Annotated in this window: 57 protein-coding genes and 1 pseudogene (1 of these 58 running past the window's edge); 30 read left to right on the forward strand and 28 right to left on the reverse strand. The window is 71.7% G+C overall.

Going from position 1 to position 54,736, the window contains the following annotated elements:
• Positions 1 to 271 precede the first annotated feature (271 nt).
• Positions 272 to 1,177, reverse strand: a complete 906-nt coding sequence (locus tag AB0G10_RS01275; protein ID WP_360914681.1) for a DUF4349 domain-containing protein — start codon at positions 1,175 to 1,177, stop codon at positions 272 to 274.
• Between the two features lie 107 nt (positions 1,178 to 1,284).
• Here AB0G10_RS01275 and AB0G10_RS01280 point away from each other — a divergent pair, with 107 nt between their 5' ends.
• From AB0G10_RS01280 to AB0G10_RS01295, 4 genes are all read left to right on the forward strand, one after another.
• The gene (locus tag AB0G10_RS01280; RefSeq protein ID WP_360914684.1) at positions 1,285 to 1,920 is read left to right on the forward strand and encodes an MBL fold metallo-hydrolase; all 636 of its coding nucleotides are present in this window, start codon (positions 1,285 to 1,287) and stop codon (positions 1,918 to 1,920) included.
• Position 1,921: 1 nt separating this feature from the next.
• Positions 1,922 to 2,842, forward strand: a complete 921-nt coding sequence (locus AB0G10_RS01285; protein ID WP_360914687.1) for a hypothetical protein — start codon at positions 1,922 to 1,924, stop codon at positions 2,840 to 2,842.
• A gap of 255 nt (positions 2,843 to 3,097) precedes the next feature.
• Entirely contained in the window at positions 3,098 to 3,835 is a 738-nt protein-coding gene (locus AB0G10_RS01290) for a hypothetical protein (RefSeq protein WP_360914690.1), read from the forward strand.
• Positions 3,836 to 3,940: 105 nt separating this feature from the next.
• Positions 3,941 to 4,909, forward strand: a complete 969-nt coding sequence (locus tag AB0G10_RS01295) for a GNAT family N-acetyltransferase (protein WP_360914694.1) — start codon at positions 3,941 to 3,943, stop codon at positions 4,907 to 4,909.
• On the opposite strand, the gene AB0G10_RS01300 is transcribed toward AB0G10_RS01295, so the two are convergent.
• A complete protein-coding gene (locus AB0G10_RS01300) occupies positions 4,895 to 5,356 on the reverse strand; it encodes a gamma-glutamylcyclotransferase (protein ID WP_360914697.1) in 462 nt (153 codons plus the stop codon). The genes AB0G10_RS01295 and AB0G10_RS01300 overlap by 15 nt on opposite strands.
• Before the next feature lie 87 nt (positions 5,357 to 5,443).
• On the opposite strand from AB0G10_RS01300, the gene AB0G10_RS01305 reads away from it, so the two are divergent.
• Positions 5,444 to 6,844, forward strand: a complete 1,401-nt coding sequence (locus tag AB0G10_RS01305; RefSeq protein WP_360914700.1) for an NAD(P)H-quinone dehydrogenase — start codon at positions 5,444 to 5,446, stop codon at positions 6,842 to 6,844.
• Here AB0G10_RS01305 and AB0G10_RS01310 read toward each other — a convergent pair.
• The 6 genes from AB0G10_RS01310 to AB0G10_RS01335 all read right to left on the reverse strand — a co-directional run bounded on the left by AB0G10_RS01310 (position 6,771) and on the right by AB0G10_RS01335 (position 12,164).
• Positions 6,771 to 7,481, reverse strand: coding sequence for a DedA family protein (locus tag AB0G10_RS01310; RefSeq protein ID WP_360914703.1), 711 nt, complete (start codon positions 7,479 to 7,481; stop codon positions 6,771 to 6,773). The two genes, AB0G10_RS01305 and AB0G10_RS01310, sit on opposite strands and share 74 nt — an antisense overlap.
• Before the next feature lie 358 nt (positions 7,482 to 7,839).
• A complete protein-coding gene (locus AB0G10_RS01315) occupies positions 7,840 to 9,603 on the reverse strand; it encodes an acetyl/propionyl/methylcrotonyl-CoA carboxylase subunit alpha (RefSeq protein ID WP_360914706.1) in 1,764 nt (587 codons plus the stop codon).
• A gap of 72 nt (positions 9,604 to 9,675) precedes the next feature.
• Positions 9,676 to 10,290 (reverse strand): Maf family protein, encoded by a 615-nt coding sequence (locus AB0G10_RS01320; protein WP_360914709.1) that lies wholly within the window; start codon positions 10,288 to 10,290, stop codon positions 9,676 to 9,678.
• A gap of 54 nt (positions 10,291 to 10,344) precedes the next feature.
• Positions 10,345 to 11,565, reverse strand: a complete 1,221-nt coding sequence (locus tag AB0G10_RS01325) for a hypothetical protein (RefSeq protein WP_360914712.1) — start codon at positions 11,563 to 11,565, stop codon at positions 10,345 to 10,347.
• A complete protein-coding gene (locus AB0G10_RS01330) occupies positions 11,562 to 11,888 on the reverse strand; it encodes a hypothetical protein (RefSeq protein ID WP_360914715.1) in 327 nt (108 codons plus the stop codon). The genes AB0G10_RS01325 and AB0G10_RS01330 overlap by 4 nt, the downstream gene beginning before the upstream one ends.
• 78 nt (positions 11,889 to 11,966) lie before the next feature.
• Complete coding sequence (locus AB0G10_RS01335; RefSeq protein ID WP_360914718.1) at positions 11,967 to 12,164, reverse strand: acyl-CoA carboxylase subunit epsilon; 198 nt, start codon at positions 12,162 to 12,164, stop codon at positions 11,967 to 11,969.
• A 101-nt stretch (positions 12,165 to 12,265) separates the two neighbouring features.
• Between AB0G10_RS01335 and AB0G10_RS01340 the strand changes: the two are divergent.
• The 3 genes and pseudogenes from AB0G10_RS01340 to AB0G10_RS01350 all read left to right on the forward strand — a co-directional run.
• Positions 12,266 to 13,132 (forward strand): annotated as a pseudogene (locus AB0G10_RS01340) (serine/threonine-protein kinase); the annotation flags it as partial.
• Between the two features lie 2,582 nt (positions 13,133 to 15,714).
• Complete coding sequence (locus AB0G10_RS01345; RefSeq protein WP_360914721.1) at positions 15,715 to 15,930, forward strand: hypothetical protein; 216 nt, start codon at positions 15,715 to 15,717, stop codon at positions 15,928 to 15,930.
• A 54-nt stretch (positions 15,931 to 15,984) separates the two neighbouring features.
• Complete coding sequence (locus AB0G10_RS01350; protein ID WP_360914724.1) at positions 15,985 to 16,725, forward strand: M50 family metallopeptidase; 741 nt, start codon at positions 15,985 to 15,987, stop codon at positions 16,723 to 16,725.
• 1 nt (position 16,726) lies between these two features.
• On the opposite strand, the gene AB0G10_RS01355 is transcribed toward AB0G10_RS01350, so the two are convergent.
• A complete protein-coding gene (locus AB0G10_RS01355) occupies positions 16,727 to 18,298 on the reverse strand; it encodes an acyl-CoA carboxylase subunit beta (protein ID WP_360914727.1) in 1,572 nt (523 codons plus the stop codon).
• Positions 18,299 to 18,433: 135 nt separating this feature from the next.
• Here AB0G10_RS01355 and AB0G10_RS01360 point away from each other — a divergent pair, with 135 nt between their 5' ends.
• The 3 genes from AB0G10_RS01360 to AB0G10_RS01370 all read left to right on the forward strand — a co-directional run bounded on the left by AB0G10_RS01360 (position 18,434) and on the right by AB0G10_RS01370 (position 21,200).
• Positions 18,434 to 19,651, forward strand: a complete 1,218-nt coding sequence (locus AB0G10_RS01360; RefSeq protein WP_360914729.1) for a hypothetical protein — start codon at positions 18,434 to 18,436, stop codon at positions 19,649 to 19,651.
• Positions 19,652 to 19,783: 132 nt separating this feature from the next.
• Entirely contained in the window at positions 19,784 to 20,632 is an 849-nt protein-coding gene (locus AB0G10_RS01365; RefSeq protein WP_360914732.1) for a biotin--[acetyl-CoA-carboxylase] ligase, read from the forward strand.
• Positions 20,633 to 20,636: 4 nt separating this feature from the next.
• Entirely contained in the window at positions 20,637 to 21,200 is a 564-nt protein-coding gene (locus AB0G10_RS01370) for a PH domain-containing protein (protein WP_360914735.1), read from the forward strand.
• 72 nt (positions 21,201 to 21,272) lie between these two features.
• On the opposite strand, the gene AB0G10_RS01375 is transcribed toward AB0G10_RS01370, so the two are convergent.
• The 3 genes from AB0G10_RS01375 to AB0G10_RS01385 form a co-directional block, all read right to left on the reverse strand.
• A complete protein-coding gene (locus AB0G10_RS01375; protein ID WP_127543416.1) occupies positions 21,273 to 21,830 on the reverse strand; it encodes a GtrA family protein in 558 nt (185 codons plus the stop codon).
• 40 nt (positions 21,831 to 21,870) lie between these two features.
• Complete coding sequence (locus AB0G10_RS01380; RefSeq protein ID WP_360914738.1) at positions 21,871 to 22,410, reverse strand: GtrA family protein; 540 nt, start codon at positions 22,408 to 22,410, stop codon at positions 21,871 to 21,873.
• Between the two features lie 74 nt (positions 22,411 to 22,484).
• The gene (locus AB0G10_RS01385; RefSeq protein ID WP_360914741.1) at positions 22,485 to 23,249 is read right to left on the reverse strand and encodes a sigma-70 family RNA polymerase sigma factor; all 765 of its coding nucleotides are present in this window, start codon (positions 23,247 to 23,249) and stop codon (positions 22,485 to 22,487) included.
• A gap of 237 nt (positions 23,250 to 23,486) precedes the next feature.
• On the opposite strand from AB0G10_RS01385, the gene AB0G10_RS01390 reads away from it, so the two are divergent.
• The 3 genes from AB0G10_RS01390 (at position 23,487) to AB0G10_RS01400 (ending at position 27,355) form a co-directional block, all read left to right on the forward strand.
• Entirely contained in the window at positions 23,487 to 25,358 is a 1,872-nt protein-coding gene (locus AB0G10_RS01390) for a phosphoenolpyruvate carboxykinase (GTP) (protein WP_360914744.1), read from the forward strand.
• Between the two features lie 72 nt (positions 25,359 to 25,430).
• A complete protein-coding gene (locus AB0G10_RS01395; RefSeq protein WP_360914747.1) occupies positions 25,431 to 26,552 on the forward strand; it encodes a geranylgeranyl reductase family protein in 1,122 nt (373 codons plus the stop codon).
• Between the two features lie 32 nt (positions 26,553 to 26,584).
• Positions 26,585 to 27,355 carry an isoprenyl transferase gene (locus AB0G10_RS01400; protein WP_360914749.1) on the forward strand — a complete coding sequence of 257 codons (771 nt, stop codon included), beginning with the start codon at positions 26,585 to 26,587 and terminating at the stop codon, positions 27,353 to 27,355.
• 4 nt (positions 27,356 to 27,359) lie between these two features.
• Here the strand turns inward: AB0G10_RS01400 and otsB are convergent, their stop codons facing one another.
• Positions 27,360 to 28,166, reverse strand: a complete 807-nt coding sequence (gene otsB / locus AB0G10_RS01405) for a trehalose-phosphatase (RefSeq protein ID WP_360914752.1) — start codon at positions 28,164 to 28,166, stop codon at positions 27,360 to 27,362.
• 274 nt (positions 28,167 to 28,440) lie between these two features.
• On the opposite strand from otsB, the gene AB0G10_RS01410 reads away from it, so the two are divergent.
• The 4 genes from AB0G10_RS01410 (at position 28,441) to AB0G10_RS01425 (ending at position 32,234) form a co-directional block, all read left to right on the forward strand.
• Entirely contained in the window at positions 28,441 to 29,850 is a 1,410-nt protein-coding gene (locus tag AB0G10_RS01410; RefSeq protein WP_360914755.1) for a PhoH family protein, read from the forward strand.
• Positions 29,851 to 30,027: 177 nt separating this feature from the next.
• The gene (locus AB0G10_RS01415) at positions 30,028 to 30,729 is read left to right on the forward strand and encodes a lytic transglycosylase domain-containing protein (protein ID WP_360914758.1); all 702 of its coding nucleotides are present in this window, start codon (positions 30,028 to 30,030) and stop codon (positions 30,727 to 30,729) included.
• A gap of 79 nt (positions 30,730 to 30,808) precedes the next feature.
• Entirely contained in the window at positions 30,809 to 31,561 is a 753-nt protein-coding gene (locus tag AB0G10_RS01420) for a serine protease (RefSeq protein WP_360914761.1), read from the forward strand.
• Positions 31,562 to 31,604: 43 nt separating this feature from the next.
• Positions 31,605 to 32,234, forward strand: a complete 630-nt coding sequence (locus AB0G10_RS01425) for a rhomboid family intramembrane serine protease (protein ID WP_360914764.1) — start codon at positions 31,605 to 31,607, stop codon at positions 32,232 to 32,234.
• 3 nt (positions 32,235 to 32,237) lie between these two features.
• On the opposite strand, the gene glpX is transcribed toward AB0G10_RS01425, so the two are convergent.
• A complete protein-coding gene (glpX, locus tag AB0G10_RS01430; protein ID WP_360914767.1) occupies positions 32,238 to 33,254 on the reverse strand; it encodes a class II fructose-bisphosphatase in 1,017 nt (338 codons plus the stop codon).
• Between the two features lie 99 nt (positions 33,255 to 33,353).
• Between glpX and AB0G10_RS01435 the strand changes: the two genes are divergently transcribed.
• The gene (locus tag AB0G10_RS01435; RefSeq protein WP_360914770.1) at positions 33,354 to 33,905 is read left to right on the forward strand and encodes a DUF4245 domain-containing protein; all 552 of its coding nucleotides are present in this window, start codon (positions 33,354 to 33,356) and stop codon (positions 33,903 to 33,905) included.
• Here AB0G10_RS01435 and AB0G10_RS01440 read toward each other — a convergent pair.
• Genes AB0G10_RS01440 through AB0G10_RS01450 form a run of 3 tightly spaced genes read right to left on the reverse strand, consistent with a single transcriptional unit; the run spans position 33,902 to position 35,919 of the window.
• Positions 33,902 to 34,105 carry an exodeoxyribonuclease VII small subunit gene (locus tag AB0G10_RS01440; RefSeq protein WP_360914773.1) on the reverse strand — a complete coding sequence of 68 codons (204 nt, stop codon included), beginning with the start codon at positions 34,103 to 34,105 and terminating at the stop codon, positions 33,902 to 33,904. The two genes, AB0G10_RS01435 and AB0G10_RS01440, sit on opposite strands and share 4 nt — an antisense overlap.
• Positions 34,105 to 35,340, reverse strand: a complete 1,236-nt coding sequence (xseA, locus tag AB0G10_RS01445; protein WP_360914776.1) for an exodeoxyribonuclease VII large subunit — start codon at positions 35,338 to 35,340, stop codon at positions 34,105 to 34,107. Before xseA ends, AB0G10_RS01440 begins: the two co-directional genes overlap by 1 nt.
• A gap of 9 nt (positions 35,341 to 35,349) precedes the next feature.
• Positions 35,350 to 35,919: a hypothetical protein gene (locus tag AB0G10_RS01450; protein WP_360914778.1), complete on the reverse strand. Its 570-nt coding sequence runs from the start codon at positions 35,917 to 35,919 to the stop codon at positions 35,350 to 35,352.
• 137 nt (positions 35,920 to 36,056) lie between these two features.
• On the opposite strand from AB0G10_RS01450, the gene AB0G10_RS01455 reads away from it, so the two are divergent.
• The gene (locus AB0G10_RS01455; RefSeq protein WP_360914781.1) at positions 36,057 to 37,055 is read left to right on the forward strand and encodes a 4-hydroxy-3-methylbut-2-enyl diphosphate reductase; all 999 of its coding nucleotides are present in this window, start codon (positions 36,057 to 36,059) and stop codon (positions 37,053 to 37,055) included.
• Positions 37,056 to 37,126: 71 nt separating this feature from the next.
• Here AB0G10_RS01455 and AB0G10_RS01460 read toward each other — a convergent pair whose 3' ends face one another.
• Positions 37,127 to 38,272, reverse strand: coding sequence for a DNA recombination protein RmuC (locus tag AB0G10_RS01460; RefSeq protein ID WP_360914784.1), 1,146 nt, complete (start codon positions 38,270 to 38,272; stop codon positions 37,127 to 37,129).
• A 54-nt stretch (positions 38,273 to 38,326) separates the two neighbouring features.
• On the opposite strand from AB0G10_RS01460, the gene AB0G10_RS01465 reads away from it, so the two are divergent.
• A complete protein-coding gene (locus AB0G10_RS01465) occupies positions 38,327 to 39,070 on the forward strand; it encodes a hypothetical protein (RefSeq protein WP_360914787.1) in 744 nt (247 codons plus the stop codon).
• A gap of 3 nt (positions 39,071 to 39,073) precedes the next feature.
• Here the strand turns inward: AB0G10_RS01465 and AB0G10_RS01470 are convergent, their stop codons facing one another.
• From AB0G10_RS01470 to AB0G10_RS01485, 4 genes are all read right to left on the reverse strand, one after another.
• Positions 39,074 to 39,640: a hypothetical protein gene (locus AB0G10_RS01470; RefSeq protein WP_360914789.1), complete on the reverse strand. Its 567-nt coding sequence runs from the start codon at positions 39,638 to 39,640 to the stop codon at positions 39,074 to 39,076.
• A 75-nt stretch (positions 39,641 to 39,715) separates the two neighbouring features.
• Positions 39,716 to 42,247 carry a valine--tRNA ligase gene (valS, locus tag AB0G10_RS01475; RefSeq protein ID WP_360914792.1) on the reverse strand — a complete coding sequence of 844 codons (2,532 nt, stop codon included), beginning with the start codon at positions 42,245 to 42,247 and terminating at the stop codon, positions 39,716 to 39,718.
• A gap of 58 nt (positions 42,248 to 42,305) precedes the next feature.
• Positions 42,306 to 42,800 carry a methylated-DNA--[protein]-cysteine S-methyltransferase gene (locus AB0G10_RS01480; RefSeq protein WP_360914795.1) on the reverse strand — a complete coding sequence of 165 codons (495 nt, stop codon included), beginning with the start codon at positions 42,798 to 42,800 and terminating at the stop codon, positions 42,306 to 42,308.
• A gap of 120 nt (positions 42,801 to 42,920) precedes the next feature.
• On the reverse strand, positions 42,921 to 44,453 hold the full coding sequence (locus tag AB0G10_RS01485) for an AlkA N-terminal domain-containing protein (RefSeq protein WP_360914798.1): 1,533 nt from the start codon (positions 44,451 to 44,453) through the stop codon (positions 42,921 to 42,923).
• Between the two features lie 317 nt (positions 44,454 to 44,770).
• Between AB0G10_RS01485 and AB0G10_RS01490 the strand changes: the two genes are divergently transcribed.
• Together AB0G10_RS01490 and ychF are read left to right on the forward strand one after the other, a co-directional pair.
• Positions 44,771 to 45,571 (forward strand): alpha/beta fold hydrolase, encoded by an 801-nt coding sequence (locus AB0G10_RS01490; RefSeq protein ID WP_360914801.1) that lies wholly within the window; start codon positions 44,771 to 44,773, stop codon positions 45,569 to 45,571.
• 11 nt (positions 45,572 to 45,582) lie between these two features.
• The gene (ychF, locus tag AB0G10_RS01495) at positions 45,583 to 46,668 is read left to right on the forward strand and encodes a redox-regulated ATPase YchF (protein ID WP_360914804.1); all 1,086 of its coding nucleotides are present in this window, start codon (positions 45,583 to 45,585) and stop codon (positions 46,666 to 46,668) included.
• Between the two features lie 13 nt (positions 46,669 to 46,681).
• On the opposite strand, the gene AB0G10_RS01500 is transcribed toward ychF, so the two are convergent.
• Positions 46,682 to 47,263 (reverse strand): Uma2 family endonuclease, encoded by a 582-nt coding sequence (locus AB0G10_RS01500; RefSeq protein WP_360914807.1) that lies wholly within the window; start codon positions 47,261 to 47,263, stop codon positions 46,682 to 46,684.
• Between the two features lie 99 nt (positions 47,264 to 47,362).
• Between AB0G10_RS01500 and AB0G10_RS01505 the strand changes: the two genes are divergently transcribed.
• Positions 47,363 to 47,971: a phosphoesterase PA-phosphatase gene (locus AB0G10_RS01505; RefSeq protein WP_360914810.1), complete on the forward strand. Its 609-nt coding sequence runs from the start codon at positions 47,363 to 47,365 to the stop codon at positions 47,969 to 47,971.
• Here AB0G10_RS01505 and AB0G10_RS01510 read toward each other — a convergent pair.
• Positions 47,960 to 48,550, reverse strand: a complete 591-nt coding sequence (locus tag AB0G10_RS01510; RefSeq protein WP_360914813.1) for a TetR family transcriptional regulator C-terminal domain-containing protein — start codon at positions 48,548 to 48,550, stop codon at positions 47,960 to 47,962. The genes AB0G10_RS01505 and AB0G10_RS01510 overlap by 12 nt on opposite strands.
• 44 nt (positions 48,551 to 48,594) lie before the next feature.
• Between AB0G10_RS01510 and AB0G10_RS01515 the strand changes: the two genes are divergently transcribed.
• Positions 48,595 to 49,047, forward strand: a complete 453-nt coding sequence (locus tag AB0G10_RS01515) for a GNAT family N-acetyltransferase (protein WP_360914816.1) — start codon at positions 48,595 to 48,597, stop codon at positions 49,045 to 49,047.
• On the opposite strand, the gene AB0G10_RS01520 is transcribed toward AB0G10_RS01515, so the two are convergent.
• Positions 49,029 to 49,496: a MarR family transcriptional regulator gene (locus tag AB0G10_RS01520; RefSeq protein WP_360914819.1), complete on the reverse strand. Its 468-nt coding sequence runs from the start codon at positions 49,494 to 49,496 to the stop codon at positions 49,029 to 49,031. The genes AB0G10_RS01515 and AB0G10_RS01520 overlap by 19 nt on opposite strands.
• A gap of 200 nt (positions 49,497 to 49,696) precedes the next feature.
• Between AB0G10_RS01520 and AB0G10_RS01525 the strand changes: the two genes are divergently transcribed.
• The 3 genes from AB0G10_RS01525 to AB0G10_RS01535 all read left to right on the forward strand — a co-directional run bounded on the left by AB0G10_RS01525 (position 49,697) and on the right by AB0G10_RS01535 (position 52,230).
• On the forward strand, positions 49,697 to 50,614 hold the full coding sequence (locus AB0G10_RS01525; protein ID WP_360914822.1) for a G5 domain-containing protein: 918 nt from the start codon (positions 49,697 to 49,699) through the stop codon (positions 50,612 to 50,614).
• A 45-nt stretch (positions 50,615 to 50,659) separates the two neighbouring features.
• Positions 50,660 to 51,493 (forward strand): nucleotidyltransferase domain-containing protein, encoded by an 834-nt coding sequence (locus AB0G10_RS01530; protein ID WP_360914825.1) that lies wholly within the window; start codon positions 50,660 to 50,662, stop codon positions 51,491 to 51,493.
• A gap of 62 nt (positions 51,494 to 51,555) precedes the next feature.
• Positions 51,556 to 52,230, forward strand: coding sequence for a peptidase E (locus AB0G10_RS01535; RefSeq protein ID WP_360917916.1), 675 nt, complete (start codon positions 51,556 to 51,558; stop codon positions 52,228 to 52,230).
• A 95-nt stretch (positions 52,231 to 52,325) separates the two neighbouring features.
• Here the strand turns inward: AB0G10_RS01535 and AB0G10_RS01540 are convergent, their stop codons facing one another.
• Positions 52,326 to 52,490, reverse strand: a complete 165-nt coding sequence (locus AB0G10_RS01540; RefSeq protein ID WP_360914828.1) for a hypothetical protein — start codon at positions 52,488 to 52,490, stop codon at positions 52,326 to 52,328.
• Positions 52,491 to 52,691: 201 nt separating this feature from the next.
• Between AB0G10_RS01540 and AB0G10_RS01545 the strand changes: the two genes are divergently transcribed.
• Complete coding sequence (locus AB0G10_RS01545) at positions 52,692 to 53,588, forward strand: hypothetical protein (RefSeq protein WP_360914831.1); 897 nt, start codon at positions 52,692 to 52,694, stop codon at positions 53,586 to 53,588.
• A gap of 6 nt (positions 53,589 to 53,594) precedes the next feature.
• Here AB0G10_RS01545 and AB0G10_RS01550 read toward each other — a convergent pair whose 3' ends face one another.
• Both AB0G10_RS01550 and AB0G10_RS01555 read right to left on the reverse strand, forming a co-directional pair.
• On the reverse strand, positions 53,595 to 53,957 hold the full coding sequence (locus tag AB0G10_RS01550; protein ID WP_360914834.1) for a PH domain-containing protein: 363 nt from the start codon (positions 53,955 to 53,957) through the stop codon (positions 53,595 to 53,597).
• 23 nt (positions 53,958 to 53,980) lie between these two features.
• On the reverse strand, positions 53,981 to 54,292 hold the full coding sequence (locus tag AB0G10_RS01555) for a pterin dehydratase (protein ID WP_360917917.1): 312 nt from the start codon (positions 54,290 to 54,292) through the stop codon (positions 53,981 to 53,983).
• A 185-nt stretch (positions 54,293 to 54,477) separates the two neighbouring features.
• On the opposite strand from AB0G10_RS01555, the gene AB0G10_RS01560 reads away from it, so the two are divergent.
• Positions 54,478 to 54,736, forward strand: the 5' portion of a protein-coding gene (locus tag AB0G10_RS01560; RefSeq protein WP_360914837.1) for a (deoxy)nucleoside triphosphate pyrophosphohydrolase. The gene runs 164 nt beyond the window's last position; only the first 259 of its 423 coding nucleotides appear in the window; it begins with the start codon at positions 54,478 to 54,480; its stop codon lies beyond the right edge, outside the window.

Raw genomic sequence — 54,736 nt, forward strand, 5'->3', positions numbered from 1 at the left:
GTGGAACTGTGCAGGCCCGTCCCTGCGGAGCTTCACAAGATCGCGGAGGGCTGGGAGCGCGGACCTCTCCCGCGCCCTCTTCCCGCCGATCTTGTGGAACTGTGCAGGCCCGTCGCTGCGGAGCTTCACAAGATTGCGGAGGGCTGGGAGCGCGGACCTCTCCCGCGCCCTCTTCCCGCCGATCTTGTGAAACTGCGCAGGCCCGTCGCTGCGGAGATTCACAAGATCGGGAGAAGGGGGCAGGGGTAGGGCGGGGCAGGGGTGGGCTGGGTCAGGGGGTCGTTGCGGGGCGGCGGCGGTAGCGGCGGATCGCGTAGACGGCCGCGCCGGCCGGGATGCCGATCGCGATGAGCCAGGGCAGCAGCGCGCCGAGCACGGTCGCCAGCACGGCGAGGGAGGCCTTCAGCGCGTCCCAGCCGCCCGCGAGGCCGGCCAGGAAGCCCGGAGGCTCGTCGTCGGGTGCGGCGCCGGTGGCGTCCGGGTCGAGCAGCACCACGGTGATCGTGGAGAGCGAGGTCAGGTCGGCGAGCCGCCGCTTCTTCGCCTCGAGCGAGGCCAGGTCGGCCTCCCGGGTGGCGACCTCGCGTTCCAGCATCACCAGGTCGTCGAGCGTCTTGGCCTGGGCGAGCAGCTTCTTCCCGCTCTCCACCCGGGCGGTCTGCACCGAGATCCGGGCGTCCAGGTCGACGACCTCCTCGGTGACGTCCTCGGTGTTGATGCCCCGGGTCTCCTCGTGGCCCAGCTTCGCGAGCTGGTCGACGACCGAGCTGAACTTCGCGGCCGGGATCCGCAGCGTCAGGTTCGCGGTGTCCGCGCCGCTGCCGCTCTGCCGCTCGTCCGAGCCGATGAAGCCGCCGGCCGCCGAGGCGATGCCGGTGGCCTGGGCGGCCGCCGTCGTGACGTTGTCGACCCGGACCGTGATCGAGCCGGTGTAGATGATCGAACGCTGGTCGACGCGCAGGTCCGGGGCCTGCGCAGCGGTGTTCGTACCCTTGCCGGCGGTCCCGCCCTCCTCGGCGGCCGGCGCCTCGGCCTGGCCGCCCGCCGAATCCGCGCGCCCCATCGCCGGCTCGGCCTGGGACGTCCCGGAATCCGATGAATCGGCGCCGCAGCCGGCCAGCAACGCCCCCGCCAGCAGTGCCGCGGCGATCAACTTCGTGGTTCCCCGCTTATGCATCGTCGCTCCGATCTCGTCATGCTTGACCGTTGGGACGTACGCCACACGTCTCGCGGTTCCGGCAGACTGCTTGTCAACCGGTCACGATTGAGCAGCGGAGGGATCCCGTGCGCGTCACGAAGTTCACGCATTCATGCCTGCGGCTGGAGGGCGCGGGAGTTCTCGTCGTGGATCCCGGCGAATTCTCCGAAGCGTCCGCATTGGACGGCGCCGACGCCGTGCTCGTCACCCACGAGCACGCCGACCACCTGGACGTGACGGCGGTGACCGCGGCCGTCGCCCGGCGCCCCGATCTGCGGATCTTCGCGCACGAGGCGGTGCTGCCGCTGCTCGCCGACGTGGCCGGCGCGACGACGGCGGTGGCGGCCGGGGAGGAGTTCGAGGCGGCCGGGTTCCGGGTCCGGGCGTACGGCGGGCAACACGCGATCATTCACCCGTACGTGCCGGTCTTCGCGAACCTCGGCTTCCTCGTCGACGACGGCGCCGCGAACCTCTACCACCCGGGTGACTCGTTCGTGGTCCCGGACGGTGTCGAGGTGGAGACGCTCTTCGCGCCGATGAACGCACCCTGGGCCACCATCGCGGAGTCGCTGGAGTTCATCCGGTCGGTGCGGCCCGGGCGGGCGTTCGCGCTGCACGACGGCCTGATCAACGAGCGCGGCGCGGCCGTGTACGGCAAACACCTGGAGAGCTTCTCCGATACGAGGTTCGCCCGGGTGGCGCCGGGAACCGTGCTCGGCTGACGTGGCGACCGACACCGACGGGAGCGTCCGCCGGCTCTACGAGGAACCGCCGGACGGCTTCGTCGCGGCCCGCTCCGCCGCGATCGCCGAGGCCCGCAAGGCCGGCGACCGGGATGCGGCCCGCCGCCTCGCCGCGCTGAAGAAGCCCACCGTGGCGGCCTGGGTGGTCAATCTGCTCGCGATCAAGCGCCCGGATCTCATCGACGAGCTGGTCGAACTGTCCTCGGCGCTGCGGGCCGCCCAGCGTGATCTCAAGGGTGACCAGCTGCGCGAGCTCTCCACCCAGCGCAGGCAGTTCGTCTCGGCGCTCGTCGCGGCCGCCCGCAAACTGGCCGTCGCCGCCGGGACGCCCGCCGCCCGCCTGCCGCTCGGCGAGGTGGAAGCGACCCTCACGGCAGCCCTCGCCGAGCCGGAGATCGCCTCGCAGGTCCGGACCGGCAGGTTGATCCGGGCGGCCACCTATGCCGGGTTCGGGGAGGTGCCGCGCCCACGCCTGCGCCTGGTGACCGACCTGCCCGATGAGGCGGCGGCCGACGAGGACACCGACGACGGCGAGCCGGAGGCGCGGGTCACCGCCCGGGAGAAGGCCGTCGCCGAGCAGCGGCGTCGGGAGGAGGAGCAGCGGCGGCGGGAGGTCGAGCGCCGGCGGCGGGAGCTGGAGCGGGAGATGGGTGTCGCCACCGCTGCGGAGCGCCGGGCCGATGCGCAGCTGGAGCGGGCCGAGGCGGCCGAGCGGGATGCCGGGCATCTGGTCGAGGATCTGGACGCCGAACTCGCCGAGCTGGAACGCCGTCGTACCGAGGCGGTCGCCGACGTGGCCCGGCGCAAGCTGGCCCGGCGTACGGCCGAGCGGGAGGCCGCCGCGGCCCGCCGCCGGGTGGGTGACGTCCAGGCCGCCCTCGACGACCTGACCGCCGACTGAGCCGGCCGAGGTGGGTTGAGGCGGCCGGGGCCGGCGCGCGGTTGGGCGGACATGAGGCCGCCGACGTGGGTTGAGGCGGCCGAGGACGGCGCTTGGGTGGGCGGACATGAGGCCGGCGGGTCGGCGCACGGGTGGGTGGTGCGTCTCTTCGACGGGTCGGGGAGGGGCTGGTCGGGAGGGGTGTGGCGGAAGCGGCGAGGACGGAGCGACGGGGAGCGTTTTCTTTAACCGGTCAGGGAGTGCAGAATCGGGCAGGTGACCCCCGAACAGGCTGCCGCCAACGCCAAGGCGGGACTCGCCGCCATCGTCGGAGCCTTCGCGGAATCACCGCAGACGTTGCGCCGGGCGCGGCTGCTCGGGTTGTCGGGGTGGGCCTACCACGTGTCGGCCCGGGCCGGGGCGCTCGGCGACGTGCGGCCGGAGACGGTGGCGGCGGCGCTCGCGTTCATCGCGCCGGAGGCGGTCACCGACGGGTGGGAGGCCACCGCCAAGACGTCGGCGCCGGTCGAGGTGGCCACCTGGCACCTGCATGAGCTGTGCGCGTGGGGCGCCGACCAGCTGGGCGCGTTCCCCCGGCTGAACCGGCTGCTGGAGCTCGGCGGGCGGGTCGTGGACGCCGTCGACGCGGCCGGGCTGACGCTGTTCGCCGCGTGGCGGGCCATGCCGGTGCCGGACGCCTCGCCGGGCGCGCGCGCCGCGGTGCTGATGCATCTGCTGCACGAGCACCGGCAGGGCGTGTACGTCATCGCGGTCCGGGCCAGCGGCCTCACCCCGCTCGAGGCGATCATCGCGGGGCCGGACGGCGAGACCGGGGCGGTCGCGTTCGGGTGGCAGGCGCCGTACCCGCACGCCGGCCCGCTGGTCCGCCGGCTCATGTGGGCCGAGGCGGTGGCGAACTCGCTGGCCGGGCAGGCCTACGCGACGCTGGACCGCGGTGAGCGCGTCGAGTTCGCCGGCCTGCTGGAGTCGCTGAGCCACCGCCTGACCCGCTGAGCCGAGCCGGGCCGGGGAGCCGAGCGGCGCCGGGACGCGGGCCCGGTGGAGGGTCCTGGCGAAAACCGATTGGCAGGCGGGCGTGGGCGTGGTCGGATGGCCGGCATGTCCGATCTCCCCGCCGGCTGGCGGCTGCGCCGGCCCACCCTCGACGACGCGCCCGCCATCCTCGCCATGGTGCACGCCAGCGACATCGCCGCGGTGGGGGAGCCCGACTTCACCCTGGACGAGGTACGCGAGGAGCTGACCGGCCCGCACACCGACATGAGCCGGGACAGCTGGCTGGCGCTGGATCCGGCGGGCGCGATCGCCGGGTGGGCGTACCCGCGCAACCCGACCGGCAAGAACCGGGACTTCGCCGAGGTCTACGTGCACCCGGAGAACGGCCTGCCGGCGCAGCGGCCGCTGCTGCGGCTCCTGATGGCGCGGATGGCCGAGCGGGGCGCCGAGCTGGGGCACCACGTCTACGCGGTGCGGGCCGGGGCGATCCCGACCGAGGCGGCGTACATCGAGGCGCTCACCGACGCCGGGTTCGTCTTCCTGAAGCAGCACGCCCGGATGCAGATGCCGCTCGCCGGCGTGCCGCACGAGGCGCCCGCGCCGCCCGAGGGGGTCGTGATCCGCCCGGTCCGGGCCGGCGACCCGGACGAGATGCGACGCTTCCACGCCGTCATCGAGGAGGCGTTCCGGGACTCGGATCACCGGGCTTTGACGTACGAGGCCTGGCGCGAGCAGATCGACGCCGAGTCCGGGGTGCGGTTCGCCGAGTGGCTGGTCGCCGAGGTGGACGGGGTGATGGCCGGCGTGCTGCAGTCCGGCGGCTCGGGTGGCGACGAGGCGAACGACGAAGGATGGGTGCGGTCGCTCGCGGTGCTCCGCGCGTACCGGAAGAGGGGTTTGGGCGAAGCTCTCCTGCGCCGCGCCTTCGCGGAATACGCGGCCGCAGGCCGCGCGAAAGCGGGACTCGGCGTCGACCTGGCGAACCCGACCGACGCCGCGAGCCTCTACTTCAAGGTCGGCATGACCGCCCTGTACCGCGCCAACGTCTACGAGACGACGCTAGACCTCCGGTGAGGCCGTCCCGGTGGGACGGGACCGCAGCTCCTGGACGTAGTCGTCCGGGGCGCCGGCCTTCTCCGCCGCGTTGGCGATCTCGGAGAGGTACCACGCGGTGGGCAGGCCGCCCTCGTAACCGGTGAAGACGTAGATCCAGGCGGGTACGTCTCCGTCAAGAGTCGATACACGTACGGTGAGCTTCTGGTAGGTCCCCGCGTTCACCCCCTCGACCTCGTCGAGCTGTGCGGCGTCCCATTGGTGGACGTCGTAGAGGGAGACGAACACCCGGTCGCCCGGTGATTCGACGACCGTGGTGACTGCCCCCTCCCAGCCCATTTCTCCCTCACCGGCGAAGGTGAGGCGCCAGCCTTCGATCCACCCCACGCCGACCATCGGCGAGTGCGGACAGTAGGCCCGCATGCGGGCGGGATCCAGGTTCGAGCCATACGCGGCGTAGTGACGCACGGCGACGACGATAGCTGGCGGAAGGGGTAGTGAGAATATGGAACGAGCGTGTCGGCACAGATGCCGGTTTTTGGAGGGGTTGTTGTCGTGAGTCGGATCGTGATCATCGGTGGGGGACCGGGCGGATACGAGGCGGCCCTCGTCGCGGCCCAGCTCGGTGCGGAAGTGACCCTCGTCGAGGCGGACGGGCCGGGTGGCGCGTGCGTGCTGACCGACTGCGTCCCCTCCAAGACCTTCATCGCCAGCTCGGAGGTGATGACCGGTTACCGCCACAACGAGCGGTTCGGCATCTCCTCGGCCGGCCTGGACGGCGTGAGCGTCGACGCGGCCGCCGTGAACCAGCGGGTCAAGAAGCTGGCGCTGGCCCAGTCCGGCGACATCCAGACCAAGCTGATCAAGGCGGGGGTCGACGTCGTCCGGGGCCGGGCCAAGCTCGGCGAGGACCGGCTCGGCCACACCCACCAGGTGCTGATCACCCCGGAGGGCCGGGAGACGTACGCGGTCGAGGCCGACACCGTGCTGCTCGCCACCGGCGCCACCCCGCGGGTGCTCTCCTCGATGCGCCCGGACGGCGACCGGATCCTCGACTGGCGGCAGGTGTACGACCTGACCGAGCTCCCGTCCCACCTCGTCGTGATCGGTTCCGGTGTGACCGGCGCCGAGTTCGCGAGCGCGTACCTCGCCATGGGCGTGGAGGTGACGCTCGTCTCCAGCCGGGAGCGGGTGATGCCGCACGAGGACGCCGACGCCGCCATGGCGATCGAGCGGGTGTTCCGCGAGCGCGGCATGACGATCCTGAGCCAGGCCCGGGGCAAGTCGGTGGAGAACACCGGCGACGGCGTGCGGGTGACCCTCGGCGACGGCAAGGTGATCGAGGCCTCGCACGCGCTGATCGCGGTCGGCGCCATCCCGAACACCGCCGACCTCGGCCTCGAGGAGTACGGCGTGGCAGTCGGCGACGGCGGCTACGTGACCGTCGACCGGGTGTCCCGGACCAACGTGCCGGGGATCTACGCGGCCGGCGACTGCACCGGCGTGCTGCCGCTGGCGAGCGTCGCCGCGATGCAGGGCCGGATCGCGATCTGGCACGCCATGGGCGAGGCGGTGGCGCCGCTGCGGCTGCGGACCGTCTCGGCCAACGTCTTCACCGACCCGGAGCTCGCCACCGTCGGCGTCACCCAGAACGAGGTCGACTCCGGGCGTACGCCGGCCCGCCAGGTGATGCTGCCGCTCACCGGCAACGCGCGGGCCAAGATGGCCGGGCTCCAGGACGGGTTCGTGAAGCTGTTCTGCCGGCTCGCGACCGGCCAGATCATCGGCGGCGTCGTGGTGGCGCCGAAGGCGAGCGAGCTGATCCTGCCGATCACCATGGCGATCGAGAACAACCTGACCGTGGATCAGCTGGCGCACACCATCACGATCTACCCGTCGCTCTCGGGGTCGATCGCGGAAGCGGCCCGCCAGCTGATGCAGCACGAGATCCAGTAGCGCCGTCCGGCTCCTCTTCGGCGGCCGGCCCGCCGCCGAAGAGGGCGAGGATCCAGCCGGCCGTGCCGAACACCACGGCGGCGGTGGCCGCCACGGCGAACAGCCGCCACGCCGACTGGGTGATCGCGGTGCCGCCGAGATGGCCGACCAGCCCGCCGTAACTGGCCCAGGCCAGCGAGGCGAGTCCGTCGTACGCCACGAAGAGCTTCACCGGGTAGTGGCTGCGGCCGGCGTGGTAGCCGGACGCCATCCGGCCGCCGGGCACGAACCGGCAGAGCAGCATCACGAGCGGGCCGGGCCGGCGCAGTCCCCGGGTGAACCGCTCGGCGGCCTTGCGGGTGCGGCCGGGCTCCCCGGCATCCTCGCCGCGCGGGGCGAAGCGTTCGCGCAATGCGCTCAAACGGGCACCCGTCGAGCGGCCCAGGACGAACGCCACGGCGTCCCCGGCGAACATGCCGACGGCCCCGAGAGCGATCACCAGGGCGAGATCGAGATTGCCGTAGACGGTGAGCGCCCCAGAGGTGATCATGATGGCCTGGATGGGCACGACCGGCACGAGGGCGTCGACCGCGAGGAAACCGAACAGCGCGAGGTACGCCCAGGCGGGCGTGGCCAGCATGGTCAGCAGTTCGGTCATCAGACGGTCACCTCGCGGCTTCGGGGCTCACGGCATTGTGCTCGGCCGTACCTGAGAGTGCGCTGTGCTGTGAATGTTCTTCTTCAGAATGCGCTTCGGTCAGACGTTCTCCGCCGTGACGACCGCCACGGTACGTCCGAAGTTCACACCGGCGCGCCTGGTTTTCGATGGACGGCGAGTCCGCGGCGTACGGTGGGACTGCCCGTGCCGCCGGACCTCGGATCGTTCCGGCAGCGCGGCGCGGGCCGCCGGTAGGTCCCGTATCGGCGGCCCGCCCTGGAGTTCCCTCAGGACTCGATCTTGTTGATCTGCATGGGCACGGGGCGGCACCCCATCAACAAGATCGCGGAAAGAAGGGTTACGCGATCTCGCAGATCAGCGTTCCCGCGGTGATGGCGGCGCCCACCTCCGCCGTCAGGCCGGAGACCGTTCCGGATCGGTGGGCCTGCAGCGGCTGCTCCATCTTCATCGCCTCGATCACGACGATGGTGTCGCCCTCGGCGACCTGGTCACCGTCCTGCACGGCGACCTTGACGATCGTGCCCTGCATCGGGGCGGTGAGCCCGCCGCTGGTCACGGCGGCCGCGGCGCCACCGCTGCGGGAACGGGCGCTGCCGCGCCTGGGGGCGGCGGCTCCCGCCGTACCCGAGAGGGTCGTACTCGAGAAGAAGGTCTTCGGAAGACGCACCTCGATGCGCTTGCCGCCCACCTCGACCACGACGGTCTCCCGCTCGGCGGGCTCGGCCTGCGCCGCGGCGGGAGCGGCGAACGGCGGCACCGTGTTGTCCCACTCGGTCTCGATCCAGCGGGTGTGCACCGTGAACGGCTCGCCGGTGAACGCCTCGTCGCGGATCACGGCGCGGTGGAACGGCAGCACCGTGGCGATGCCCTCGATCACCGTCTCGTCCAGCACCCGGCGGGAACGCTCGAGCGCCTCGGCCCGGGTCGCGCCGGTCACGATGATCTTCGCGAGCATCGAGTCGAAGTTGCCGCCGATCACGCCGCCCTTCTCGACGCCCGAGTCGACCCGGACGCCCGGGCCGGCCGGCCAGATCAGCTCGGTGACGGTGCCCGGCGCCGGCAGGAAGCCCCGGCCCGCGTCCTCGCCGTTGATCCGGAACTCGATGGCGTGACCGCGAGGGATCGGGTCCTCGGTGAACGGCAGCGGCGCGCCCGCGGCGATCCGGAACTGCTCGCGCACCAGGTCGATGCCGGTGGTCTCCTCGCTGACCGGGTGCTCCACCTGGAGACGAGTGTTGACCTCGAGGAACGAGATGGTGCCGTCCTGGCCCACGAGGTATTCCACGGTGCCGGCGCCGTAGTAGCCGGCCTCCCGGCAGATCGCCTTGGCGCTCTCGTGGATCTTCGCGCGCTGCTCGTCGGTGAGGAACGGCGCGGGCGCCTCCTCGACCAGCTTCTGGTGCCGGCGCTGCAGCGAGCAGTCGCGGGTGCCGACCACCACGACGTTGCCGTGGGTGTCGGCCAGGACCTGGGCCTCGACGTGCCGCGGGCGGTCCAGGTATCGCTCGACGAAGCACTCGCCACGACCGAAAGCGGCCACCGCCTCGCGCGTAGCGCTCTCGAACAGGGCGGGAATTTCATCAAGGGTACGGGCGACCTTCAGTCCCCGGCCGCCGCCGCCGAAAGCGGCCTTGATGGCCACGGGGAGGCCGTGCTCCTCGGCGAACGCAACGATCTCGGCGGCGCCGGCGACCGGGTCGGGGGTGCCCGGCACGAGCGGCGCGCCCGCCCGCTGCGCGATGTGGCGTGCGGTGACCTTGTCGCCCAGGTCGCGGATCGCCTGTGGACTCGGGCCGATCCAGATCAGGCCGGCCCCGAGCACCGCCTCGGCGAACTCGGCGTTCTCGGAGAGGAAGCCGTAACCGGGGTGCACAGCGTCGGCCCCGCTGCGCGCCGCCACGTCGAGCAGCTTGTCGATGCGCAGGTAGGTGTCGGCCGCGGTCTCGCCGTCCAGCGCGTAGGCCTCGTCGGCCGCGCGCGCATGCGGCGCGTCGCGGTCACTGTCGGCGTAGACGGCGACGCTGGTGAGGCCGGCGTCCTTGCAGGCCCGGATTACCCGGAGGGCGATCTCGCCACGGTTGGCGATCAATATCTTCCGCACGGGTAGAGCCTAACGGTCGTTCTGCTCCGCCGGGCGACTACGTTTCGCCGGATCATCGATTCACTTAGAAGCTCACTGCCTCCACAGACTCGTGATCGGCACGCCCATCTGGGCCAGCAGATTCCGGAGCAGCGGCAGCGACAGGCCGATCACGTTGCCCGGATCGCCCTCGATCCGGTCGACGAAAGCGCCGCCCCGGCCGTCCAGGGTGAACGCGCCGGCCACCTGGAGCGGCTCGCCGGAGGCGACGTACGCCTCGATCTCGGCGTCGCTCACGTCGGCGAAGTGCACGGTCGTCGTGCCGACCGCCTCCGCCTGCAGACCGCTCACCAGGCCGGTCAGGTGGTGGCCGGTGTGCAGCACGCCGGACCGGCCGCGCATCGCCGACCAGCGCTTGATCGCCTCTTCCGGGCTCGCCGGCTTGCCGAAGACCTCGCTGCCGAACGCCAGCACCGAGTCGCAGCCGAGAACCAGCGCGCCCGGGTCGGCCGGGAGGTCGGCGGCCACGGTGCGCGCCTTCATCCGGGCCAGGGCGAGGCAGAGGGTGGCCGCGTCCTCGGCGTCGACGACGCTTTCGTCCACGCCGCTCACGATGACCTCGGCGTCGATGCCGGCGCCGGTCAGGAGGGCACGGCGGGCCGGGCTGGCCGAGGCGAGGATCAGGCGGTACGCGATGTCGGTCTGCACGGGAAAGGAGCCTACAAGGCAACGGAGTGGGCTCGTGGGCGCAAGCTGCATGTTTCAGCCGTTTTCGGGGGTTCGGCCCATCGCCGGGCCGGGGTCGATCGGCTTCTCCGGGGGCGGCTCGACGACCGGGTCGACGCCCTCGCCGATCTCCCAGGGGGTGCCGGGGTGGTGGCGGCGGTGGCCGGTGGGGTGGGGCGGCGGGGGTTGCCGGCCGATCACGCCGCCGATGGGGGCGGCGAGCGGGCCGGCTCTGGTGGCGGGCTGCCCGGCCGGTGGTTGCCGGCCTGTCGTGGTGGGGGTGCCCTCGGCCGGGGAGTCCGTGGGTCGGGTGCCGTTGCGGGTGGCCGGGGTCGGGCTGCCCAGGATCGGATCGCCCAGGGTCGGATCGCCCAGGGTCGGCTCGGCCGGGATCGGATCGCCCGGGATCGGACTGCCCGGGATCGGATTGCCGGGGACCGGGGTGGTCGGGGGCCGGCGGGAGGGAACGGGGGGCCGGGTCGCCCCGATGATTCCGGCGGGCGGCCGGGCCGAGGTGCCCCTCCCGGGGGATATTTCGGAAATATTCGGGCGGCCGATCACCATGCCCTCGGGGCCGGGGGCCGGTGCTCTCCCTCGTACCGAAGAAGGTCCTGGAATCTCCTGGCGGGCCGGATCGGAGCGGGGGAGCGGAATGCGAGCACGCGACGCCGCCGGACCGGGCTCGTAGGCCGCCGGGACCACCAGCGCGCTCTGGGCCTGGGCCAGCTCGGTGGAGAGAGCCTGCATCACCGCCCTGGCGCGGGCCTCCAGCAGCGCCTGCCGGCCCTCCGGAACGGGCCGCTGCGGCGGCACCCCGCGGGCCTTTCCCGGCGTCAGCTGGTAGAGCCGCTTCTCCTCGGCGAACGCCGCGAGCAGCAGCGCGTTCGCCGTGTGCTCGCGATGGATCTCGGCCATCTGCCGGCGCGCCGACTGGAGGGCGCCGGTCGCGCCGGTGAACGCCCGCTGATTCGCGACCGCCGCCTCGGACGTCTCCTCGAGGTTGGCGATCAGCGCGTCGAGGCGGGCGAAATAGGCGGCGGCCGCCCGGTTGCGGGCCGGGTCCCAGGACGCCGCCAGCCGTTCGCGGTAGTCCCGGACCTGCGCGAGATGACGCATCGCCAGCTCGTGGGACTGCCGCCAGCCGCCGATCAGCCGGGCGTGGGTGTCCGGGTCGTGCGAGGAGACCATCGCCCACATCTGGTCGAGCCGCAGCGACGACCAGTCGGTCCCGCCGCTGCCGCCGGTCCCGGCGATCATGCGCGTCTCAGCAGGTCGCGCGCGGTGGCGTCGCTCTCCGCATAGCGCGAACCGGCCTCCCGGGCCGCCGCGGCGAGACCCGCGGTGCCGTTCGCGAAGTGCAGCACGTTGGCGAGGGTGGCCTGCTGCGCCTGCTCGTGGGCGTGCGCGAAGAGATGGAGCTCGCTGAACCCGCGGTCGGCCGGCGGCATCGGCGTGCGCATCGCGGCGCTGACCGTGACGGCGCGCGGGGCGTAATCCCGCTCGACGGCCGCGGCCAGGAGGGCGGCGGCCTCCTCCATGCCGGGGAGATTCGCCTCGATGTGACCAGCGTCGCGTCTCATCGGACCTCCGGGCGTTGGGGGTGACGCAGATGAGGGTATCCGGTCACGCCCCGTATGACTGCCCCCTGTGGACAGCCGTTATCGGGGCAGGGCCGATGCCCGCCATCCCCGCGACGCGCCCGACGGCCGTGCCGATCGCGACCATTCCGAGACCGCTTGTGGCGGTGTTTCGGAATTGACCGAAGTGGATCGAGATGTCAGGATGGCGGCCAGCGCGGCCAGCTCATGATCGTCTAGGCTTCCTCGTACGACGCTGACCAGCGGTTCCTCATTCATCAACCGAGCGTACGACGGGTGGCCGGAGATCCGGTGACACGTGTCCCACACTCGGCTGATCAATTCGCGGCCGCTCGACAGAACCAGGTATTTTCTGCGTGATGTCTTCTTCTCCCCCACTCGTTGTCGCTGATCGGTACCGGCTCGTCGCGCCGCTCGGTCAGGGCGGGATGGGGCGTGTCTGGCGGGCGACGGACGTCGTCCTGCACCGGGACGTGGCCATCAAGGAGCTCGTTCCGCCGCCGGGGCTGACCCCGGCCGAGCGGCAGGAGATGCGCGAGCGCTCACTGCGTGAGGCACGCGCCATCGCCCGGCTCAACAACATCAACGTGGTGCGCGTCTTCGACGTGCTGCGGACCGACGCCGATCCGTGGATCGTCATGGAATACGTCGCGTCCCGCTCCCTGCAGGACACCCTCGCGCAGGACGGGCCGTTCGACTCGGTCCGCGCCGCCGAGATCGGCCTGGGCGTGCTGAACGCGTTGCGCGCCGCGCACCGGGCCGGCGTCGTGCACCGTGACGTCAAGCCGGGCAACGTGCTGCTCGGCACCGACGGCCGGGTCGTGCTCACCGACTTCGGCCTCGCCACGGTCCCCGGCGACCCGAACGTGACCCGCACCGGCCTGGTGCTCGGCTCACCGGCGTACATCGCCCCCGAGCGCGCCCGGGACGGCACGGCCGGCGCGGCCGCCGACCTCTGGTCGCTCGGCGCCACCCTCTTCGCCGCGGTCGAGGGGCAGTCGCCGTTCGCCCGGCCGTCCGCCATCGCGACGCTCGCGGCGCTGGCGACCGAGAACGTTCCGCCGGCCCGCAATGCGGGACAGCTCAAGCCCGTGCTCAACGGCCTTCTCCGCAAGGACCCGGCGCACCGCATCAACGCGGAGGAGGCCGAGCGTCTGCTGGCGCGCGCGGCCGGCCGCCGATCGAAGATCGCGTTCCCGATGAGCCCGACCATGCGCCGCCCCGGCGTGGGGCGTGAGCGGCCGTCGCTGCCCAGCGGTCCCGGTGGTCCGCCGGTGCTGCCCGGATCGGGGTGGGCCACCGGCTCGGCGCCGGTCGTGCCCACGCCGCGGCCGCCCGTCACGCCGGCGCAGCAGGGGCAGTCCGGGCAGGCGGCTCTCGGTCAGCAGGGCCAGTCCGGTCAGCCGATCCGTGGGCAGCAGGGTCAGCCTGCTCGCGCGCAGCAGGGTCAGCCGCCTCGGGCGCAGCAGGGCCAGCCTCCTCGCGCTCAGCAGCCTGGTCAGCCGCCGGTCTCTCCGGGATCGCAGGGGCCGCAGGCTCCTCAAGGGCCTTATGGGCAGCCTCCGCAGGGGCGTCCGCCGGTCTTCGTGCCGGGCAAGGCGCCGGTCGGTGGCCTCCCGCCCGCGGATCCGCCGCGTGGGCCGCAGCCCCGGAGTCCGCAGCAGCAGCCGCCGCAGGGTGCTCAGCCGCCGGCCCGTGGTCGTCAGGGGGCGTCCAAGCCGCTCGACGCCACGCGCATCGATACTCCGCCGGTCACTGATTCTTCGGGTACGGGGTACCCGCCGCCGCCCGCCGCGCCACGGGGACCCGGTGCGCGCCCGGGAGCCCGGCCGCCGGTCACCCAGCCGCCGACCGCGCCGGTCAGCCCGGCCCGGACCGGCTTCACCGCCGCCGACGTGGCCGCCAACCGCCGCAAGACGGCCGCGCCCGAGCACGAGCGTTCGCTGGCGGCGGCTACCGGCGCCTACCCGATCGTCCCGGCGCCGGAGGAGTCCGCCCAGGCCACCACGGTGATGCCGGCCGGCGGTGTTCCGGGCCGGCAGGTGTCGTCGGCTTCGGCGCCCACCAAGCCGGTGCCCGCTCAGCCGTCGCCGCCGTCGGTGTCGCCCGATGTCGAGCAGCCGGCCGCTGAGCCGAAGCCGGCCGTGGAATCGAACCCTGCGGTCGAGTCGAAGGCGGCCGTGGAGTCGGAGCCGGCCGTGGAGTCGGAGCCGGCCGTGGAGTCGGAGCCGGCCGTGGAGTCGAACCCTGCGGTCGAGTCGAAGGCGGCCGTGGAGTCGGAGCCGGCTGTGGAGTCGGAGCCGATTGCTGAGTCGGAGTCGGCGGTCGAGTCGGAGCCGATTGCTGAGTCGGAGTCGGCGGTCGAGTCGGAGCCGTCCGCGGAAACGAAGCCGGCCGCCGAGCCGGAGCCGTCCGCGGAAACGAAGCCGGCGGTGGAGTCGAAGCCCGCGGTGGAGTCGAAGCCCGCGGTGGACGAGGTCGAGTCCGAATCCGATCAGGAGGAGGCGGCTGAGGCTGCTCCTTCGGCTGCGGCGGCGCAGATCGCCTTCCCCGTTGCCAAGCCGTCGGCTGTGGAGGAATCCGCGGAGGCCCCGGCCGGCAAGGACGAGGACGACGCTGCTGAGGATGACGCCCCGGTGAAGGAAGAGGCTCCGGCCGCCGTTGAGCAGCCGGAAGCCTCCGCGGACGCGGAAAAGGCCGAGCCCTCCACTGAGGAGAAGACCTCGGTTCTCGGTTCGGATGACAAGACCTCGGTCCTCGGTGCTGGACTACCGAGTCCGAAGGGTGCCGACGCCGAGCGGACCACCGTCTTCGACCCCGGTGCCGACAAGACGTCCGTGGTCGTGCCGGGAGCCGACAAGACGTCCGTGGTGACGCCGGCCGACAAGACGTCCGTCGTCGCGCCTCTGTCGCCGCCCGGGCCCCGGCGTGGGCCCAGCGTGCCGGTCGGCGACTCGGAGACCCGGGTCGTCGGGAACTTCGGTGGGGCGCCCGGCTTCGAGCGGCCCAACCGGCCCGCGTGGACGCCCATGCCGATGCGGCCGGCCGAGCGCCGGGGGATCACCGTGTTCGGTACGACGCTGACGCACCGGCAGGCGGCCGTCGGGCTCGGGATCGTGCTGACGTTCCTGCTGCTCATCGTCATCATCGCGGTGCAGGCGTTCGGCAGCGACGCGGAGGGTTCGGCCGCTGCCACGCCGACGGACAGCGCCGCCGCGGCGGCCGGGAAGCCGGCCACCGGGGAGAGCGCCGCGCCGGCGAAGGGCGAAGCGTCCAAGCCGGCCGCGAGCAGCCCGGCCGCTCCCAGTGTGGCGCCGAGCTCGGCGGCGGCCGAGGGAACGCCCAGCGGCTGGCGTACCTATAGCGGGTCTGGATTCAGCGTGCCGCTGCCCAAGAACGCATCCGTGTCCGGGGGCGGCAGCGAGACGAGGGTCAACTACAACAACCGGCTGCTGCTGATCAACAAGATCGACCAGGAGCTCGACGACCCGGTCGAGTACCTGGAGCAGCAGAGCACCGACCACTACCGGAACTACAACAACCTCGGCATCTCCGAGATCGACTACAACGGTGACGCGGCCGACTGGAACTTCACCTACACGACGAACAGCGGCGGCAACCCGCAGCGCGTGGTGAAGCGGGTCTTCGAGATCGAGGACACCACCTGGACCGTGGCCTGGTACACCTCCCCGGAGGACTGGGACGCCGCGAAGGCCGACCTCGACGCGATCTTCCAGGGGTTCAAGGCTCGTTGATTGCACCCCCATCCGGCTGGGTAGTGATTCAGCATCACGGATGGAGGTGCATCATGAACTGCCGACGTCACGGCAGTAAGCCCACGATCGCACTCTGGATGCTGGTCGCGGTGGCCGATGTGGCGATCCTCGTCGCCACCACCGGATTCGTCATGGTCTTCCTGGCGCTCGCGGCGCTGGCCGTGGTGGCCGGCGGAGTCGTCGCCTATCGCTCGCTGCGCCGCCCGCAGCCCGAGCCGGTCGAGGTCGTGGCCCGGCGCCGCGCATAGTGCGGCGTGACCATCGGAAACCCGCGCATAGCGTGATCGGATACAGTCCCCCGCGTGTTGTCGATCGACGGTGTGACTGACCTGTGGGATCAACTCCTCGGCGCTCAGCCCGATCCACCTGGTCTTCTCGTGTTGCTGACCGCGGTGGCCGGGTTCCTCGCGGTGGCCTTCCGCCCGGTGTGGCGGGTCGCCCGCAACGCCGTCACCATCGCCCACGAGGGTGGTCATGCGCTGATCGCCCTGCTGACCGGGCGCAAGCTGCGGGGCATCCGCCTCGAGTTCGACACGTCCGGCCTCACCCTCTCGGCGGGCCGCCCGACCGGGCCCGGCATGATCCTGACCCTGCTCGGCGGCTACATCGCGCCGTCGCTGGTCGGCGTGCTCGGCGCCTGGCTGCTCGGCGGCAACCGGATCACGCTGCTGCTCTGGCTCGCCGTGGTGCTCCTGCTGCTCATGCTCATCAACATCAGGAACCTCTTCGGCGTGGTCTCGCTGGTGATCACCGGCGCGATCGTGTTCGCCGTCTCCTGGTACGCGTCACCTCAGGTCCAGGCCGTCTTCGCGTACGCCGGGGTCTGGTTCCTGCTCTTCGGCGGTGTCCGCCCGGTCTTCGAGCTGCAGAAGCTGCGTGGTCGCGGCCGGATGCGCGACTCGGACGCCGACCAGCTGAGCCGCCTGACCCACCTGCCCGCCCTCTTCTGGGTGGGCGTCTTCCTCGTGGTGAACCTGGCGGCCCTGCTGACCGGCGCCTTCCTGCTGGCCGGCCAGTGGCTCCCGGACGGAACCACGGTCTGAGCTACAACGGGATGTTGCCGTGCTTCTTGGGCGGCAGCGTCTCGCGCTTGGTGCGGAGCATCCGCAGCGCCCGGGTCACCTGCGCGCGGGTCTGTGACGGGCGGATGACCGCGTCCACGTAGCCCCGCTCCGCCGCGATGTACGGGTTCGCGAGCGTGTCCTCGTACTCCTGAATGAGCTCGGTCCGCCGCAGCGCGGGATCCTCGGCCGAAGCCAGCTCGCCGCGGTAGAGGATGTTGACGGCCCCCTGCGCGCCCATCACCGCGATCTGCGCCGTCGGCCAGGCGAAGTTGACGTCGGCGCCGAGGTGCTTCGAGCCCATCACGTCGTAGGCGCCGCCGTACGCCTTGCGGGTGATCACGGTGACCTTCGGGACGGTCGCCTCGGCGTACGCATAGATGAGCTTGGCCCCCCGCCGGATGATGCCGTCCCACTCCTGGCCGGTGCCGGGCAGGAAGCCGGGCACGTCCACGAAGGTCAGCACGGGGATGTTGAAGGCGTCACAGGTACGGACGAAGCGGGCCGCCTTCTCGGACGCGGCGATGTCGAGCGTGCCGGCCAGGCTCATCGGCTGGTTGGCGACGACACCGACCGGCCGGCCCTCGACCCGGCCGAAGCCGACCACGATGTTCTGCGCGTAGAGCGGCTGGACCTCGAGGAACTCGTCGACGACCGTCTCCACGACCTTCTTGATGTCGTAGGGCTGGTTCGGGGAGTCGGGGATGAGGGTGTCGAGAGCGGCGTCGGCGTCCGCAACCGACAAGTCCGAAATTTCGGGAAATGTCGGTGGCTCGTCCAGATTGTTCGACGGCAGGAACGAGATCAGCTCCCGGACGTAGTCGATCGCGTCCTGCTCGTCCGACGCCAGATAGTGCGCGTTGCCGGATCGGGTGTTGTGGGTCCGGGCGCCGCCCAGCTCCTCCATCCCGACCTCTTCGCCGGTCACCGTCTTGATCACGTCGGGGCCGGTGATGAACATGTGCGAGGTCTGATCGACCATCACGGTGAAGTCGGTGATCGCCGGGGAGTAGACCGCGCCGCCCGCGCACGGCCCCATGATCAGCGAGATCTGCGGGATGACGCCGCTGGCCCGGACGTTGCGGAAGAAGATGTCGGCGTAGAGGCCGAGCGCCACGACGCCCTCCTGGATCCGCGCCCCGCCGGAGTCGTTGATCCCGATGATCGGGCAGCCGATCTTCATGGCCAGGTCGAGCACCTTGACGATCTTCTCGCCGAACACCTCGCCGAGCGAGCCGCCGAAGACCGTGAAGTCCTGGGAGAATACGCAGACCTGCCGGCCGTCGATCGTCCCGTGGCCGGTCACCACGCCGTCGCCGTACGGCCGGTTCTTCTCCAGCCCGAAGGCGGTGGAGCGGTGCCGGGCCAGCTCGTCGAGCTCGACGAACGAGTCCTTGTCGAGCAGCATCTCGATGCGCTCGCGTGCGGTCTTCTTGCCCCGGGCGTGCTGCTTCTCGATGGCCCGCGCCGATCCGGCGTGCACCGCCTCGTCGGTGCGCTGGGCGAGGTCGGCGAGCTTCCCGGCGGTCGTATGGATGTCCGGCTGCGATGTCACGGTTGGTCTCCCGCTCCGATGCGACGATGCACTCAGCGATGATCGTAACCAAGCCACCGTTCAGGTGAGATGCCGTCGTTACGGGAGCGTTTCATACTCAATGTCCCATTCGTTACCCCCCTCGTGACGAACTGGATGACAGCGGCAGGGCTGGCACTCATCGCAGGCGGCCTCGCCACATTGATCACGTTCTGGTCGGTGATCTTCGGTGGCGGCGCCCGCCGCGCGTCCCGGAACAGCGAGGCCGATGCGGGCGGGATCCGCACCGGCCGGGTTCGCCGGCGGCGGGCCGCTTCGCAGACCCGTCCGGCGGCCGTCGCGGAGGAGCCGCTCCTGGACCCGGTCGAGGCCCCGCTCCCCGAGTCGTCCCTGATGCTCCCGGAGCCGTCGGTGATGCTCGCGGACCCCGATCCGCGTCTCGGCTACGAGGACTACGAGATCGTCGAGGAGGACGAGCCGGAACCCGACGTGAGCGATCCCGAATACGACGACGAGCCCGGCTACGACGATCCTTTCAAACCACATGGGTACGTCGGCAGCACCGCTGTCGACCGGTCGGACCTCAACTACGGTGACCGGGTCGAGGACTGGGTCCGGCCGCGCTACCAGGAACTGGACGACCGTCCGCCGGCCGGGGAGTACTGGACCCCGGTCCCGGACGACCTCTACGCCGACCCGGAGCCGTCGGCCCGCGGCTACGGATGGCCGGTACCCGTGGAGCGGCTGCCGCAGGTGCCTGCCTACGAACCCGCGACCGGTTTCGATCTGACCCCTGCGGAGGCCGCCGAGCCCACCGCCTTCGTCCCGCACACCTGGCCCCCCGCGCCGGAGGAGGGCCACCCCCAATCCTGGCCGGTCGCTCAGGACGAGGAGCCGTGGCCGGTCGCTCAGGATGAGGAGTCCTGGCCGGTCGTGCGGTCGCAGTCCTGGCCGCTCGTGCGGGAGGACCGGCAGGCTCCGGCCTGGCCGCTCGCCCAGGAGGACCGCCAGACCTCGTCCTGGAGCCTCGCCTCGGAGGACCGCCTGGCCCGGGAGGACCGCATGGTCCTGGAGGATCGCCTGGCTCTGGAGGATCGCCTGGCCCGGGAGGACCGCCCGGCCCGGGAGGACCGCCCGGCCCCGACCTGGCCGCCCGCGCCCGAGGACCGCCGCCCGCGGCTGCCCCGTTCCTGGCGGGACCGCGACGACAAGCGCTCCTGGCATGACGAACGCCGCTCCTGGCGCGAGGAAGAACGCCGCCATGAGAGGTCCGAGGGCCGCGGCCGCCGTGAACGCCCGCGTCCCCGCCCGCGCCCGGCCGCCGCGCAGGCCCCCGGCTACGTGAGCCGCCACTCCGCCGGCACCCCCGAGTAGCCCCACGCGCCGCAGGCACCCGAAAGCCGCCATCCAAGGCCGGCCACCTCGACGAGCCGCCGCTCGAGGGCGGCCACCCCGAGGAGCACCCGTGTGACCGCCACTCCGCCGGCTGCGGCATAGGCTGCCGGGGTGACTCCCTATGCCGATCTCGACCGTCCGCCGCTCTCCGCCCGGGCGCTGACCCGCGCCCTGGTCGTGCCGGGTGGGCTCTGGACCCGGTTCGACGTGCGGGAGGAGACCGGCTCGACGAACGCCGACGCCGGTGACGCCGGGCGGCGGGAGGAGCCGGAGGGGCTCGTCGTGATCGCCGAGAGTCAGTCGGCGGGGCGTGGGCGCCGGGACCGGCAGTGGACCTCGCCGCCCCGGGCCGGGCTCACGCTCAGCGTCCTGTTGCGACCGGGTAGCCCGGATCCGGAGCGTGGCTGGCCGGTCGCGCCGCCCGGGTCGTACGGATGGCTCCCGCTCCTCGCCGGGGTGGCCCTGCGTGAGGCGGTGACCCGGGTGGCCGGCGTCGAGGCCGCGCTGAAGTGGCCGAACGACCTCCTCGTCGGGGACCGCAAGTGCGCCGGGATCCTCGCCGAGGTGGCCGGCGACGCCATCGTGATCGGCATCGGGCTGAACGTGAGCACCCGTGAGGACGAGCTTCCGCCCACGAGCGGCGCGGCGGCCACCTCGCTGCGGGTGGCCGGCGCGGAGAGCACCGACCGGGATCCGCTGCTGCGGGCGCTGCTGCGCGGGTTCGCCCGCTGGTACGAGGGCTGGCGGGAGGCGGGCGGCGACGCCGAGATGTGCGGGCTGACCGCCGAGTACCGCCGGGCCTGCGCCACGATCGGCCGCCGGGTGCGGGTGCTGCTGCCGTCCGGCGGCGAGCTGACCGGCGAGGCGACCACGGTGGACGGCGACGGCCAGTTGGTGATCCGTACGGAGGACGGCGCGGAACATCGGGTCTCGGCCGGGGACGTGCTGCACGTACGCTGACCGCGTGGCGTTCCCGGAGGATGTGCTCGCGGACGAGGAGGAGGTCGTCCTCCACCTGGCTCCGCATTGGAGGGCCGCGGTCCTGCCGGTCGCGGTGCTGCTGCTCGCGCTGACCGGGGAGATCATGGCCTGGGTGCTGCTGCCCGGCACCGAGGGCGGCCGGATCGGGCTGTGGATCGTCACGGCGATCCTGCTCTGGTACTCGGCGCGCTACGCCGTGCGCCCGCTCGTGATCTGGCGGTTCACGCACTACGTCTTCACCAACGAGCGGATCCTGCTGCAGCACGGCGTGCTCGTCCGGGAGCGGCGCGACCTGCCGCTGAACCGGGTGAACGATCACGCGCTCGCCCAGTCGGTGCTGGATCGGATGCTCGGCAGCGGCACGCTGACCATCGACTCGATCGGCGACCAGAGCGCCGTGCTGACCGGTCTGCCGCACGCGCAGCGGGTGCAGACGACTCTCTACGAGCTGATCGAGCACAGCCCGGCCGAGGAGGAGGACGAGGACGGGGACGGGCCGGAAGACGAAGCAGCGCCGGAACCGCGTCGCGGCCTGTTCCGGCGCTGAGGAGCGATCTTGTGAAGCCGCGCAGCACCGGGGCTGCGGAAATTCACAAGATCGCGAGGAGGGAACGCGAGATCAGCGGGCGTCCAGCTCCGCCTGCAGGTCGAGGCGCGCCACGCTGCCCGGCTCGTCGGCGGCGCTCAGCTCGGCGAGGCCGGCCGTCGCGTCCAGCTCGGTGATCGCGGCCTCGTGGCCGTCCACCGGCGGCTTCAGGAAGACGAACGTGCGGTACGCCCAGAAGCGGAACAGCGTGCCGAAGCCGATGCCGAGCACGGTGACCGCCATGAACGCGATCTCGTCGTGCTCCTCGGTGAGGCCGAACCCGTACTTGCCGATCGCGATGGCGCCGGACTGGATCACCATGCCGATCAGGTTGAAGCCGAAGAAGAGGGTGTACTCCCGGCGCAGCGCGGTCCGCGTGTGGTTGCGGTAGGTCCAGTACCGGTTCGCGAAGTAGGCCAGGGTGCACGTGATGATCGTGGCGATGACACTGGCCTTGACGGCGCCGATGTCGAGCAGCAGGTACGTGATCGCCATGTAGAGCAGCGTGTTGCCGGCGCCGATGATGCCGAAGGCGATGGCTTCCGGGGCGAGCCGCCGGAGGCGTTCCGGCAACGTGCTGGCTGAGGACATTGGGCAACCTTACGAGTACAGGGGTGAAGACACCGGTCGGTCAGTGGGCGGACGGCGACGGCGACGTCGCGTCCCGGTCCGGTGGCGGGGCGGCGGTAACCGTACCGTCCGGTGCCGGGGCGCCGGTGACCCGGAAGACGAAACGACGGTATGACCAGAAACGGAAGAGGGTACCCAACGCGGTACCGACGAACTGGCCCGAGATGGTGTCGGCGATCTGACTCTCGAAGACCGGCCAGATCCGGCCGAGCCCGTAGTGGCTGATCGCGAGGCAGATCAGGGCGATGCCCAGGCCGATCGCGTTCATCACGAAGAACAGCGTGTACTGCCGGGCCATGTGGGTGTGCTGGCCGTCACGCCAGGTCCAGTACCGGTTGCCGAAGAACGCGACGGTCGTCGCGACGATCGTCGAGATGGTCTTGGCGAGCAGCGGCTCGACACCGGCGCCGCGCACCACGCTGAAGATCGCCAGGTCGATGGAGAAGGCGATGACGCCGACCGTGCCGAATTTGCTCAGCTCGCGAACGAGTGCCTGTAAGCGTGTACGCAGGCGAGACGACTCCGCTGGATTCGGGGGCACGGGGTCGAGGGTACCTGGGGAGGTCTCGTCGGCGCTGTCCGCGAACCCGAGTCTTCGTCGGTCGCGACCGACTCTTAACCATGGCTCCCGGCATGGTGACGTTGACGTAACGGTGCGTGCCGGATGGCGTCGATCTCCCGGATCTCGGCGAGCCGGCTCCGGCAGTCGGAGCACCAGGAGAGATGCGCCCGCATCCGGTGGGCGTCGCGGGCCGCGAGCCGGCCGCGCACCTGACCGCCGAGCCGTTCGCCGGCCCACCGGCACTCCGGGTGGTCGGCGACGGTCACATGCTGCTGGAGGTAGAGGCTGCGCAGGCCCTCCCGGGCCCGGTGGGCGAGAACGGCCACGGCGTTCGGGGTGAGGCCCATCCGCGGCGCCAGCTCGGCCGGGGTGTTCCCCTCGATCTCGGTCTGCCACAGCACGTCCCGCCAGCGCGGCGGCAGTTGCCGGAACGCGGCGGCCGCGTACGCGCGCTCGAGCCGGTCCAGCGCCGGGTCGGTGTACGGCTCGCCGGCGTCGTACCGGGTCAGGTCGTCGGTGAACTCGATCCGCCGGTCCAGCCGGGCCCGGTGGTAGCAGACGTGCCGCATCGTGGTGTGCAGGTAGGCGCGGAACGCCACCAGCGGTCCGCGGCCGGCGCGCAGCGTGGCGAACACCTTCGCGAAGGTCTCGGCGACGAGGTCGTCGACGTCGGCGGGGTCGTGCACCAGGCCGAAGGCGAACTTCCGCACGGCCGTGTGGTGCCGCTCGTAGAGCGTGCCGAAGGCGGCGGTGTCGCCGGCCCGCACGGCGCTCAGCAGGTCGGTGTCCGAGTCCGCGTCGTGGGCCGGGGTGGTCATTCCGCCTCCTGTGGCCGGAACCGCGAGGAAAGCACCATTAGGCGGAAGTCTAAGGCGTTAAGTCCTTTTTGTGAAAGTTGTCAGAGTGGCGGTGTGCCTCGGGCCGTGAGTGCTCGCACGTGCGTCAAGCGGCGAAGAATCGATCGTCTACGCGCATCGCGGCCATAGATTGTGCGGTTGTCCACAGGTTTCACCGATGAACTCCAGGCGGGATCGGCCTAGGCTGATGTGACTCCCATGACAGTGCCGGCCTCCCCGGCTGATTCGTCATTGGTCAGTGCCGACCGAAGGAGCTTCATCTTGTCTCTGCCCCCTACCTCGCACCCCCGCCTTCTGGCGTGGGTGGACGAGGTCGCCGCCTTGACCAACCCCGACCGGATCGTCTGGTGCGACGGTTCGGAGGCCGAATGGGCCCGGATGACCGACGAGCTCGTCGAGTCCGGGGCGCTGGTCCGCCTCAATCCGGAGAAGAAACCGAACTCGTTCTGGGCGCGGACCGACCCGTCCGACGTGGCGCGCGTCGAGGAACGCACCTTCATCTGCTCGGTGGACGAGGCCGACGCCGGCCCGACCAACAACTGGATGGCCCCGGCCGAGATGAAGCAGCTCATGACGGAGCTGTACCGGGGGTCGATGCGCGGCCGCACCATGTACGTGGTCCCGTTCTGCATGGGCACGCTCGACGCCGAGCAGCCGATGTTCGGGGTCGAGCTCACCGACAGCCCGTACGTCGTGGCGAGCATGCGCATCATGACCCGGATGGGGGCCGGGGTCCTGGAGGCGATGGGCGACGACGCGGACTACGTACCCTGCCTGCACTCGATCGGCGCGCCACTCTCCGAGAACGAGGAAGACGTCGCCTGGCCGTGCAGCGAGACCAAGTACATCTCGCACTTCCCGGAGACCCGGGAGATCTGGTCGTACGGCTCCGGGTACGGGGGCAACTCGCTGCTCGGCAAGAAGTGCTACGCGCTGCGGATCGCCAGCGTGGCCGCCCGGGACGAGGGCTGGCTCGCCGAGCACATGCTGATCATGAAGCTCACCTCACCGGAGGGGCGGGTCCGGTACATCGCCGGCGCGTTCCCGTCGGCCTGCGGCAAGACCAACCTGGCCATGCTCGAGCCGACCCTGCCGGGCTGGAAGGTGGAGACGGTCGGCGACGACATCGCCTGGATGCGGTTCGGTGAGGACGGCCGGCTGTGGGCCACGAACCCCGAGTTCGGGCTGTTCGGCGTCGCGCCCGGCACCGACTTCCACACCAACCCGAACGCGATGCGCACCCTCGCGAAGGGCAACTCGGTCTTCACCAACGTCGCCCTCACCGACGACGGCGACATCTGGTGGGAGGGCATGGGCGAGCCGCCCGCGCACCTCGTGGACTGGAAGGGCCAGGACTGGACGCCGGACTCGGACGCCGTGTCGAGCCACCCGAACAGCCGGTTCTGCACCCCGATCGAGCAGTGCCCGATCCTCGCCGACGAATACCACGACCCGCGCGGCGTGCCGATCGACGCGATCCTCTTCGGCGGCCGCCGCAAGACCACGATCCCGCTGGTCAGCGAGGCCCGCGACTGGGTGCACGGGGTCTACCTCGGCGCCACGCTGTCGAGCGAGACCACCGCGGCGGCGGTCGGCCAGGTCGGCGTGGTGCGGCGCGACCCGATGGCGATGCTGCCGTTCATCGGCTACCACGCCGGCGACTACTTCCAGCACTGGATCGACATGGCGAAGGGCGCCTCGGGCGACGCCGACAAGCTGCCCAAGGTGTTCTACGTGAACTGGTTCCGGCGGGACGCCGACGGCGGTTTCCTCTGGCCCGGTTTCGGGGAGAACAGCCGCGTGCTCAAGTGGGTGGTCGAGCGCCTGGACGGCAAGGCCGACGCCGTGGAGACGCCGATCGGCCACGTGCCGACGCCGGAGTCGCTCGACCTGACCGGCCTCGACCTCGACCCGGCCGCGCTGGAGGCGGCGCTGCGGGTCGACACCGAGGAGTGGCTGGCCGAGATCCCGCAGGTCACCGAGTGGTTCACCAAGTTCGGTGACAAGCTGCCGGCGGTGCTCTGGTCGGAGCTGGACGCCCTGCGCGCCCGCCTCGCCGACGCCTCCTGAGACCACGCCGCACCCGCTCCCACCTCCTCGGGAGCGGGTGCGGCGTCCGGCGCGCCGGTCACTATGGGAACCATGGACGTCTATGATGTGGCGGTGATCGGCGCCGGTCCGGCCGGTGCGGCGGCGGCCCTCGCGGCGCTCCGCGGCGGGGCGAGCGTGCTGCTGCTGGACCGGGCCGGCTTCCCCCGGGACAAGCCGTGCGGCGACGGCATCGCGGCGGAGGCGGTGGACGTGCTGGCCGGCCTCGGCGTCCCGGATCCGGTCGCCGGGTTCCCGCGGGTGGAGCGGTTGCGGCTGGTGGCGCCGGGCGGTGCCGCGGTGGCGCGGCCGCTGCCGCGACCGGCGCACACCGTGCCCCGGCGGATCTTCGACGAGCGCCTGGTGCGTGCGGCGGTGGCGGCGGGTGCCGCCTTGCGCAGGCACACCGCGAGACGGGTACGGGAGGACGCCCCGATCACCATCGACGAGCGGTACCGGGCCCGGGTGCTGATCGGTGCGGACGGCGCCTCCTCGGTGGTGCGCCGGCACCTCGGCCACGGGGCCAACCCGCCCGGCCACCTGGCGATCGCGATCCGCGGCTACGCGCCGTCGGCGGCCACCGGCGAGCAGGTCATCGTCACCACCGGGCAGCGCTGGCCCGCCTACGCGTGGCGCTTCCCGATCGGCGACGGCACCGCCAACGTCGGGTACGGGGAGGTGCTGCGCGGCGGGGCGCTCTCCCGCCCGTACCTCCGCCGGAGGCTCACCGACCTGCTGCCCGGCGCCGAACCGGAAAGCCTGCGCGGGCACCACCTGCCGTTGTCCACCCGCCGCCCGGCGGCGGGACGCGGCCGCGTGCTGCTCGCCGGCGACGCCCTCTCCCTGATCAACCCGCTGACCGGGGAGGGGATCTTCTATGCGGTGCTCTCCGGGGCGCTGGCCGGCGCGGCGGCGGCGCGCGGCCCGCGGGACGTGGCCGGCCGCTACCGGGAGGCGCTGCGCCGGCGTCTCGGCCGGCACCTCCGGCACTCCGCGGCCGCGGCCCGGCTGACCGGCTGGCCGGCGGTGGCGGACGCCGCGGTGGCCGCCGCCCGGCAGGACGAGCGGACGTTCGCCCGGATGGTGGACCTCGGCCTCGCGGACGGGCTGCTGGACGCTCGCACGATCGGGCGCATCGCGTGGCGGATGGTGCAGTGCCGGGCCGTCCCCGCTTGAGCCTCGCGCGGAGGTGGCTACCCTTTGCGGTGATGAGTCTGCGTTCTCTGGTCTATTCCTTTTATGAGCGGCGGCTGGCCGGCAAGCTCGCCGGCAAGCCGGTGCCGCGTCATGTCGGGGTCATGTGCGACGGCAACCGCCGCTGGGCCCGCGAGATGGGCTTCGTCGACCCCAACGACGGCCACCGCGTCGGCGCGACCCGGGTCAAGGAGCTGCTGACCTGGTGCGACCAGGCCGGCATCGAGCACGTCACGCTCTACCTGCTGGCCACCGACAACCTGCAGCGCCCGGCCGCCGAGCTCGATCCGCTGGTGCGGATCATCGAGGACCTCGCGACCGAGCTGGCCGAGGACGGCAACCCGTGGCGGCTGAGGATGGTCGGCGCGCTCGACGTGCTGCCGTCGGCGACCGCGGCCATCCTCAAGGCGGCCCAGGAGAAGACCCAGGACCGGCGGGACGGCGTCGAGGTGAACATGGCGGTCGGCTACGGCGGCCGGCGCGAGATCACCGACGCGGTCCGCTCGCTGCTCTACGAGCACGCCTCGACCGGCGGCACGATCGAGGAGCTCGCCGAGATCCTCGACGTGGAGCACATCGCCGAGCACCTCTACACCCGTGGCCAGCCCGATCCCGACCTGGTCATCCGGACCAGCGGCGAGCAGCGGCTGTCCGGCTTCCTGCTCTGGCAGTCCGCGCACTCGGAGTTCTACTTCCACGACGCGAACTGGCCGGACTTCCGCCGCATCGACTTCCTGCGGGCGCTGCGGTCGTACGGCAACCGGCAGCGCCGTTACGGCGCCTGACCGCTCAGAAGCGCTTCAGGCCGTCGGCGAGGAAGGCGGCCACCGCTTCCGGCGACTCGAGGGTCAGGTCGGCGGCGCCGGCCACCTCGGCGCCGGTCTCCGGGTTGGCCACGGCCACCGCCATGCCGAAGAACGCCGGGTCGACGGCCTCGCGGGCGCGCAGCGCGTCGAACGCCTTGATGTCGGACATGTCGTCGCCGAAGTACCACGCGCAGCCGGCGTTCCGCACGCCCTCGGTGATGACCATGCCCTTGTCCTGGTCGACCGGGGGCTTCAGCTCGACCACCATGCGGCCGCCCTGGATCCGCAGGCCGAGCCGCTCGGCCTGCTCGTGACCCCAGCGCTCGACCGTGCCGGCCAGACCGGGCGCGGTGCGGTAGTGCAGGGCCACCGAGAGACGCTTGTATTCCACCAGCGTCTCGGCGGGCAGCTCGGTGCGGGCCCGCTCGGCGAGCAGGTCCATGGTCGGCACGAACTCCAGCGCGGCCGGCTCGGTCACCACCCGGCCGTCGTGCCACACCTCCAGGCCGTACAGCCCGTAGAGGTCGACGCCCTCGAGCGTCTCGAAGCGCGACCGCAGGAAGCTCACCGGCCGGGCTGAGACGATCGCCACACGCTGCACCACGGAGGCCAGCCGCTCCAGCACGCCGAGCACGGCCGGGACCGGCTGGGAGGCGTCCGGGTCGTCGGTGACGGGTGAGAGGACACCGTCGAAGTCGAAGAAGAAGGTGGTCGAGGAGGCCCTCGCGGCGGTGAAGGCCCAGGCCTCGTCGGTGGTCAGCGGATGGGTCGGACGAGAGGTCTCTGCCACGGCCTCAGACTACCCGCGGATGGTCGTCTTTTATGCGCGGTGAAATTCGCGTGGGGCGAGCGTCACCCCTGGGCTCAAGATTTTGTGCTCTACCGCAGGACGCTGTCGCCCGCTAGCGTTTGAGTCATGGCACGGGGTCATCCCGAGTCAGCCGGCCGGCCCGGACCTGCGACGAGTGCGCCACGGGGCCCGCAATCCAGCCCCGTGTCAGTGCCGGGTTGCCGGAGGTGGCGGACCGCGGGTGGCCGGGTTGCACGCCCGCTGGAGCAGGCCTGTGACATCTCGCCGTACCGATGCCGGGGTCGCAGTTCCCCCGGCCGACAAGGTCTCCAGCCGTTCGACGACCGGGCGCCGTAAGACCCGCGATCGTCACGCCGACGCCGAACCCGCCCCTGCCGGCCGGGTCTTCGTCCTGGACACCTCGGTCCTGCTGTCCGACCCGGCGGCGTTCCGCCGGTTCACCGACCACGAGGTGGTCGTCCCGCTCGTGGTCATCTCCGAACTGGAGGGGAAACGTCACCATCCCGAGCTCGGCTGGTTCGCCCGGCAGTCGCTTCGCATGCTCGACGAGCTGCGGATCAAGCACGGCCGCCTGGACCAGCCGGTGCTCTGCAACGACGAGGGCGGCACGCTGCGCGTCGAGCTGAACCACGCCGACCAGAGCGTGCTGCCGCTGGGCTTCCGCAACGACTCGAACGACACCCGGATCCTCTCGGTGGCGCTCGGGCTGGCCGCGGAGGGCCGCGACGTCACGCTGGTCAGCAAGGACATGCCGCTGCGGGTCAAGGCCGCCTCGGTCGGCATCACCGCCGACGAGTACCGGCACGGCCAGGCCAGCGACCCGACCTGGACCGGCATGGCCGACCTGGAGCTCGGCGAGGAGCAGGTGGCCGGCCTCTACGCCGGTGACGAGCTGGAGGTCGAGGAGGCGGAGGGGCTGCCCTGCCACACCGGCCTGGTGATCCACTCGAACCGCGGCTCGGCCCTGGCCCGGGTCAACCCGGACAAGACGGTGAAGCTGGTCCGCGGCGACCGCGACGCGTTCGGCCTGCGCGGCCGCTCGGCGGAGCAGCGGATCGCGCTGGACCTGCTGCTGGACGAGTCGGTCGGGATCGTCTCGCTCGGCGGCCGGGCCGGCACCGGCAAGTCCGCGCTGGCGCTCTGCGCCGGCCTGGAGGCGACGATGGAGCGCAACCGCCACAAGAAGGTGGTGGTGTTCCGCCCGCTCTACGCGGTCGGCGGCCAGGAGCTCGGCTACCTGCCCGGCAGCGAGGCGGAGAAGATGTCGCCCTGGGCGCAGGCCGTCTTCGACACGCTCGGCGCGGTCGTCCACGCGAACGTCGTGGAGGAGGTGATGGCCCGCGGGATGCTCGAGGTCCTGCCGCTCACCCACATCCGCGGCCGGAGCCTGCACGACGCGTTCGTGATCGTGGACGAGGCCCAGTCGCTGGAGCGCAACGTCCTGCTCACCGTGCTCTCCCGGATCGGCCAGAACTCGCGGGTGGTGCTCACCCACGACGTGGCGCAGCGGGACAACCTGCGGGTCGGCCGGCACGACGGCGTGACCGCGGTGATCGAAGCGCTGAAGGGGCATCCGATCTTCGCCCATGTCACGCTGACCCGTTCGGAGCGATCTCCCATCGCCGAGGTGGTCACCGACCTTCTGGAAGAAATCCCCCTGTGAGATGACGCCGTCGCGGCACTTTGTGCCGAAATGAAGTAGAAAAACGTGTGACTAAAGTCACAAGACCGCGTTGGCATTTCACATCCACTTCACCTTGCGCCATGGTGGCTGGCGGGCATCGGCCGGCCACCATGGCGTCGGGGGTGCCCATCCTTGCCCCCGACGAAGGGATTCTTCGTGAAGCGGCTCTGGAGCCGGCTCGGAGTTCGTGCGGCGTCTGTCGGTCTTCTCCTCACCGGGCTGGCCGGCGGTGTCTACCTCGGACAGAACCGGGAGATCCAGCAGGCCAGCGCCGAGTCTCAGCTCGTCATGCAGGCGAACGCGGACGAGATGCAGCTGCTGAAGGCGCGCCAGGCGCAGCACGCCGCGGCCCGGGCGTTCCGCAGTCAGGCGGAGGACGCCGCGGCGGCGAAGGCGGCCACCGAGGCGAAGAGCGCCGCGAGCAAGGCGCGCACGCTGGAGAAGAAGGCGATCGCCGCGGAGGCGGCCGCCAAGAAGGCCGCCGAGGCGAAGAAGGCCGCCGAGTCGGGCGGGCCGGTGGCGTACACCGGCGACATCCCGGAGTCCTGCAACGACTACAGCGGCAGCCGCAAGATCGGCTGTGCCCTGATGCTCGACGCCGGCTTCGGCCTCGCCCAGTTCCCCTGCCTCGACAAGCTGTGGAAGAAGGAGAGTGGCTGGAACTACAAGGCCACGAACCGCAGCTCCGGGGCGTACGGAATCCCGCAGTCCCTGCCGGGCAGCAAGATGGCGTCGGCGGGCTCGGACTGGAAGACCAACCCGGCCACCCAGATCAAGTGGGGTCTCGGCTACATCGAGGGTCGCTACAACACCCCGTGCGGCGCGTGGAGCCACTCGCAGAACGTCGGCTGGTACTGATCTGTTGCGGCGGGGCTGCGCGGTGTGTCCGCGCAGCCCCGTTTCGCTGTGATGCAATGTCCATATGGTCCGAAATGTCGTGTGGCTCGTCCTCCTCGCGCTGATCCTGCCGGGGACGCCGGCCGGCGCCGAGCCGGGCATCCCCGAGGTGATCGGCGGCAAGGTCGCCGCCGCCGGGAAGTTCCCCTGGGCGGTGCGGCTCTCGATGGGCTGCGGCGGCGCGCTGACCGCGCCCCGGGTGGTGCTCACGGCCGGGCACTGCGTCGGCGCGACCGGCGCCAACCGGCGGATCACGATCACCGCGGGCGCCCCGGACCTGAAGTCCCGGAAGGCGATCACCGTACGGTCGGTCGCGGTGTACCGATCGCCGAAGTTCGTGACCGAGACGAGCGGTGACGACTGGGCCGTGGTCCGGCTCGAGCGCGCCCTCGCTCTGCCCACCCTGGACCTGGTCCGCGACGGCAGCGGCGACGAGGGCACGTTCACGGTGATGGGCTGGGGGCAGACCCGGGAGACCGCGGTCAAGCAGGAGCGGCGGCTGCACTACGCGGACGTGCCGACCATCCCGGACGAGGCGTGCGCGAAGGCGTACCACCAGGCCGGGGTGGACCTGGTCCGGAAGTCGTCGATCTGCGCGGGCCGGCACGGGGTGGACACCTGCCAGGGCGACTCCGGCGGCCCGATGGTCCGGCGTGAACGGGACGGCACGTACGTCCAGGTCGGGATCGTGAGCTGGGGACTCGGATGCGCCCGGGACGGCTATTTCGGGGTTTATACCCAGATCTCGCAGTTCCGTGACGAGATCAGGGCCGCTACGCGCAAGCTCGGGTAGCGCTCGACTGGTCGCTGATGCGTCCGGCTGCCACCATCGGAACATGGGGTACGGCGGATGGGCGCAGCAGGCACGTGAGGACGAGGCCGCGAAGTTCGGCACCGACGCGTTCTACGCGGCGCTCGGCCGGGCTTTCGTGACGATGTGCGCCATCGTCCCGGGGCTCTTCCTGATCGAGGCGATCGACGTCGGCCTCGGTCCCGGCACGCTCGACGTGGCCGGCGGCATCATCCCGCGGCACGTCGGCGGCCTCGACGGGGTGCTGTTCAGCCCGTTCCTGCACGCCGACTGGGAGCATCTCTACGGCAACGCGGTCCCGCTCATCCTGCTCGGCACGTTCGTGCTGGCCGGCGGGGTGCGCCGGTTCATCTGGTCGACCGTGCTGATCATGGCGGTGTCCGGGCTGGGCGTCTGGTTCATCGGCGACCCGCGCAGCGTCGTGGTCGGCGCGAGCGGCGTCATCTTCGGCTACCTCGGCCTGCTGCTCACCCGCGGCCTGGTCGAGCGCAGCTGGTGGAACTTCGCGGTCGCCGTGTTCATCGGCCTGCTGTACTGGTACCAGCTCTACGGCATCCTGCCGACCGACGCCCGCGTCTCCTGGCAGGGCCACCTGCTCGGCCTGGTCGGCGGCGCGCTGGCGGCGGTGCTGTTCCGCCGCCGGCGCCTTTCCTAGCCGTCAGAGCGTGGGCAGGTGGCCGTCGAAGTCCACCGCTGAATAAAGTGCGAGCTTCTCCAGCCGGTGGTACGAGTCGATCACCCGGATCGTCCCGCTCTTGGACCGCATCACGATCGACTGGGTGTGCGCGCCGCCCGCCCGGTACCGCACGCCCTTGAGCAGGTCGCCCGAGGTCACGCCGGTCGCCACGAAGAAGCAGTTGTCGCCGGTGACCAGGTCGTCGGTGGTGAGCACCCGGTCCAGGTCGTGCCCGGCGGCGATCGCCTTCTCCCGCTCGGCGTCGTCGTGCGGCCACAGCTTCGCCTGGATCATGCCGCCGAGGCACTTGAGCGCACACGCCGCGGTGATGCCCTCGGGGGTGCCGCCGATGCCCATCAGCACGTCGACGTCGGACTCGGCGCGGGCCGCCGAGATGGCGCCGGCGATGTCGCCGTCCGAGATGAACTTGATGTTCGCGCCGGCCTGCCGGACCTCCTCGACCAGCCGGGTGTGCCGCGGGCGGTCCAGGATGCACACCGTCACGTCGGAGACGCTGGACTTCTTCGCCTTCGCGATGCGCCGCAGGTTCTCGGTGGCGCCGGCGTTGATGTCGATCACGTCGGCGCAGTCCGGGCCGACCGCGATCTTCTCCATGTAGAACACCGCGCTCGGGTCGAACATCGCGCCGCGCTCGGCGACCGCGAGCACCGCGACCGCGCCCGGCATGCCCTTGCTCATCAGCGTGGTGCCGTCCACCGGGTCGACCGCGACGTCCACCTCGGGCCCGGTGCCGTCGCCGACCTGCTCGCCGTTGAAGAGCATCGGCGCTTCGTCCTTCTCACCCTCACCGATCACCACGACGCCGCGCATCTGGATCGAGTTGATGAGTTTGCGCATGGCGTCGACGGCGGCGCCGTCACCGCCGTTCTTGTCACCACGGCCGACCCAGCGTCCGGCGGCCATGGCGGCCGCTTCGGTCACTCGGACGAGGTCGAGGGCGATGTTGCGGTCGAGGTCCTGGGGGACTCGGGCTGGCACGGCGGCCTCCTCGCGACGTTGCGGGGCTGTCAATCCACCGATCCTGGCATCCGAGGACGTGTTGAGTCTCGGTTCAGCGACATGGTTAACAATGGGTTGGTGGAACCCGCGACGTCTGCCCCCGCACCCGCTCCCGCGCGGCTCGCCCCGAAGGAGGGCCGCCGCCCCCGCGACATGATCTATTCGCTGTTGGTGCTGCTGGTGCCGATCGCGCTGGTGATGGTCTTCTGGAAGGTCGTGCTCGACGGCGACAAGCCGCTCACCAAGGACCCGTCCAGCGCCATCCAGTCGGCCTCCCGCGAGTTCACCGTGGCGCAGCCGGCCGGCCTGAGCGAGGACTGGCACGTCACCTCGGCCACCTTCGGCCGCGAGGAGGGCGGGGCGACGCTGCGCATCGGGTACGTCGACCCGGACGCCGACCCGATCCTCGTGGTGCAGAGCACCGTCCCGGCCGACACCCTGGTCCCGGCCGAGGTCGGCGACCAGGGCAAGCGGACCGGCACGTTCCGCACCGCGAACCGCACCTGGATGACCTACTCCGGGCGGCCCGGCGAAACCGCGTTCATCGTGACCGAGCAGAACCGGACGATCGTGCTGATCGGCGAGACCAAGCAGAAGAACATGGAGACCCTGGCGGCGGCGCTCTCCTAGTCGCCGGCGCGGGCGGCCCGGGCCGCCTCGATCCGCTCCCGGGCGCCGTCCAGCCAGCGCTGGCAGACGTCGGCCAGCTTCTCGCCGCGCTCCCACAGGGCGAGGGACTCCTCGAGGGTCCCGCCGCCCTGCTCCAGCCGCTCCACCACGGAGGCCAGCTCGGTGCGGGCCTGCTCGTAGCTGAGGTTCTCGTCGGTCATCAGCCCTCCTTGACGGTTGCGTTGATCTCGCCCTCGGCGAGCCGGATCCTGATCGGGTCGTCCGCGGCCACCTCGCCGGCGGCCCGGACCACGTGGCCGTCGGCGCGCTGCACGATCGCATAGCCGCGCTGCAGCGTCGCGGCCGGCGACAGCGCCCGCAGCCGGGCCACGGTGTGCCGCAGGTCGTCGTCGGCGCGGCGCAGCCGGTGCTCCAGGCTGCGGCCGGCCCGGTCGCGCAGCGCCACCACCTCGGCGCCGCGCTGGTCGAGCAGCGACTCGGGCCGGGCCAGCGCCGGCCGGGACCGCCACGACTCGATCCGGTGCCGCTCCCGCTCGATCATCGAGATGACCGCGCGGTCGAGCCGGTTGCGGGCCATCTCGATGAGCCGCATCTCGTCGGCGAGGTCGGGCACGATCCGTTTCGCCGCGTCGGTCGGGGTGGAGGCGCGCAGGTCGGCCACGTAGTCGAGGAGCGGCGCGTCGGTCTCGTGCCCGATCGCGCTGACCACCGGGGTGCGGGCGCCGAACACGGCCCGGCACAGCGCCTCGTCGGAGAAGGGCAGCAGGTCCTCGACGCTGCCGCCGCCCCGGGCGATCACGATGACGTCGACGGTGTCGTCGTTGTCGAGCACCTTGAGCGCGTCGATGATCTGCGGCACCGCGGTCGGCCCCTGGACCGCGACGTTCACCACCCGGAAGTCGACGGCCGGCCAGCGGCGGCGGGTGTTCATCAGCACGTCGCGCTCGGCCGCGCTGGCCCGCCCGGTGATCAGGCCGATCCGGCCGGGCAGGAACGGCAGCCGCCGCTTGCGCTCCCGGGCGAACAGCCCCTCCGCGGCCAGCAGCTTCTTCAGCCGCTCGAGCCGGGCCAGCAGCTCGCCGAGGCCGACCTGGCGGATCTCGTCGGCGCGCAGGCTCAGCGTGCCCCGGGCCGGGTAGAACTCGGGTTTCGCGTGCAGGGTGACCCGGGCGCCCTCGGCCAGCTCGGGCGCGCCGGCGTCGAGCACGTCGCGGTGCGCCGTCACGGTCAGGCTGAGGTCGGCGGACGGGTCGCGCAGCGTCAGGAAGACCACGCCCGAGCCGGGACGGCGGCTGATCTGGGCCACCTGCCCGTCCACCCAGACCCAGCCCAGCTTCGCGATCCAGGCGCCGACCTTCTGGCTGACGACGCGGACCGGCCACGGCTCGTCGGCAGTGCTCCGGGGTTCCGGGCTCTTGGGTTCGGGCTGTGTCACCGGGCCAGATTACGTAAGCCCACCGACATTCTCGCCGGTGCGATCCGGGGTGGCGTCCATGGCGCGGGTCTCCGCGTGCCGGGCCGTGTAGTCGCCGAGGTCGACCGGGGTGCGCCGCTCCGGCAGCACCCGCTCGATCAGCGCGAGCACGGTGAGCAGCACCAGGCCGAGACAGCCCCAGAAGACCAGGTCGGCCACCAGGTACTCCGGGTCGACGTGCACGCCGTCGCCGGTGCCGAGGAACGGGTACGGGTAGCCGCGGCGCTCCGGGTACGCGGCGAGGCAGCAGCGCGCCGTGGCCGGGACCGCGGTGGCCGCCATCCCGGCGAGGGCGAGCACGCCGGACAGCAGATATCCGGCCCGGCTCGGCGTGATCCGGTGCTTGAGCAGCAGCAGGGCGCCGCCGGCCAGCAGCGCCACGTGGAAGATCAGATAGGCGCTGGTCAGCCCACCGTCGATCTCGACGGCGAGGTTCAGCCCGCCGATGCCGACCAGGAACCAGCCGGCCATCACCCTGATCACGGCCGTGACCTGCGTCCACGCCGCCCACGGGTCCTCGCCCCGGTGTGCGCCGCCCATGCCTCCATTATCAGGTTCTATTCGGATCTTTCAGGGCGAAACGGCACCACCGGGAGGATCAACCCCGATTTTGGGTACGGGCTGTGGCGCTGATCGCAGAGAGGCGGGCGGGGGAGTGGTCCACGTACCATGGCCGGGTGACTGATGTTCGTAAGCGGGTGCTGCTCGCCAAGCCACGTGGTTACTGCGCCGGTGTCGACCGTGCCGTGCAGACCGTCGAGGAGGCGCTGAAGCTCTACGGCGCCCCGGTTTACGTTCGTAAGCAGATCGTGCACAACAAGCACGTGGTCAACACCCTGGAAGCCCGCGGTGCGATCTTCGTGGAGGAGAACTACGAGGTCCCCGAGGGATCGACGGTGGTGTTCTCCGCCCACGGCGTGGCGCCCGAGGTCCACGACCAGGCCCGCGAGCGCAACCTCAAGGCGATCGACGCGACCTGCCCGCTGGTGACGAAGGTGCACCACGAGGCGAAGCGGTTCGCCGCCGAGGACTACGACATCCTGCTCATCGGTCACGAGGGCCACGAGGAGGTCATCGGCACGGCCGGCGAGGCGCCCGCCCACATCCAGCTCGTCGACGGCCCCGACGACGTGGACAACGTCGTGGTGCGCGACCCGTCGAAGGTCGTCTGGCTGTCCCAGACCACCCTCTCGGTCGACGAGACCATGGAGACGGTGGCCCGGCTCAAGACGAAACTGCCGCTGCTCCAGTCGCCGCCCAGCGACGACATCTGCTACGCCACCTCCAACCGGCAGCACGTGATCAAGGAGATCGCCCCGGACTGCGACGTGGTCATCGTCGTCGGCTCGCGGAACTCCTCGAACTCGGTGCGTCTCGTCGAGGTCGCCCTCGGCGCCGGGGCGCGGGCCGGCCACCTGGTCGACTACGCCTCCGAGATCCAGGACGAGTGGCTGGCCGGCGCCACCACGGTCGGCGTCTCGTCCGGCGCGAGCGTGCCGGACGAGCTGGTCATGGAGGTGCTGGCACACCTGGCCGACCGCGGTTTCGGCGAGGTCACCGAATACACCACGGCCGAGGAGCGCCTCACCTTCTCCCTGCCGCAGGAGCTGCGCAAGGACATGAAGGCCGCTGGGCTTGCCGGCTCCGCTTCGCTCCGCGGGCAAAACGCCTTGTAACCGCTGAGGAGGCGTGTGATTTTCACGGGCTCTCCGGCTACGCCCTCACCAGAAGCTCAACCCGTGCCGCGTCACGTATTCGGTGTGCTGAGCTCGGGGGCCTGGGGCTGGCGAGGCATCACCTCGACCTGGGGGACCTCGACCAGGTCCTCGTGGGAGACGCCCATCTCGGCGAGCTTGCGGGCGCTGACCAGCACCCGTGACTCCAGCGAGCCGACCGCCTTGTTGTACGCCGTCACCGCGCCGGTGAGTGACGTGCCCAGCTTCGCCACGTGGTCGCCCATCGTGGAGAGCCGGGCGTAGAGGTCGCGCGCCAGGGCGTGCACGGCGACCGCGTTGTGGGTGAGCGCCTCCTGCCGCCACGAGTAGGCGATCGTCCGGAGCATGGCGACCAGGGTGGCCGGGGTCGCCAGCACCACGTTGCGCCGGAACGCCACCTCCATGAGCGTGGGGTCGCGCTGCAGTGCCGCGTCCAGGAACGGGTCGGCCGGCACGAACAGCACCACGAAGTCGGTGGCCTCGTCGAAGGCGGTCCAGTACTTCTTCGCGGAGAGCTGGTCGACGTGGGCGCGCAGGTGGCGGGCGTGCATGTCGAGGTGGGCGTCGCGGGTGCGCTCGTCGCGGGCCTCCATGGCGGACAGGTAGGCCTCGAGCGGCGCCTTCGCGTCGACGACCACGGCCCGGCCGCCGTGCAGCCGCACCACCAGGTCGGGGCGGACGCCCTGCTCGTCGGTGGACGACGTCACCTGCTCGGCGAAGTCGCAGTGCTCCAGCAGGCCGGCCGCCTCGACGATGCGGCGCAGCTGGTGCTCGCCCCAGCGGCCCCGGACCTGCGGCGCCCGCAGCGCCGACACCAGCTGGCGGGTCTCGGTGCGCAGCTCACCCGAGACCGCCCCCATGGCCCGGACCTGCTCGCGCAGCTCCGCGTACGCGTCGACCCGGTCGTGCTCCAGTTGCGCCACCCGGTCCTCGTACCGTCTCAAAAGATCTTGAAGTGGGGCGGTGGCCCGGGCCACGGCTTCCTGGGACTGAGCGGTCGCCTCATAGGACAGAGCCCGCAGCGACTGTTCGAGACGCTGCTCACCCTCCCGGGCCGCATCGAGCGTCGCCTCCAGACGGGCGATGTCGGTGGCGGCACGGGCGCGGGCCACCAGCCAGCCCAGCGCGGCGCCGGCGGCGAGACAGACCAGGATCACAGCGAGCGTCGAGAACGTCACCCCCGCAGATTGCCAGACTCCTGGGACATGAACCGCGGAGGTACCGTGGAAAACATGAAGGGCGTGTTACTCATCCTGGTGATCCTCGCGCTGGCGGCCGTGCTCATCGCCGTGGCGCAGCGCAGCGGACAGGCCCGCAAGAAGACCCAGCTCGAGGACGCCCGCGCCGAGGCGCAGAGGTGGTACGAGCGACTCGGCGGCCAGGTCATGAACCTGGTGTCCGAGGAGCCGGCGGCCCGGCAGGCGCTCTCCGACGCGAGCGAGCGCTACAACGCGGCCGGCGGCCAGCTCCAGCAGGCCAACACGGTCCGGCAGTACGAGCTGGCCCGGGAGTCGGCGCTGGAGGGCCTCGCCTACGTGCGGGCCGCCCGGACCGCGATGGGCATCGACCCCGGACCCGAGCTGCCGCAGCTCGCGGGCGCCCGGGGCACCGGGCAGATCACGCAGGAGCGCGAGGTCACGGTGCAGGGCCAGCACTACCGCGCCGGCCCGCAGCCCGGCGCCGCGACGCCCTACTACTACCCGGGCGGGCACGTGCAGGGCCGCCCGGTGCCGGCCGGGTGGTACTCGACCCCGGTCTGGAAGACCGCGCTCGGCGCCGGCGCCGGCGTCCTCGGCGGCATGCTGATCTTCGACGCGCTGCTCTCGCCGGGCTTCGGCGACATGGGCTTCGACGGCGGCGATTGGGGCGGGGATGATCTCGGCGGCGGCGACCTCACGGCCGGCGGTGGCGATTGGGGTGGCGGTGACTGGGGCGGTGGCGACTTCGGTGGCGGCGACTTCGGCGGGGACTTCTGACCCTCAATAGCGGCGCACCGGCTGGTTCTTCTTGACCCGCATCCAGTGCTCCATCTCCCGGCGCAGCGCCCGCGGGCTCGGCCACAGCTGACTCAGGTCGGCGGTGAAGGCCGGGCCGCGCGGCGTGTCGGTGAGCGCCGGCCCCTCGTCGTGGGCGTCCTGCACCGGATGCACGGTGTCGAGATCCCGGGGTACGACCTCCATGACCGTGCGCAGCCCGTCCCGCTTGATGACGACCGCGGCCACGTCCTTCCACTCCAGCAGCACCGGGTCGCTGTCCTGCGCCGCGAGTTCGACGCCCGCCTCGGACACCCGTACCCAGGTCGGCAGCGACGCCCGCGCGGAGATCGTGTAGACGCCGGCCGCGCCCGCGGCGACGGCCGCCGCCTGCAGGGCGGTGATCCACCAGGGGTCGCCCGCGGCGCGGCCGAACCGTGCCACGAGCGGGGCGGCCACCAGGTACGCGACCATCAGCGCGGCGAACACCATCAGGAAGGTCCGGACCGGCGAGGAGCGGAACAGCACCGCGTCCCGGGCCGGCGCCTCGACCTCTTCGGGGGCGAACGACATGCCCCTCATGATGAACCGATCGGGCCCCGGCTACCGGCGTTTGGCCAGGTAGCCGGGGGATAGCTGGTCCTCTGCTCAGAAGGCGCAGGCGATCACGAGCTCGGTGGTGCGGTCGCGGAGCAGGTCGAGCTTGGTGATCCGGCCGGCCGCCCGGAAGTCGCCCTCGACCAGCTCCAGCCGGTCGAGCAGATCGGCCGGGCCGAGCGCCTCGGCGAGCGGCACCTCCGTCTTCATCGACAGCTTCCGGTCGGACTTGGCCCGGCGGACCTGCCGCAGCGCCTCACCGGCCAGGTCGAGCAGCGCCGGGTCGCTCTCCGGCGCCACCCGGGTCAGCTCGTACGTGGTCGGCCACGTCGAGGTGTGCACCGAGCCGTAGCGCCACCACGACCAGACCTCCTCGGTGACGTACGGCAGGAACGGCGCGAACAGCCGCAACAGCACCGACAGGCCGGCCGCGAGGGCCGCGCGGGCCGAGTCGGCGCCCGGCCCCTCGCTGTACGCCCGGTCCTTGACCAGCTCGATGTAGTCGTCGCAGAACGTCCAGAAGAACGCCTCGGTGACCTGCAGCGCGTCGGTGTGCTGGAACCGGTCGAACGCCGCCGTGGCCTCGGTGACCACGGTGGCGAGCCGGCCCAGCACGGCCCGGTCCAGCGGTTCGCTGACCGGCCGCCGCAGCGCCTCCGCCGCGCCCAGCCCGAGCGCGAACCTCGACGCGTTCAGCAGCTTCGTCGCCAGCCGCCGGCCGACCTTCAGCTGCGCCGGCTCGAACGCCAGGTCGGCGCCGGGCCGGCCGCTCGCCGCCCAGTACCGCACCGCGTCCGACCCGTACTGCTCCAGCAGCGCGGCCGGCGTCTCGACCTCGTTGCCCTTCGACTTCGAGATCTTCTTGTGGTCGGGGTCGAGGATCCAGCCGGACAGGACGGCCCGCTCCCACGGCAGCGCGTCGTGCAGCTGGTTCGCGCGCAGGACCGAGGAGAACAGCCAGGTCCGGATGATCTCCTGGCCCTGCGGGCGGAGATCCATCGGGTACGTCCGCCGGTGCAGGTCCTCGTCGGTGCTCCACCCGGTGACGATCTGCGGGGTGAGCGACGACGTGGCCCAGGTGTCCATGACGTCCGGGTCGGCCGTGAAGCCGCCCGGGACGTCCCGCTGCGACTCGTCGAACCCCGGCGGGCACTCCGACGACGGGTCGACCGGCAGCGCGGCGTCGTCCGGCGTCAGCAGCTGCGCGTAGTCCGGCTCGCCGGTCGCGCCGACCCGGTACCAGACCGGGATGGGCACGCCGAAGAAGCGCTGCCGGCTGATCAGCCAGTCCCCGGTCAGGCCGCCGACCCAGTGGTCGTACCGATGGCGCATGCTCTCCGGCACCCAGCGCAACTCGCGCCCGCGCTCCAGCAGGAGATCGCGCAGCTCCGGGTCGCGCCCGCCGTTGCGGATGAACCACTGGCGGCTCGTGACGATCTCGAGCGGGCTGTCGCCGCGCTCGTAGAACTTGACCGGATGCGTGACCGGCCGCGGCTCCCCGATCAGGTCACCCGACGCGGTCAGCAGCCGGACGACCTCCCGGCGGGCGCCCGCGACGGTCAGGCCCGCGAACCCCGCGTAGACGTCGTCGCCGACGCCGTCCGGAGCGTCCGGCAGGAACCGCCCGTCGCGGCCCAGGACGACCCGGGTGTCCAGCTCCAGATCGCGCCACCAGGTGACGTCGGCCAGGTCGCCGAACGTGCAGACCATCGCTATGCCCGTACCCTTGTCGGCCGCCGCCAGAGGATGCTCCCGGACCGGAACCTCGACGCCGAAGACCGGGGTGCGGACCGACGTGAGACCCGCGAAGCGGGGATCGCCCGGGTGATGGACCAGCGCGACGCACGCGGGCAGCAGCTCCGGCCGGGTGGTGTCGACCTCGACCGTCCCCGTCCCGTCGGCGGTGGTGAACCGCAGCTTGTGGTAGGCGCCCTGCCGGTCCCGGTCCTCCAGCTCGGCCTGCGCGACCGCGGTGCGGAAGCCGACGTCCCAGAGGGTCGGCGCCTCCGCGGTGTAGGCCTGCCCGTCCCGGAGGTTGGCGAGGAACGCGCGCTGCGCGACCATCCGCGACTTCGCGCCGATCGTCGAGTACGTCAGTCCCCAGTCGACGCTCAGCCCGAGCCGCCGCCACAGCGCCTCGAACGCCTTCTCGTCCTGGACGGTCAGCCGTTCGCAGAGCTCGACGAAGTTGCGCCGGGAGATCCTCTCCTTCTCCGGCCCGGGCTGCCATCCGGGATCGTAGGGCAGCGACGGATCACATTGGACGCCGTAGACGTTCTGGACGCGGCGCTCGGTGGGCAGGCCGTTGTCGTCCCAGCCCATCGGATAGAAGACGGTCTTGCCGCGCATCCGCTGGAATCGCGCGACCGTGTCGGTGTGCGTGTAGGAGAAGACGTGCCCGATGTGCAGCGACCCCGATACGGTCGGCGGGGGCGTGTCGATCGAAAATACGTCCGAACGCTCCTTGGAACGGTCGAACGCGTACGTACCCTCCCCCTGCCAGCGTGACGCCCACTTCTCCTCGAGGCCGTCCAGCGACGGGCGCTCGGGGAGACCGTGACGTCCGGTTCCCGTATCAGTCATGCCGAACAGAGTAGGGTTCCGGCGCCGATCGCGGCGAGGCGATTAGCTTCCTCGCTGTTCAGTCGCCGGCTTCGTGTTTGAGCAGCCACGCCTTGATCGTCAGGCCCCATCGGTAGCCGCCGAGCGAGCCGTCCGACCGCAGCACCCGGTGACACGGCAGGATCAGCGCGACCGCGTTGCGGGCACACGCCTGCGCGGCGCCCCGGACCGCCGCCGGATTGCCGGACAACTCGGCGAAACGCGTGTACGTCACCGGCATCCCCGGCTTGATCTCACGCATCACGTCCCAGGCGTGCCCCATGAACCCGCCCTTCGTGTGCTGCTCGACCGGAACCGTGTCGAGCGCCGTCAGGTCGCCGTCGAAATAGTCGCGCACCGCCTCGCGGGCCGGGCCGACGTCGTGCCTCTCCAGCAGTCCTCTCATGCTCGGGTGCGTCAGGCGCATCAGCTCGGGCACGTCGGTGGTGAACCCGGCCGCGCGCACCGCGCCCTGCTCGGTGGCGATCATGGTGAACGGGCCGACCGGGGTGTCCATGGTCGAGTAGCGAAGCATCGTTCTCTCCTTCACGAAGTGGGGGATCCAGCCTCGCCGGGGGCGCGTGCCTCCGGCGGCGAGGCTGTGGACGGCCGGAGAATGTGGATAAGACCCACGCTCGGTGCTCCGGCCGTACCGTTAAGCGGCACGCCACAGACGGATCAGCGCGTAGGAACGCCACGGGCGCCAGCGTTCCGCGTGCTCGGCCAGCGCCCTCGGAGTGTCCGGGAGGTGCAGGGCGGACGCGCCGCGGCGAGCCGCCAGATCCGTCTCCAGGAAGACGTCGGGGTCGCCGATCGCGCGCATGGCGACATATCCGGCCGTCCACGGGCCGATGCCGGGGATCTCCAGCAGGCGGGCGGTCGTCTCGGCGCGGTCGGCGCCCGGCTCCAGGTCGATCTTGCCGTCGGCTGTCGCGGTGGCCAGGGCGCGGAGGGTGCGGCGGCGGGAGGCCGGCATGCCGAACGCGGCGTCGGGGAGGTCGGCAAGGAGGCTCGCCGGGGGGAAGCCGGTTAGGGCGGTGGTGTGCGCTGGTGTGTCCGCAAGATCCGGCAGGGCGGTAGGTCGGGAGGCGGGGGAGGGGCCCTCGGAGAGGGCCACCAGACTGCCCACCCCTTCGCCCCCTTCGCCCACATTCGCGGCAGCCCGAACGATCCGCTGCAACGTAGTCCGCGCCCCCGCCACACTCACCTGCTGCCCCACCACGGCCCGGACCGCCATCTCGAACCCGTCCACAGACCGCGGCACCCGAACCCCCGGTTCCCGCGAGACGACCTCCCGAAGAGCCGGATCCGCCCCCAGCCCGCCATCCACGGCGACCGGATCGGCGTCCAGATCGAACAGCCGCCTGCACCGCGCCACCGCCGGCGCCAGATCCCGCACATCGCTCAGCCGCAGCGTCGCGAAGACCCAGCGGTCGGCGGGCTTCAGCGTGACGCTTGCGCTTCCGTGGGGGAGGTTCAACCCCCTTGTGTACGTCGACCCGCACACGGCATCGACTCCCGGCAGGGTTCGTGCTGCCAGGAATTCGAGCAGGGATCCGGCGTGCAGCGGCGGGCGGTAGGCGAGCCGCAGGTTGATCACCCCGGCGTCCCCGGCCGGCGAGGAGGCGGGCCGGCGCGCGCGCAGCCGGCTGGGCGATCCGGCGTATACCTCGAGCATCGTGTCGTTGAACTGCCGCACGCTCCCGAATCCGGCCGCGAACGCGATCTCGGCGAGTCCGAGGTCGGTCGTCTCGACGAGGATCCGGGCGGTCTGGGCGCGCTGGGCCCGGGCGAGGGCGAGCGGCCCGGCGCCGAGTTCGGCGGTGAGCATCCGGTTGAGGTGCCGTTCGGTGTAGCCGAGCCGGCTCGCGAGGCCGGTCACGCCTTCGCGGTCGACGACGCCGTCGCCGATGAGCCGCATGGCCCGGCCGACGGTGTCGGCGCGCACGTCCCAGTCGGGGGAGCCGGGTGCGGCGTCGGGCCGGCACCGGCGGCAGGCGCGGTATCCGGCGCGCTGGGAGGCGGCGGCGCTCGGATAGAACGTGACGTTCTCGCGCTTGGGTGTGACGGCGGGGCAGGACGGCCGGCAGTAGATCCCGGTGGTCCGCACGGCCGTGTAGAAGCACCCGTCGAACCGCTGGTCGCGGCTGTCGACAGCGCGGTAGCAACGCTCGAAGTCCAGCTCCATGTCACCGAGTCTGCTCCGCGCGACCCGCCCGCGGCTGGCGGGATTCGGACATGACCGTGCACCCCGCACACACGCACCCGCCCCCGAGCCCCGTGTGTTGAGTTGCGGTCCAATCCGCGCCCCAACTCAACACGCTGAGGTGGTTGCGGGCGCGCGTGTGAAGTTGCGGTCCGGTTCGCGCCCGTACTCGACACGCTGAGGTGGTGGTTGCGGGCGTGCGTGTGGAGTTGCGGTCCGGTTCGCGCCGGAAGTCAACACGCAACGGGGTGTGTCAACTGCGGTTGACGCCCTCGCAGGTGTCAACTACGGTTGACAGCATGGAGACGACGGCGCTCAGGACGGACATCGGGTGGCGCACCTTCGGTGGCGGCCCCAAGGTCGTGCTTCTGCACGGCGGCATGCAGACGTCGGCGAACTTCACGAGGCTCGCCCGCCTCCTCGCGACGACGCACACGGTCTACGTCCCGGACCGGCGCGGGCGGGGGCAGAGCGGTCCGGCCGCTCCCGGTCACGGTCTGCGGGCCGAGCTCGACGACCTGCGCGCGGTGCTCGACGAGACCGGGGCGCGCGACGTGTTCGGCCTCGGTTCCGGCGCGGTCGTCGCGCTGCGCGCGGCCATGGAGATGCCGATCGGGCGGCTCGCGCTCTACGAGCCCCCGCTGAAGCATGATGGTCACGATCCGGTGGGGTGGCTTTCACGGTACGAGGGGGAGCTGTCCCGGGGCCGGACGGCGGCCGCGTTCGTGACCGTCACCAAGGGAACGGGCGCGTTCCGCCACGTGCCACGTGCCGCGTTGATCCCCCTCGCGGGTCTCCTGATCCGGAATCGGCGGGAGATCGGCGAGCTGGTGCCGACGATGCGCCTGGACGCCGCCGTGGTCGAGGACGCGGCCGGGCCGCTGGACGTGTACCGCGCCGTCGGGGCGGAGACGCTGCTGCTCGGCGGCGACCGCTCCCCCACGTACCTGAAAGCGGTCTTGAATGGTCTGGAACCGGTCCTGCCGCGGGTGCGCCGGGTGACCCTGGAGGGCGCCGGGCATCTCGCCGCGGACGACGGCGGCAAGCCGGAACTGGTCGCGGCGGAACTGCGCCGGTTCTTCGGATCGCGCAACCCGTAGACTGGCGTTCCGTGAGCCTCACCATCGGAATCGTCGGCCTGCCCAACGTCGGCAAGAGCACCCTGTTCAACGCCCTCACCAAGAACGACGTGCTCGCCGCGAACTACCCGTTCGCGACGATCGAGCCCAACGTCGGCGTGGTCGGGCTGCCCGACGAGCGGCTCGGGAAGCTCGCCGAGCTGTTCGGCAGCGAGAAGATCCTGCCGGCGCCGGTGAGCTTCGTCGACATCGCCGGCCTGGTCCGGGGCGCGTCGAAGGGTCAGGGCCGCGGCAACGCGTTCCTCGCGAACATCCGCGACGCGTCCGCGATCTGCCAGGTCGTCCGCGCGTTCTCGGACCCGAACGTGCTGCACGTCGACGGCAAGGTGTCGCCCTCCGACGACATCGAGACGATCAACACCGAGCTGATCCTGGCCGACCTGCAGACGGTCGAGAAGGCGCTGCCCCGCCTCCAGAAGGAAGCGAAGCTCAAGAAGGAGAAGGCCGCCGTCGTGGCCGCCGCCGAGGGCGCGTTCAAGCTGCTCAACGACGGCGTCACCCTCTACCAGGGCGCCAAGTCCGCCGGCGTCGACCTGGACCTGCTCGGCGAGCTGCACCTGCTCACCACGAAGCCGTTCCTCTACGTCTTCAACGTCGACGAGGCCGAGCTCGGCAACGAGGCCTTCCTCGACGAGCTGCGCGCCCTGGTCGCCCCGGCCGAGGCCGTCTTCATGGACGCGAAGATCGAGTCCGAGCTGATCGAGCTCGACGAGGACGAGGCCCTCGAGCTCCTCCAGTCCACCGGCCAGTCCGAGCCCGGCCTGAACCGCCTCATCCGCGTCGGCTTCGAGACGCTCGGCCTGCAGACCTACCTGACGGCCGGCCCGAAGGAGGCCCGCGCCTGGGTCATCCCGGTCGGCGCCACCGCCCCCGAAGCCGCCGGCGTCATCCACTCCGACTTCCAGCGAGGCTTCATCAAGGCCGAGATCGTCAGCTTCGACGACCTCATGACGGCCGGCTCGATGAGCGCCGCCAAGTCCGCCGGCAAGGTCCGCATGGAAGGCAAGGACTACGTCATGAAGGACGGCGACGTCGTCGAGTTCAGATTCAACGTGTAGTGCCGGGCCCGGCCTATTCCTTGCGGCCGGGCACCAACCCGTCGAGGTCGAGTTCGATGGCGAACGGCTCGGAGGCACTCAACGTGTGCCGGTGGATCGCGGCCGGCGCGTATGACCGGGTCGGCCCGTCGAGCCCGTAGGTGTGCACGACCGGCGCGCCGTCCTCGTCCTCGACCCGCCAGTAGTGCGCGATCCCGGCCTCCGCGTATTTGCGCAGCTTGACCGTCCGGTCGCGATGCGCCGACTCCGCCGAGACCACCTCACCCACCAGAAGCACCCGATCCGGCGTGAAGAAGGTGAGGTCGAGCGAGTACGGCTCGGCGACGATCAGAAAATCCGGCTCCGGGCGGTTCCGCTCGTCGAGCCGGATGGTGATCTCGCGCTCGACTCCGATGCCGATAGGAGCCTCTTGCCTCAGCACGTTGACCATCGCGCTGACGAGGCGGGAGTGCCAGGCCTGCTGCGGGAACATCCTGAAGACGAGCGTGCCATCGAAGAGCTCGGTGTGACGCGGCGCTTCGGGAAGGTGGTCGAGATCGTCCGCGAACCAGCCCTCCGGGCGAGGTGGCCGCATCCACTCGGGCACCGCAGTCATGCCGCCACCGTAACACCGACACCCTGCGCCTACTCGTCGTCGGAACCGGGGAAACGGCGGGTGGGTTGGGATGATGGGGCCGTGCTCAATGCTGGTGCTGTGGTCGTCGATGAGGGAGTGCGGGACGACGCGCTGACCCGGCTCGCCCGGGTGGTGTCGGAGGTGCTCGCGCCCGCCGTGCTGGTCGCCGTGCTGCTGCTCGTCGTGGGGTGGCATGCCGGGGACGCGCCCGGGGTGTCGCGGTGGTGGGGGCTGCCGGGGGCGCTGTTCGCCGCGGTGATTCCGCTCGGGTATGTGCTGCACGGTGTCCGCCGGGGGCGGCTCACGAACCATCACATTCCGGAGCGGGCTGATCGGCGGGTTCCGCTTCTCTTCGGTACGGCGTCGCTGGTCGCCGGGCTGCTGCTGCTCGTCGTGCTCGGGGCGCCCCAGGAGGTGCTCGCCCTGCTCGGTGCGGGCGGGTGCGGGCTGGCGGTGTTCGCGCTGGTCACGCACTGGTGGAAGATGTCGATCCACGCCGGGGTGGCGGCCGGGACGGTGGCGGCGCTCACCGCGGTGTACGGGGCGGTGGCGCTGCTCGGCGTCCCGTTCGTGCTGCTCGGATGTTGGGCGAGGGTCCGCCTCACCGCGCACACCCCGGCGCAGGTCGTCGTCGGCGCGCTGGTGGGCGCACTGATCGCGGGAACGGTCTTCCCCCTAATGCGATAGGGAGAACGCCGCCAGCGCCGCATCCACCATGGACATCTGCGCTGAGGGCGGGTACGCCTCCGGGTCGGCCGCGGCGTAGGCGGCCATGCCCTCGGTCATCGAGATGAGGGCCAGTGCCGCCGAGGCGACGCGATCGGCCGGCCAGTCCGGGGCGGCGTCGCCGATCAGCCGGGACACCCGGGCGCGCCACGCGGCGTTGTTGCGCCGGTGCTCCTCGATGAGTTCGGGATCGGTCACCGCGGCGGCCAGGAAACCCATCCAGACGAGCGCCTCCTGCCGGTTCCGCTCGTCCAGCGCCATGCCCTGCAGCAGGACCGCGCGCAGCGCCTCCCGGGGGCCGGGCGCCGCCTCCTCCAGCGCCGACACCCGTTCGCGGGTGGTCTCGTGCAGCAGCCGGCGGGCGTGCAGGAGCAGCGCCCGGCGGTTCGGGAAGCGGTGCATGACGAGGCCCGTCGTGCAGCCCGCAGCGGCCGCCACGGCCCGGACCGTCAACCGCTCCAGGCCCTGCTCGGCGAGGACGCTCCAGACCGCCGCCGAGAGCATCGAGGCCTGCGCCGACCGGTCAGCTGATCGTGACATGGATCGCCCTCCCCGTTTCCGTAACGACTGTTACCGTAACAAGCGTGACGGTGACTATCGAGGTGCGGGACTGGAACGACGCCGACGGCGTGGCGCTGCGGGCGGCGCAGCGGGCCGAGCTGGACGAGCGCTATGGCACCGGGGATCACGAGCCCGGCACGCCGCCGTCGGCCGCCGACATCGATCTCTTCCTGGTGGCGACGGCCGGCGGGCGCGCGGTCGGCTGTGGCGCCCTGCGGCGGCTCGACGAGGGCAGTGCCGAGGTGAAACGGATGTACGTCCGCCCCGAGTCCCGCGGCTCCGGCGTGTCCACGGCGATCCTCCGGGCGCTCGAGGCGGCCGCCGCCGAGCGCGGCTGGACCACGATCCGGCTGGAGACCGGGCCGGCCCAGCCGGACGCGATGCGGTTCTACGAGCGCGAGGGATACCGGGAGATCCCGCTGTTCGGCGCGTACGCGGGGTCGGACCTGTCGGTCTGTTACGAGAGGTCGCTGTGATCGGCGGCCATCGCTGAGAACGCGGCGGCCAGCCGGTCGAGGTCGAGCCCGTCGAGGTGGTCGAAGATGTGCCGCCGGACGCTCGCGAGGTGGGTCGGCCACGCCTCGCGCAGCCGGGCCAGGCCCGCGTCGGTGAGCACCGCGTTGGCGCCGCGCGCGTCCTCCTGGCAGCGGATCCGCCGCAGGTGGCCGAGGGATTCGAGCTTGCCGGCGAGCCGGGTCATGCCGCTCAGCGACATGTCGCACGCGGTGGCGAGCGTGCTCATCCGCAGCATCCGGTCGGGCGCCTCGGAGAGGTGGCGCAGCACCGAGTACTCGCTCGCCGACATGCGCTGCTCGCGCTCCAGGTCGGCGTCGAGCGCACGCGGCATCACCATGAGAAACCGGCCCAGGGCGCGCATCACCGCCTCTTCCCGCGGGGTCAGCGGGGCAGGCGCGCCGTCGTCCATGACTTCGATCGTACGGCGGGAGTCCGCCGGGACGGCCTGTCGACTTTCCGGCTCGCCAGGGACAACGCGCCACGGTGGACGCGGGGCGCGGCCGTCCCCCTTTGGGGGACATTAGGGTGATTTGCCTGCGAGCTATGAAGAGTCACAATGCTTCGGTGCAAAACCAGACAACTAGTGACTCTCTTCAGCAACTGCTCGAAATGCCACGAAAGTCTTGGTGGGCTCGACTGCCGTTCGGCGTCCGGATGACCGCGGGCACGACCGCGCTGCTCGTGCTCGTCGGCGGCGGGGTGGCGGGGGTGACCACCCTGGCCCGGGACGACGCGTCGACCGTCGCGTCGGCGGCGGATCCGGCCGCCGAGCCGGACCCCGGCCTGGCCCGGCTCGAGGAGAGCCCGGAGGTGGTGAGCCGCGCCGCGGCCGCCGCCGAGCCGTTGCCGAAGCGGCACACGCCCGCACCGCCGCGCCCACCCGCGACCGCGGCCGACCAGCTCGGCCGGGCCCGGGTCGACGACGAGCGCGCCGACCGGACCGGGCCGCGTCCCAGCCGGGCCGCCGGCGAGGCGACCGCCGAGCGGACGGCGCCGCACCGCGCCGCCACGCCGGGCGGGTCCGCGAAGGACCGGGCGCCGGCGACCCAGGCCCAGCCGGTCGTCACGACGCGGACCGACGTGGAGACCCGGGAGATCCCGTACGACACCCAGGTGATCCGCGACCCGTCGCTGCCGCGCGGCACCCGCAAGATCGAGTCGCCGGGCGCGTCCGGCGAGGAGACGCTGCGCTACCTCGTGACGCTGACCAACGGCAAGCAGACCGCACGCATCCTGATCGGCAGCGAGGTGACCCGCGCGCCGGAGCCGCGGATCGTCGTGTTCGGGGCGCGCCGCAAGTGGGACCGCGACTGCGAGGGCGCGCTGCGCGTCTGCGTGCCGCTGGGCCGGTCCGCGGTCTGCCCGGAGGCGGAGGCGCCGGCCGGTGCCGGGCAGGGCGACCCGGACAGGCCCGGTGCGGAGCCGGTCCGGGAGGAGGGGCTGCGGGCCATCCTCACCGTGGAGGAGCTCGCGCTCCTCGACCCGATCGACCGGGTACGCCTGGAGCCCGCGAGCGTGTGTCGCTGACCACCGGTGATTGCGCCGCCGGGCCGGGGAGATCACCGTAGGGGAATGGCGCTGACCGATACCGAGCTGACCGGGATCGCCACCCGGCTGGCCGCCGTTCCCGGGGTGTTCGGTGTGGTGCTGGGCGGCAGCCGGGCCCGCGGCGAGCACACCCCGGACTCCGACACCGACCTCGGCGTCTACTACCGGGCGCCGCTGGACACCGGGCGGCTCCGCGAGCTGGCCGTCGAGATCGCCGGGCCGGGCGCCTCGGTGACCGAGCCGGGCGGGTGGGGGCCGTGGGTCGACGGCGGCGGCTGGCTCAGCGTCGGCGGCCACCCGGTCGACTGGATCTACCGCGACCTGGACCGGGTGCGCCGGTGCTGGGACGAGGCGGAGCAGGGCCGGTACGCGTTCCACAGCCAGGCCGGCCATCCGCTCGGCGTGACCGGTTTCTCGTACCCCGGCGAATTGGCCCTGGGCCGCATCCTCAGTGACCCGGCCGGTGAGCTCGCGGCCCTCCAAGGCCGCGTCCGGATCTATCCGCGCGCGCTGTCGGAATCGCTGGTGGCCGGACTCTGGGAGGCCGACTTCCTGATCGGGCTGGCCCGCAAGGCGGTGTCCCGCGGCGACAGCGCGTACGTCTCGGGGTGCCTGTTCCGGCTGGCCGGCGTGTGCGCGCACGCCCTGCACGGCGCGGCCGGACGCTGGCTGATCAACGAGAAGGGCGCGGTCGCGGCGGCGGGCGCGCTGCCCGGGGCGCCGGAGCGGTTCCCGGCCCGGGTGGACGCGGCGTTCGCGGCGGTCAGCGGCGACCCGGCGCATCTGAGCCTGGCGATCGACATCGCCGCGGACATCGTGCTGGAGACCGCCGACGCGTGCGCCATGATGTTGCGGTGACAGCCGACGTTCCCACCATCCTGGCCACCAGCGCGTTCTTCCGGCGCGGCAGCCACGGCCCGCTGAGCCTGCGCCCGGGCCCCACCCACTACCTCGCCGCGGAGCTGGCGAACGCCCGCAAGGCGCCGAAGATCTGCGTGCTCACCCAGGCGCTCGGCGACCCCGAGGCGCGGATCGGCGCGTTCTACGCGGCGTTCGCCGGGACCGAGTTCACCATGTCGCACCTGCAGCTGTTCCCGATGCCGAACGTCGACGACATCCGGGCGCACATCATGGCCCAGGACGTCGTCTGGGTGGACGGCGGCAGCGTGGCGAACCTCTGCGCGGTCTGGCGGGTGCACGGCCTCGACGAGATCCTGTACGAGGCGTGGCAGGCCGGCATCGTGATGAGCGGGGTGTCGGCCGGGTCGATCTGCTGGCATCAGGGCGGCACCACGGACAGCTACGGCCTCGAGCTGCGCGGGTTCACCGAGGGGCTGGGCTGGCTGCCGTACAGCAACGGCGTGCACTACGACGCGGAGGAGCAGCGCCGGCCGAAGATGCACGAGCTGATCGGCGCCGGGACGCTCGGCGACGGGTACGCGACCGACGACGGCGCCTCGCTGGTCTACCGCGGCATCACGCTCGACGAGGTGGTGGCCGACCGGGAGGGTCCGCTCGGGTACGAGCTGAAGCGTGCCGAGGACGGCTCGGTCGTCGAGACCGCCCTGCCGACCCGGGTTCTGTCGCTAGCCTGAGAACGCTGATCCACGAGCCCGATCGAGGAGTGCGATGTCCGTGCGTGGCGGAGAAGGCGGCAGCTACCGCTGACGGGTCCGCCACGGCCGGAGGCTCAGTACAGCGCGGCCGTGGCGAGACCCACCAGCAGCGCCGAGAGCAGCAGCGCCACCGCGAAGATCGCACCACTGCCGAACCGCGCCGGCGCCGGGCCGAGGTCGTGGCCGATCAGCTCGGCGCGGTATCTCCGGGTCAGCGGTCGCGGGAGATGGGTCATCATCGGTGATCGCCTCCGGGGTAGGGGTCGGGCAATCCCCGGTAGCATGCGGCGGCCCGGACCCGGCAGCAATGGCTACCTGTCGGTAACTGCCCTGGGTGGCCGGACTGGCATGTCCTGCTCGTCCGAACGTATGTCCCGAATCGGTCTAGTCACTCTTTATAGGGATTTGTCGGTTCGGGACTGTTCGCCACCATTGATGTGATGGCAGAGACGTCGACGTATCAGACGTTGTTCAGGGGCACCCTGAATGTCTCCATCGTGCTCATCGGGCTGGCGTCCGGGGTGGCCCAGCTCGCCGGCATCCCGGCCCCGGCCGCGCAGTGGGTCCTCACCGCGATCTTCTTCGCCAGCCTCCTCTACTTCGTGGTGCGGCTCTGGCAGCTCGGATTCGTCGTCAAAATCCGGGAACTGCGCGCCGACCTGCTCCGGTCGACCCGGGCGCTCGCCCTCCAGGAAGCCGTGCACCAGCGCTACCTCGACGCGATCCGGCGGATCAGCGACCGGGAGAAGCCGCTCTTCTCGGAGACCCTCGAGGTGCTCGTGACGGTCGGCGCCGACGACGACAGCGACCGCATCGTCGAGAAGCGGGTCACCACGCCGGAGCCGCTGGTCACCCATAGGACCGTGCGGCCGATCGTGCCGACCGGCACCGACCGGCCGGCGCTGCTCGACGAGATCTCGTTCCGGGCGGTCCGCCCGGCGGCCGGCACCATCACGACGCTGCCGCTGGAGCAGACCCGGCTGCTGCGGGTCTGGCTGATCTTCGACCCGGCGATGACGACGCGGACCGAGTGGCAGGTCGAGTACCGGCCGCGCGGGCTGTGGCGGCCGCTGCGCGAGCGCGGCTGGGATCAGCTGGCCTGGGACGACCGGCTTCCGGCGGCGAGCGGCGCGCCGTCGGCGTTCACCCGGTTCGTGGTGACGTTCTCCTTCCCGGAGAGCGATCAGCCCCCGAGTGTCAAGGAGCGGCAAGGGTACGGGCGGACGGCCGAGCCGGCCCGTGACCACCGTGGCCGGTGGGAGGTGGTGTGGCGGGACGAGGAGCCCGCCGGCCGCCGCTACGTCTGGGATCTCACGCAGGCGGTCAGCGGGCGGTGACCGCTCCTACGAGCAGCGGCTCAGGATGAGGTTGTGCACCCGGTGGGACTTGTCCGAGCCCCGGAACTCGATCTCGTACGTGTGGGTGCCCACCGTGATCGCGATGGTGCCCGAGGAGAAGAACTGGCCGGCCCAGCTCTTGTTGCTGATCACGCTGACGCTGCTGACCTTGGAGTACGGGATGCTGGTGATCGCGAAGCGCTTCCCGACGTAGGACCGGTCCTGGATGATGATCCGGCGGTCGGTCAGGCCGATGAACCCGGTGCCCGCCCCGATCGCGTCGTAGACGGCGATGACCTGCTCGCCCTCGAGGAGGCCGCTCTGGATCTGCTCGAACTGGCTCTTGTTGTCGTACACCACGTCGCTCATGGGCGCAGGGTATCGCCGCCGATCTACGGCCTCTGCACCACCGTGCGGTAGAAATCTTCGATACGCGCTGCTAGCGTTACCTCACCATCCGTGATGGCCGTCCCGTCGGAGGAACCGAGGCAGATCTGAGTGTGACCGTCGACCCGCCGGATGCTGGGCCGGATCGCGAGGGTGTCCGCCGCCACCTTGATCCGCTCGGTCAATGCGGCATGCTGACTGTCGTCACACGGAAGATCGCGGCGGAGCTGCACTCCGTCGCGGGTCCATCCGCCCAGTAGCGCGATGGCGTCGTTCAGATAGTCGGCGCCGTTGCTCCGGCGTCGTCGGGACCGCATCAGCCGCACCCCCCTCAGCGTCGTTGCCGGCTTGTGGCCGAACTGTCGCCGTGTCGTCATGGTCGGTGTCCCACAGTTTCGTCTTTTGGGACACCCGTGTCCACGCCCACATATCCGTGTTTGCGTGACGATCAGGGCACCATCGGGCAACCTGATCGGTGAACTTTTGTGCGATCTTTGTATCCATGCCGCCGGAACCGTACGTCAGGACCTCGATGTCACCCAGGGTGATCGTAGCGGCGGTGATCATCGCCGACGGCCGGGTGCTCGCCTGCCAGCGCAGCGCGCCTCCGGAAGCGGCGGGCAAATGGGAGTTCCCGGGCGGCAAGGTGGAGCCGGGGGAGACCGAGGAGGCGGCGCTCGCCCGGGAGTGCGCCGAGGAGCTCGGCGTGCGGGTGAAGGTCGGCGACCGGGTGGGCCCGGACGTGCCGCTGGCCCACGGCC

This window comes from Actinoplanes sp. NPDC023714 (assembly GCF_040639855.1).
Lineage (GTDB): Bacteria > Actinomycetota > Actinomycetes > Mycobacteriales > Micromonosporaceae > Actinoplanes.

Excerpts from the sequence above, each read along its gene's own strand:
- AB0G10_RS01275 (WP_360914681.1), bottom strand. The coding sequence starts at position 1,177 with ATGCATAAGCGGGGAACCACGAAGTTGATCGCCGCGGCACTGCTGGCG.
- AB0G10_RS01295 (WP_360914694.1), top strand. The coding sequence starts at position 3,941 with ATGTCCGATCTCCCCGCCGGCTGGCGGCTGCGCCGGCCCACCCTCGAC.
- AB0G10_RS01310 (WP_360914703.1), bottom strand. The coding sequence starts at position 7,481 with ATGACCGAACTGCTGACCATGCTGGCCACGCCCGCCTGGGCGTACCTC.
- AB0G10_RS01325 (WP_360914712.1), bottom strand. The coding sequence starts at position 11,565 with ATGATCGCCGGGACCGGCGGCAGCGGCGGGACCGACTGGTCGTCGCTG.
- AB0G10_RS01330 (WP_360914715.1), bottom strand. The coding sequence starts at position 11,888 with ATGAGACGCGACGCTGGTCACATCGAGGCGAATCTCCCCGGCATGGAG.
- AB0G10_RS01335 (WP_360914718.1), bottom strand. The coding sequence starts at position 12,164 with ATGAATGAGGAACCGCTGGTCAGCGTCGTACGAGGAAGCCTAGACGAT.
- AB0G10_RS01345 (WP_360914721.1), top strand. The coding sequence starts at position 15,715 with ATGAACTGCCGACGTCACGGCAGTAAGCCCACGATCGCACTCTGGATG.
- AB0G10_RS01360 (WP_360914729.1), top strand. The coding sequence starts at position 18,434 with ATGACAGCGGCAGGGCTGGCACTCATCGCAGGCGGCCTCGCCACATTG.
- AB0G10_RS01375 (WP_127543416.1), bottom strand. The coding sequence starts at position 21,830 with ATGTCCTCAGCCAGCACGTTGCCGGAACGCCTCCGGCGGCTCGCCCCG.
- AB0G10_RS01385 (WP_360914741.1), bottom strand. The coding sequence starts at position 23,249 with ATGACCACCCCGGCCCACGACGCGGACTCGGACACCGACCTGCTGAGC.
- AB0G10_RS01390 (WP_360914744.1), top strand. The coding sequence starts at position 23,487 with ATGACAGTGCCGGCCTCCCCGGCTGATTCGTCATTGGTCAGTGCCGAC.
- AB0G10_RS01395 (WP_360914747.1), top strand. The coding sequence starts at position 25,431 with ATGGACGTCTATGATGTGGCGGTGATCGGCGCCGGTCCGGCCGGTGCG.
- AB0G10_RS01400 (WP_360914749.1), top strand. The coding sequence starts at position 26,585 with ATGAGTCTGCGTTCTCTGGTCTATTCCTTTTATGAGCGGCGGCTGGCC.
- AB0G10_RS01425 (WP_360914764.1), top strand. The coding sequence starts at position 31,605 with ATGGGGTACGGCGGATGGGCGCAGCAGGCACGTGAGGACGAGGCCGCG.
- AB0G10_RS01440 (WP_360914773.1), bottom strand. The coding sequence starts at position 34,105 with ATGACCGACGAGAACCTCAGCTACGAGCAGGCCCGCACCGAGCTGGCC.
- AB0G10_RS01450 (WP_360914778.1), bottom strand. The coding sequence starts at position 35,919 with ATGGGCGGCGCACACCGGGGCGAGGACCCGTGGGCGGCGTGGACGCAG.
- AB0G10_RS01465 (WP_360914787.1), top strand. The coding sequence starts at position 38,327 with ATGAAGGGCGTGTTACTCATCCTGGTGATCCTCGCGCTGGCGGCCGTG.
- AB0G10_RS01470 (WP_360914789.1), bottom strand. The coding sequence starts at position 39,640 with ATGTCGTTCGCCCCCGAAGAGGTCGAGGCGCCGGCCCGGGACGCGGTG.
- valS (WP_360914792.1), bottom strand. The coding sequence starts at position 42,247 with ATGACTGATACGGGAACCGGACGTCACGGTCTCCCCGAGCGCCCGTCG.
- AB0G10_RS01480 (WP_360914795.1), bottom strand. The coding sequence starts at position 42,800 with ATGCTTCGCTACTCGACCATGGACACCCCGGTCGGCCCGTTCACCATG.
- AB0G10_RS01485 (WP_360914798.1), bottom strand. The coding sequence starts at position 44,453 with ATGGAGCTGGACTTCGAGCGTTGCTACCGCGCTGTCGACAGCCGCGAC.
- AB0G10_RS01490 (WP_360914801.1), top strand. The coding sequence starts at position 44,771 with ATGGAGACGACGGCGCTCAGGACGGACATCGGGTGGCGCACCTTCGGT.
- AB0G10_RS01500 (WP_360914807.1), bottom strand. The coding sequence starts at position 47,263 with ATGACTGCGGTGCCCGAGTGGATGCGGCCACCTCGCCCGGAGGGCTGG.
- AB0G10_RS01510 (WP_360914813.1), bottom strand. The coding sequence starts at position 48,550 with ATGTCACGATCAGCTGACCGGTCGGCGCAGGCCTCGATGCTCTCGGCG.
- AB0G10_RS01520 (WP_360914819.1), bottom strand. The coding sequence starts at position 49,496 with ATGGACGACGGCGCGCCTGCCCCGCTGACCCCGCGGGAAGAGGCGGTG.
- AB0G10_RS01525 (WP_360914822.1), top strand. The coding sequence starts at position 49,697 with ATGCCACGAAAGTCTTGGTGGGCTCGACTGCCGTTCGGCGTCCGGATG.
- AB0G10_RS01530 (WP_360914825.1), top strand. The coding sequence starts at position 50,660 with ATGGCGCTGACCGATACCGAGCTGACCGGGATCGCCACCCGGCTGGCC.
- AB0G10_RS01540 (WP_360914828.1), bottom strand. The coding sequence starts at position 52,490 with ATGATGACCCATCTCCCGCGACCGCTGACCCGGAGATACCGCGCCGAG.
- AB0G10_RS01545 (WP_360914831.1), top strand. The coding sequence starts at position 52,692 with ATGGCAGAGACGTCGACGTATCAGACGTTGTTCAGGGGCACCCTGAAT.
- AB0G10_RS01550 (WP_360914834.1), bottom strand. The coding sequence starts at position 53,957 with ATGAGCGACGTGGTGTACGACAACAAGAGCCAGTTCGAGCAGATCCAG.
- AB0G10_RS01555 (WP_360917917.1), bottom strand. The coding sequence starts at position 54,292 with ATGCGGTCCCGACGACGCCGGAGCAACGGCGCCGACTATCTGAACGAC.